The sequence below is a fragment of the Lunatimonas salinarum genome (assembly GCF_017811155.1).
In the GTDB taxonomy this organism is placed as follows: Bacteria; Bacteroidota; Bacteroidia; order Cytophagales; family Cyclobacteriaceae; genus Lunatimonas; species Lunatimonas salinarum.
Genome location: NZ_JACVCV010000002.1, coordinates 57,672 through 115,342 on the forward strand (window position 1 = coordinate 57,672; position 57,671 = coordinate 115,342).

Annotated in this window: 40 protein-coding genes and 1 pseudogene (1 of these 41 only partly in view); 9 read left to right on the forward strand and 32 right to left on the reverse strand. The window is 46.7% G+C overall.

Features of this window, described 5'->3' with window-relative positions; translation table 11 throughout:
• Positions 1–20: 20 nt before the first annotated feature.
• Positions 21–632, reverse strand: a complete 612-nt coding sequence (locus IAQ59_RS02320; RefSeq protein WP_209329169.1) for a Uma2 family endonuclease — start codon at positions 630–632, stop codon at positions 21–23.
• Between the two features lie 204 nt (positions 633–836).
• Here IAQ59_RS02320 and IAQ59_RS02325 point away from each other — a divergent pair, with 204 nt between their 5' ends.
• The 3 genes from IAQ59_RS02325 to creD are packed head-to-tail and all read left to right on the forward strand — an operon-like array spanning position 837 to position 3,121.
• Entirely contained in the window at positions 837–1,454 is a 618-nt protein-coding gene (locus IAQ59_RS02325) for a hypothetical protein (protein WP_209329170.1), read from the forward strand.
• Complete coding sequence (locus tag IAQ59_RS02330; RefSeq protein WP_209329171.1) at positions 1,451–1,741, forward strand: winged helix-turn-helix domain-containing protein; 291 nt, start codon at positions 1,451–1,453, stop codon at positions 1,739–1,741. Before IAQ59_RS02325 ends, IAQ59_RS02330 begins: the two co-directional genes overlap by 4 nt.
• Before the next feature lie 51 nt (positions 1,742–1,792).
• The gene (creD, locus tag IAQ59_RS02335; RefSeq protein WP_209329172.1) at positions 1,793–3,121 is read left to right on the forward strand and encodes a cell envelope integrity protein CreD; all 1,329 of its coding nucleotides are present in this window, start codon (positions 1,793–1,795) and stop codon (positions 3,119–3,121) included.
• A gap of 111 nt (positions 3,122–3,232) precedes the next feature.
• Here creD and IAQ59_RS02340 read toward each other — a convergent pair whose 3' ends face one another.
• Together IAQ59_RS02340 and IAQ59_RS02345 are read right to left on the reverse strand one after the other, a co-directional pair.
• A complete protein-coding gene (locus tag IAQ59_RS02340; protein ID WP_209329173.1) occupies positions 3,233–4,552 on the reverse strand; it encodes a Gfo/Idh/MocA family protein in 1,320 nt (439 codons plus the stop codon).
• Positions 4,553–4,637: 85 nt separating this feature from the next.
• Positions 4,638–5,441 carry a PhzF family phenazine biosynthesis protein gene (locus tag IAQ59_RS02345; RefSeq protein ID WP_209329174.1) on the reverse strand — a complete coding sequence of 268 codons (804 nt, stop codon included), beginning with the start codon at positions 5,439–5,441 and terminating at the stop codon, positions 4,638–4,640.
• A gap of 161 nt (positions 5,442–5,602) precedes the next feature.
• Here IAQ59_RS02345 and IAQ59_RS02350 point away from each other — a divergent pair, with 161 nt between their 5' ends.
• On the forward strand, positions 5,603–6,466 hold the full coding sequence (locus tag IAQ59_RS02350; protein ID WP_209329175.1) for a serine hydrolase: 864 nt from the start codon (positions 5,603–5,605) through the stop codon (positions 6,464–6,466).
• 28 nt (positions 6,467–6,494) lie between these two features.
• Here IAQ59_RS02350 and IAQ59_RS02355 read toward each other — a convergent pair whose 3' ends face one another.
• The 9 genes and pseudogenes from IAQ59_RS02355 to IAQ59_RS02395 all read right to left on the reverse strand — a co-directional run bounded on the left by IAQ59_RS02355 (position 6,495) and on the right by IAQ59_RS02395 (position 19,007).
• A complete protein-coding gene (locus IAQ59_RS02355) occupies positions 6,495–6,947 on the reverse strand; it encodes a PH domain-containing protein (protein ID WP_209329176.1) in 453 nt (150 codons plus the stop codon).
• Positions 6,948–7,242: 295 nt separating this feature from the next.
• Complete coding sequence (locus IAQ59_RS02360; RefSeq protein WP_209329177.1) at positions 7,243–9,927, reverse strand: PQQ-dependent sugar dehydrogenase; 2,685 nt, start codon at positions 9,925–9,927, stop codon at positions 7,243–7,245.
• 513 nt (positions 9,928–10,440) lie between these two features.
• On the reverse strand, positions 10,441–12,960 hold the full coding sequence (hsdR, locus tag IAQ59_RS02365; RefSeq protein ID WP_209329441.1) for an EcoAI/FtnUII family type I restriction enzme subunit R: 2,520 nt from the start codon (positions 12,958–12,960) through the stop codon (positions 10,441–10,443).
• The gene (locus IAQ59_RS02370; RefSeq protein WP_209329178.1) at positions 12,957–13,733 is read right to left on the reverse strand and encodes a Fic family protein; all 777 of its coding nucleotides are present in this window, start codon (positions 13,731–13,733) and stop codon (positions 12,957–12,959) included. The genes hsdR and IAQ59_RS02370 overlap by 4 nt, the downstream gene beginning before the upstream one ends.
• Before the next feature lie 185 nt (positions 13,734–13,918).
• Positions 13,919–14,008, reverse strand: a pseudogene (locus IAQ59_RS22700) (type I restriction endonuclease subunit R); the annotation flags it as partial.
• A 14-nt stretch (positions 14,009–14,022) separates the two neighbouring features.
• Entirely contained in the window at positions 14,023–15,417 is a 1,395-nt protein-coding gene (locus tag IAQ59_RS02380) for a KAP family P-loop NTPase fold protein (RefSeq protein WP_209329180.1), read from the reverse strand.
• Positions 15,414–16,661, reverse strand: a complete 1,248-nt coding sequence (locus tag IAQ59_RS02385; RefSeq protein WP_209329181.1) for a restriction endonuclease subunit S — start codon at positions 16,659–16,661, stop codon at positions 15,414–15,416. The genes IAQ59_RS02380 and IAQ59_RS02385 overlap by 4 nt, the downstream gene beginning before the upstream one ends.
• The gene (gene rhuM, locus IAQ59_RS02390; protein ID WP_209329182.1) at positions 16,658–17,533 is read right to left on the reverse strand and encodes a RhuM family protein; all 876 of its coding nucleotides are present in this window, start codon (positions 17,531–17,533) and stop codon (positions 16,658–16,660) included. Before rhuM ends, IAQ59_RS02385 begins: the two co-directional genes overlap by 4 nt.
• Before the next feature lies 1 nt (position 17,534).
• Positions 17,535–19,007: a class I SAM-dependent DNA methyltransferase gene (locus IAQ59_RS02395; RefSeq protein WP_209329183.1), complete on the reverse strand. Its 1,473-nt coding sequence runs from the start codon at positions 19,005–19,007 to the stop codon at positions 17,535–17,537.
• 448 nt (positions 19,008–19,455) lie between these two features.
• Between IAQ59_RS02395 and IAQ59_RS02400 the strand changes: the two genes are divergently transcribed.
• On the forward strand, positions 19,456–20,925 hold the full coding sequence (locus IAQ59_RS02400; RefSeq protein ID WP_209329184.1) for a cryptochrome/deoxyribodipyrimidine photo-lyase family protein: 1,470 nt from the start codon (positions 19,456–19,458) through the stop codon (positions 20,923–20,925).
• 32 nt (positions 20,926–20,957) lie between these two features.
• Here IAQ59_RS02400 and IAQ59_RS02405 read toward each other — a convergent pair whose 3' ends face one another.
• The 6 genes from IAQ59_RS02405 to IAQ59_RS02430 all read right to left on the reverse strand — a co-directional run bounded on the left by IAQ59_RS02405 (position 20,958) and on the right by IAQ59_RS02430 (position 33,252).
• Positions 20,958–21,158: a hypothetical protein gene (locus IAQ59_RS02405; RefSeq protein ID WP_209329185.1), complete on the reverse strand. Its 201-nt coding sequence runs from the start codon at positions 21,156–21,158 to the stop codon at positions 20,958–20,960.
• Between the two features lie 311 nt (positions 21,159–21,469).
• Entirely contained in the window at positions 21,470–22,999 is a 1,530-nt protein-coding gene (locus IAQ59_RS02410) for an arylsulfatase (protein WP_209329186.1), read from the reverse strand.
• A gap of 82 nt (positions 23,000–23,081) precedes the next feature.
• Complete coding sequence (locus tag IAQ59_RS02415; RefSeq protein ID WP_209329187.1) at positions 23,082–25,562, reverse strand: hypothetical protein; 2,481 nt, start codon at positions 25,560–25,562, stop codon at positions 23,082–23,084.
• A 156-nt stretch (positions 25,563–25,718) separates the two neighbouring features.
• Positions 25,719–28,085 (reverse strand): hypothetical protein, encoded by a 2,367-nt coding sequence (locus IAQ59_RS02420; RefSeq protein WP_245189386.1) that lies wholly within the window; start codon positions 28,083–28,085, stop codon positions 25,719–25,721.
• A 204-nt stretch (positions 28,086–28,289) separates the two neighbouring features.
• Positions 28,290–30,419: a right-handed parallel beta-helix repeat-containing protein gene (locus IAQ59_RS02425; RefSeq protein ID WP_209329188.1), complete on the reverse strand. Its 2,130-nt coding sequence runs from the start codon at positions 30,417–30,419 to the stop codon at positions 28,290–28,292.
• A 10-nt stretch (positions 30,420–30,429) separates the two neighbouring features.
• On the reverse strand, positions 30,430–33,252 hold the full coding sequence (locus IAQ59_RS02430; RefSeq protein WP_209329189.1) for a beta/alpha barrel domain-containing protein: 2,823 nt from the start codon (positions 33,250–33,252) through the stop codon (positions 30,430–30,432).
• A 565-nt stretch (positions 33,253–33,817) separates the two neighbouring features.
• On the opposite strand from IAQ59_RS02430, the gene IAQ59_RS02435 reads away from it, so the two are divergent.
• Both IAQ59_RS02435 and IAQ59_RS22705 read left to right on the forward strand, forming a co-directional pair.
• A complete protein-coding gene (locus IAQ59_RS02435) occupies positions 33,818–34,051 on the forward strand; it encodes a hypothetical protein (protein ID WP_209329190.1) in 234 nt (77 codons plus the stop codon).
• A gap of 8 nt (positions 34,052–34,059) precedes the next feature.
• The gene (locus tag IAQ59_RS22705; protein WP_425342596.1) at positions 34,060–34,350 is read left to right on the forward strand and encodes a type II toxin-antitoxin system RelE/ParE family toxin; all 291 of its coding nucleotides are present in this window, start codon (positions 34,060–34,062) and stop codon (positions 34,348–34,350) included.
• Positions 34,351–34,967: 617 nt separating this feature from the next.
• Here the strand turns inward: IAQ59_RS22705 and IAQ59_RS02445 are convergent.
• Positions 34,968–35,141, reverse strand: a complete 174-nt coding sequence (locus IAQ59_RS02445) for a hypothetical protein (protein ID WP_209329192.1) — start codon at positions 35,139–35,141, stop codon at positions 34,968–34,970.
• A gap of 456 nt (positions 35,142–35,597) precedes the next feature.
• On the opposite strand from IAQ59_RS02445, the gene IAQ59_RS02450 reads away from it, so the two are divergent.
• Positions 35,598–36,179 (forward strand): hypothetical protein, encoded by a 582-nt coding sequence (locus IAQ59_RS02450; protein WP_209329193.1) that lies wholly within the window; start codon positions 35,598–35,600, stop codon positions 36,177–36,179.
• Positions 36,180–36,486: 307 nt separating this feature from the next.
• On the opposite strand, the gene IAQ59_RS02455 is transcribed toward IAQ59_RS02450, so the two are convergent.
• The 4 genes from IAQ59_RS02455 to IAQ59_RS02470 all read right to left on the reverse strand — a co-directional run bounded on the left by IAQ59_RS02455 (position 36,487) and on the right by IAQ59_RS02470 (position 40,767).
• A complete protein-coding gene (locus tag IAQ59_RS02455; RefSeq protein ID WP_209329194.1) occupies positions 36,487–37,563 on the reverse strand; it encodes a hypothetical protein in 1,077 nt (358 codons plus the stop codon).
• Positions 37,564–37,573: 10 nt separating this feature from the next.
• On the reverse strand, positions 37,574–38,959 hold the full coding sequence (locus tag IAQ59_RS02460) for an FAD-dependent oxidoreductase (RefSeq protein WP_209329195.1): 1,386 nt from the start codon (positions 38,957–38,959) through the stop codon (positions 37,574–37,576).
• A gap of 423 nt (positions 38,960–39,382) precedes the next feature.
• On the reverse strand, positions 39,383–40,435 hold the full coding sequence (gene arsS, locus IAQ59_RS02465; RefSeq protein WP_209329196.1) for an arsenosugar biosynthesis radical SAM (seleno)protein ArsS: 1,053 nt from the start codon (positions 40,433–40,435) through the stop codon (positions 39,383–39,385).
• Positions 40,435–40,767, reverse strand: coding sequence for an arsenosugar biosynthesis-associated peroxidase-like protein (locus IAQ59_RS02470; protein ID WP_209329197.1), 333 nt, complete (start codon positions 40,765–40,767; stop codon positions 40,435–40,437). Before IAQ59_RS02470 ends, arsS begins: the two co-directional genes overlap by 1 nt.
• A gap of 426 nt (positions 40,768–41,193) precedes the next feature.
• On the opposite strand from IAQ59_RS02470, the gene IAQ59_RS02475 reads away from it, so the two are divergent.
• Positions 41,194–41,469 carry a DUF4143 domain-containing protein gene (locus IAQ59_RS02475; protein ID WP_209329198.1) on the forward strand — a complete coding sequence of 92 codons (276 nt, stop codon included), beginning with the start codon at positions 41,194–41,196 and terminating at the stop codon, positions 41,467–41,469.
• Positions 41,470–41,644: 175 nt separating this feature from the next.
• Here the strand turns inward: IAQ59_RS02475 and IAQ59_RS02480 are convergent, their stop codons facing one another.
• From IAQ59_RS02480 to IAQ59_RS02520, 9 genes are all read right to left on the reverse strand, one after another.
• A complete protein-coding gene (locus tag IAQ59_RS02480; RefSeq protein WP_209329199.1) occupies positions 41,645–44,266 on the reverse strand; it encodes an alkaline phosphatase D family protein in 2,622 nt (873 codons plus the stop codon).
• 607 nt (positions 44,267–44,873) lie between these two features.
• Complete coding sequence (locus IAQ59_RS02485; RefSeq protein ID WP_209329200.1) at positions 44,874–46,391, reverse strand: RagB/SusD family nutrient uptake outer membrane protein; 1,518 nt, start codon at positions 46,389–46,391, stop codon at positions 44,874–44,876.
• Positions 46,392–46,415: 24 nt separating this feature from the next.
• Complete coding sequence (locus tag IAQ59_RS02490) at positions 46,416–49,796, reverse strand: SusC/RagA family TonB-linked outer membrane protein (RefSeq protein ID WP_209329201.1); 3,381 nt, start codon at positions 49,794–49,796, stop codon at positions 46,416–46,418.
• Between the two features lie 160 nt (positions 49,797–49,956).
• A complete protein-coding gene (locus IAQ59_RS02495) occupies positions 49,957–51,003 on the reverse strand; it encodes a FecR family protein (protein ID WP_245189387.1) in 1,047 nt (348 codons plus the stop codon).
• 79 nt (positions 51,004–51,082) lie between these two features.
• Positions 51,083–51,691, reverse strand: a complete 609-nt coding sequence (locus IAQ59_RS02500; protein ID WP_209329203.1) for an RNA polymerase sigma factor — start codon at positions 51,689–51,691, stop codon at positions 51,083–51,085.
• A gap of 192 nt (positions 51,692–51,883) precedes the next feature.
• On the reverse strand, positions 51,884–52,816 hold the full coding sequence (locus IAQ59_RS02505) for a DUF4249 domain-containing protein (RefSeq protein WP_209329204.1): 933 nt from the start codon (positions 52,814–52,816) through the stop codon (positions 51,884–51,886).
• A gap of 2 nt (positions 52,817–52,818) precedes the next feature.
• On the reverse strand, positions 52,819–55,152 hold the full coding sequence (locus IAQ59_RS02510) for a TonB-dependent receptor (protein WP_245189388.1): 2,334 nt from the start codon (positions 55,150–55,152) through the stop codon (positions 52,819–52,821).
• A 305-nt stretch (positions 55,153–55,457) separates the two neighbouring features.
• Entirely contained in the window at positions 55,458–55,676 is a 219-nt protein-coding gene (locus IAQ59_RS02515; protein ID WP_209329205.1) for an HTH domain-containing protein, read from the reverse strand.
• A gap of 11 nt (positions 55,677–55,687) precedes the next feature.
• Positions 55,688–57,671, reverse strand: the 3' portion of a protein-coding gene (locus tag IAQ59_RS02520; protein ID WP_209329206.1) for a peptidase domain-containing ABC transporter. 209 nt of this gene lie beyond the right edge of the window; only the last 1,984 of its 2,193 coding nucleotides appear in the window; the start codon falls outside the window, past its right edge — the gene reads right to left on this strand; the stop codon is at positions 55,688–55,690.

The window sequence follows — 57,671 nt, forward strand, 5'->3', positions numbered from 1 at the left end:
TTATTTCCAACGGACGTCTGTTAGTTGATATGCGAAAAAAACTCCTCCAAATCCAGCTGAAACCCAGTAAGCACACGTGATTCTACCACATCCCCGGAAGTAAATAGCCTAGAAGGCACGTAGCGGCCATTTTCCAGCGTGTAAATTAGCAGGTCATGGGTTTCTGCGTGAATAATCCAATATTCCCGAACCCCATGCGATTCGTAAAGCTCGTACTTGTGTTTCAGTTCTGTTTTGCTATTGCCTGGAGAAAGAATCTCTACGATCAGGTCCGGTGCCCCTAGGCAGCCCCGGTCATCCAGCTTGGCGGGATCGCATATCACGCAGATATCCGGCTGTACCACGTCGAAAATTTGCTTATCTTCTTTGGATGCCTTTGGAAATCGAACATCAAACGGAGCGGAATATACTTGACACTTCTCTTTTCCTTTCAGAAAAACACCCAACCGTAAAAAAAACTCTCCCGATACCTTTTGGTGAATCCTTCTGGGTGCTGCTGCGGCCTTTTTAAAAATTCTACCCTTGATCAGCTCGACCACCTCGTCCATATTCCAAGAGAGGTAGTCGGCATAGGAATAGGTTCCATATGCCAAATCCGGCTCTTGAACGGCATCTTCTTCATTCCTTTCCATGTATCAAATATACCCATTTTGATTCCCAATTCCCAGCTAAACATCCGCAAAACCAACTTCTTAAGCAGTCGAAGAAAATTACCAACACCCATGAGACTCCCATGACAAAAAGGGGTGATTCCAATTTCTTAAAATCGGTTAATTTTTTCCACTTCATCACAAACTTATGGAAATTCCACTAACTTTGTATTTCAAAGTACTTTTATGAAACAAAACAACTACCTGGAGGACATTCGGCAGATCCGTTCGTTGATGGAGAAATCCTCCAAATTTCTATCCTTGAGTGGTATCTCCGGTGTCATTGCCGGAATCGTCGCCCTTACCGGTACCTGGATAGCTGCCCGATTTTTATTCGATCAGGACTCCTTTTCCTTTGTACCTTCCTCCTCTACCGAACCCACAAATATGCTTGGGCTGATCGGCTTGGGCCTGAGCATGTTCGTGCTGGCACTGGCAGCAGCGGTTTGGTTGGCCAATCGGAAGGGACGGAAAAAAGGACTCCCGATTTGGAATGTACAAATCAGGGAGATGCTTCTATCCCTGTTTATCCCACTTGGTGCCGGCGGCTTATTGATGCTGTTTTTTGTGGTAAAAGGGCACCTCGCAATGGTCCTGCCTCTCTCATTGATCTTTTACGGACTCGGGCTGGTAAATGCCAGCAAGTTTACGTTTACCGATCTGCATACCCTCGGCTTATTGCAAGTGCTACTGGGACTGGGGACATTGATCTTTCCTTCCTATGCACTTTGGATCTGGGCGTTGGGATTTGGCATCCTTCACATCCTTTATGGCATCATCATGCACAAAAAATACGGCTCGTGAAAAGGTTGCTGCAAGGATTTGACAAGGCCTTTGAAAACAAAATCCGCCTTGGAGTCATGGCCATCCTAATGGTCAACGATGAGGTAGATTTCAATACACTTAAAGAACTGTTGCATGCGACAGATGGCAACCTAGCCAGCCACCTGAAACAACTGGAAAAAAACGACTATGTGTCTTTTACCAAGACCTTTCAAGATCGAAAACCACTGACGCAGTACCGGGCAACAGACGCAGGCCGAAAGGCATTTCAACGGCATCTGACCGCCCTGGAGTCTCTTCTGAAGTAAAAACATTTATCTAATAACTTTGTATTTCAAAGTACTTTAAAATCAAACAACATGGAAACCATTCAGGTAAAAACATCCTTCTTCTCCCGTTTTTCGGTGATGATCAAGCTTATGGTAATCGGCGTTCTCGGACTGGCACTACTGATCCCCACTGTCTTTATCCAGGAAATCATTCACGAGCGGCAGCGCTACAGCGAAGAGGTCATGCAGGAAATCTACAGTCAGTGTGCCAATCGGCAGATACTCTCCGGTCCGGTTTGGTCCATACCGGTTTCATCTACTGCGGCGGAACTTGCCGCGGAAAAAGTCGTCGCCAAAAAGTATTTACACCTGGCGCCTAAAAGCCTGAACATCAAAGGTACCGTAGAACCCCAAACCCTCAAGCGGGGCATATACGAAGCCGCCGTATACAGCTCCCAATGGGAGCTGAAGGGTGTGATTCCCGTGCCGGAACTGGCGGGCGGCGGGCGCTCCTTTTTAGAAGGCCTGCACCCATTCCTCTCATTCGGGATCAGTGACCTTAGGGGTATTGAAGACCCTGTAGTGGTTCAGGTGGCCGGCAAAACCTACGAGGTACATCCAGGTTCCATGGTGGCCGAACTACATGAAAGCGGCTTTCATGTGGAGCTAAACCAACGGGATAGTTCACAGAAAAAAGAAATCCCCTTCACCATTACCTTTCGCCTACGGGGCAGTGAAGGCATCGGTATCCTGCCGCTTGGCGCTACTACGGCTGTAACCATCCAATCCACCTGGAAGGACCCCAAATTTACCGGCAACTTTCTGCCAATATCCCGTGAGATTGGAGAGGAAGGATTTGAAGCAAACTGGCAAATAGCTGAACTGAACCGAAATCTGCCCAAATCCTGGATCAATGGAGAACTCCAGGTAGCCCCTGCCGACACCCAGTTTGGCGTGGACTTTCTCAGCCCCATCGACCATTACCGAAAGGCCATCCGCTCGGCCAAGTACGCCATCCTCACCATTGGTCTGACCTTTCTCATGCTCTTTTTAGTGGAAACAGTCGGCAACAAGCCCATCCATCCAATCCAATACGGCATGGTAGGCTTTGCCATTTGCCTGTTTTACCTGCTGTTGGTTTCTATTTCAGAGCATACCGCTTTCAATACCGCCTTCCTGATCGCAGCACTTTCGGTCATACTGACCATCACGATTTACTCCATTACGCTGTTTAAAAGTACGCTACTTTCAACCGTTTTGGGCACCGTATTGGCACTGAGTTATGGATTTGTGTTCCTGACGCTACAGTCACAGGACTATGCTCTGTTAATTGGAAGCTTAGGACTTTTAATTGCGCTGATCATTACCATGCTGCTTACCAAAAATGTAAACTGGTACTCCGTAGCCGATAAAACATAAAAACTGCGGGGAGCAGTTGAAAACAAAGTCTCGCACTGCTCCCCGATCCAATGCCTTAAGGTATGAACGTGTTCGATGGTATCGGGTGCTTACTTTTCAGGCCGTAAAAAACTACACGTCTGGCAGTTTCCATCCGTGGTGGTATTCGGGCACGATCATCCGGTTTGCAGCGGCGTTGGCCACAAATTGTTGCTGGGAGGCATTCCAACGTAGCGAACCGGAATCCGTCCTAGCCAGCACGTTACCGAAATGGGCGTATAGGGCAACGTTTCTACCGAGTTCCACCGAACAATTGGGCTTATTGCGACTGTGGATGCAGTCCAGGAAATTATTCACATGAAGTTCCATGTCACTTCGCCCGCTTCGCAACTTAAACGCATACGCTTGTTCAGTGCTTCCATCTTTTCCCTCCGGATACAGGGTCCAATCTTCCCGGTCCGCCACTACCGTGCCCCTGTCGCACACATACTCCACGCCGTAGGATTTTCCGTAGGGACCACGCTCTACACCTCCATTCTGCTGCCAGTAGATAAGAAAATCATCCAACTCATAGAGGGCAGACTGGGTGTCGTAGGTCTCCCGGTCGCGGTCCAGGCCACTGAGGTTTTTACCAAACCCGCTTACGTTGGTCGGCTCGGCCGTAATGTTCTTCGCCCACAAAGCCATATCCAGCAGATGCACTTCCCAGTCGGTCATCAACCCTCCCCCATAATCCCAAAAATGCCTCCAATTGCCGTGAAAACGGGATGCATTAAAGGAGCGCTCCGGTGCGGGGCCTAGCCACAGCCCAAAATCCACCCCCTCCGGTACGGAAGTGTCCGGTACCCTTGGGGCTCCGGCTCCGTAGGCAAAATTCGCCCAGCAGTTGACCCGACGGAGTTCACCCAGTTCCCCAGACCTCAGGTAATTCATCAGTCCGTTCCAAACGTCGCCACTGCGCTGTTGCTGACCTACCTGAACGACCCGACCATACCGCTCGGCAGCGGCGGCTATCAGATTGCATTCATGGATCGAATTGGCCAGTGGTTTTTCTACGTACACATCCATACCGGCTTCCATCGCATAAACTGCATGCAGGCAATGCCAGTGGTCCGGACTGCCAACCACCACGGCGTCCAACTCCCGGTTCTCCAGCATCTTTCGAAAATCCACATACAACTTGGGAGTTTGTCCCATGTCCTTCTTTAATTCTGCGGCACGACGCTGAAGGACTTCATTGTCCACATCACACATGGCTACACAGACCGCCCGACCGGTACGCAGGATCTCCCGCAGCACGTTGTAGCCTTTGTTACGGCAGCCGATTACGCCGACCCGAATCCGGTCGTTGGTGGGTCTCTCGGAACCGGCCCAAGCGACGGCACTGCTAGTTCCCAAGACCAGATACCCCAGTCCAGACGCCTTTAAAAATGATCTCCTTGAAACTCCCATCGTATTTTATTTTCATATAGCCGGCCTTCCATCCAGTAGCTGGTCTACCTATCCCGTAAACAGAGGCTATTCGGGCTATTCCCTTCTACAATTCCAATGTAAAAAAGCCTTCAAACATCTTTACAGCGTTTCCCTTTAGGAGCACCCGGTCGTCCATTTTGGAAAGCCCAAGGATCCCACCCCGGCTACTGGCCTGGAAGGCCGTAAAATGCTCCCACCCTGTTTTCCGGTGCCAATAATCTACCAGGGCACAGTGGGCAAAGCCGGTTACCGGATCTTCCGGAATCCCAAGGTTGGGTGCAAAGTACCGAGAAACCATGTCATACCCTCCTGTGGAAGCCGCCGTGACGATGACCCCCTCCTCGCTGTGGTGGGTAAGCTCTGACCATACCGGGGTCACATATTCCACGGCCTTGGGGCTTGCCAATTCCAACAGCCAGTTGCGGGCTAGTTTGGCCGACCCAATCACCTGCTGTCCGAAAAACATATCCGAAAAGTAGGGGTGTACCGCCTCCTGTGTAGGAATTAGCGGAAAATCCAAGGCGATCGCAAATCCTCCTACCTGCCAAGAAGCCTTTAAGGAACCACTTTTCGAGGAAAAAACAATTTCCTTCCCCTTGTCGGCGAGCTCTGCGGTATACAGCAAAAAGGCCGATGCCAGCGTGGCATGTCCGCATAAGTCCACCTCCTTCTCCGGCGTGAACCATCGAATGCGATAACTTTGTTCGTCAATGGTCTCCAGAAAAGCCGTTTCGCTAAGATTTACTTCGGCAGCAATACGCTGCATCCATTCCGGCGAAAGGGAACCTGGCAGCAAACAGATGCCGGCGGGGTTGCCACTAAATGGCTTATCGGTAAATGCGTCGACGGTAACGAGCGGAAGTTCCATGAGGTGTAGGTTTTTAACTGGTCAAGATCGCACTACTGCTTAGCGTAAGTTGGTGATTTTTTTACTGAATTCCTATGCTCATACGCGTTAAATTGAGGTGACCGTATTGCTTGAATGGCCTTCCCTTAGTACCTTTCCAACTGATCATTTCCATCAAAGCCATGTACCTATTCCGACATTCACTTTTGCTCCTCTTTGCTCTCTCCCTTGTTCCCGGCTTCTCGCAGGGCCAGACGCTCATGGAAACCCTCGAAAGGGAGTTATCGGGCTTTAATGGCACAGCAGGGCTTTATGCGATGAACCTCAAAACAGGAGAAGAAATCGCTATAAACGCTGACACGCTGTTTCCCACCGCTAGCGTCATAAAAGTCCCTATTTTGGTAGGGGTATTTGATAAAATCGAGCAGGGAGCGCTTTCTTACACCCAACCGTTGATTTACCGGGATTCCCTGAAATACGGAGGGTCGGGGCTTATGCAGTTTTTTAAGGACTCCACCGAAACAGACCTGAGTGTATTGGTTTCCCTTATGATCACCTATTCTGACAACACCACTTCCCTATGGTGCCAGGCACTTGCAGGAGGCGGGGTCGCCATCAATGCCCTCATGGAAAACCTCGGACTTGTCCACACGCGTGTAAATTCTCGGACGCCGGGCCGAGAAGCCAATTGGCAGCAATATGGATGGGGACAGACCACTCCACGGGAAATGACCCAACTGCTGGTAAAAATCCGAAAAGGTGAAGTAGTCAGCCCCCAAGCATCCGAGCGCATGTACCGCTTGATGACCAATATCTATTACGACGGCAACGCACTTTCCGCTATCCCACCTTACATTCAGACCGCCTCCAAACAGGGAATGGTAAATGCGTCCCGTTCTGAATTGGTCATGGTAAATGCTCCAAGTGGCGATTACGTTTTTTACATCGCCACCAAAAACAATACCGACCAACGTTGGGAAGAAGACAACGAATCCTATGTCCTCAAGCGTACGGTATCAAGGTTGTTATGGGAAGCTTGGCAATAGCCGCTTGGATATCGTCCATGTACTTCCTTCACCAAGCGGTGTTAAACCGGCGGGCTACCTGATTTACCTGAATACCGGGATTGAGTGTAAGTAGGTCATGGATAAGTTCTTCGGGATCCATAGGGGCTACGAACACATCATCATACCGGTTGTATTTGATAAGTATGCCACGGGTTGCAAGCGCAGCCCGCTCACCTACCCACCGGGTTGTTCCAACATCGATTGATTTGATAGAGTCAACGTCCACTTCCCCTTTCATAAAACCTGATCGATAAAAAAATGATGGACCCTGTATCCAATACTTGGTATTGAATAGGTGGTAAAGGAGATAGGCAAATGGAAACAAGAAAAAAGATAATGATCCCAGTATATCGGGAAATTCCTGTTCGGAAAAATGCCAACGAGTAATTATAAAGGCTAGCAACAAGGCTACCACGAGGTATATCAGCAAGCCTTTTTTGGGTTTATAATGCTTTATCATAATCCTAGTAATACTGGCTAATATTATCAACTAAATATAAATAGCTTTAATCAAAAATCAAATTTTCTACATCTATTAATTTTTCGATTATTCCATTTTAGTTACAAAAGCTATAGCAAATTAAACTTTACTAACAAAAAGAAGGTGATTTGCGAGTTCTATCGTTGTGCCTGCGGAACATGGCAGGGCCGCCTAATTTACCGTATATAGCCACTGACCTTGCCTTGGGAAGGCAAGGTCAGTGGTACCGGCAAGGGTCTACAACTTTACCCCCACTACCTTACCAAAATGCAGCTTAGTTCCTCCCGTCAAAATAGACGGTTTTCAGCAGGAATGAACCCCATATGTCCACGCCCGTCTCGGTCTGAAAAACAAGGTAAAGGTCTGTCACCTCGCTAGAATTTTCAATTGGGATGGAAACCTCAAACCATTTGCCTGTTTCCGCTTCTGACCTCAGGTCGTTGCTAAGCACTTCGCTTTTACCCAAAAGTATTCCATCGGGTCGGCCTTGCCTGACCTCGAACCAGCCGGTTCTCCTATTTGGATCAATGGATAATCTAATCTCACCAACATACTTAAGATCAACACGTTCGAAACCAATATACGACTTGTCCTCTGTGAATTTGACCAATCTGGAGTTCTCAAAATTTGCTTTGGCGGTACCCTGAAAGTACTCTGCATTCGCCGCAAGCACCAAGGGATGTCTGAGTACCAACTGCTCCCTGCGCAGGATGGGAGGAATTCCATTGGCACCCTTATCCTGATAACTGGCGGTCAGAAGGTAGGTACCCTGAGTACGGTGTTGATCCAGCGTTACTTCACCGGAAATACCCAATCTGTTTTTTTGACTGACTGCTGATTGCGGAGACAGGGAAAGCACATAATCGATCATTTGAATGATATCCCCCTCCTTCAGATGGGCATGGGAAGGCATCAGCCGCTCACCCCATACTCCCGCACCTCCGTTCGTTACTTTTTGAAGGAGCATTTTGGGAGCTTCCGGATTGGCCGAATAGCGTTCAGCCACTGCCTTGTAGCTAGGACCTACGGAGGCATTTTCCAAACCGTGACAGGCATTGCAGCCACTTTTCACCAAAAGGTTCTGTCCCAAAAGCTGTCCGCTGCTTTCGGTTTGCTGATGACCCATTTCAGCGATTATTTTGTCAAATCCTTCCTCCAAAAAATCCCAGGTCACCACCACATCATTTTCTGAAATGAAACCATCTTCCTTGTCCTGCACGTCAACTTGATAAGGAAGCGTAGGCTTGCCCCAATAAAAACTACGGTTTCCTTGCCAATTAACCTGAATTACCGGCGGTTCATTCCCTACCGCGACGGGAATGACTGCCTGACTTTGGAGACCCGAGGGATCCCGAACGGTCAGTATGGTATTGAATTCCCCTGCTCTATCAAAGGCAAATGTAGGATCAGCCTCCCGAGAGGTACTGCTTCCATCCCCGTAAAAATCCCATTCGTAGGTAAGGTTATCCCCATCCAGGTCCATACTTCCCGCACTGCTGAACTGTACCTGTAGGGGTGCGGCCCCCTGCCTGACATCCGCACTGCCGCGGGCAATGGGCTTGCGGTTTCCAGGATTAAACTCGATCCGGTAAATTCCGGAATCATCGTTTTGGGAATTCCAGTACGTGCCATATTCGAGTACATACAATGCACCATCTGCACCAAACTGCATATCGATGGGTTTATCAAACTGGGTAGTCGGCATAAATTCCTCCAAGCCCGCAAAATCACCGTTCTCATCGAACTGAACGGTAAATACCCAATTCCTCATCCAATCATAGATAAACAACTTCCCATGGTAATACTTGGGGAATTTCACATCCGAAGCCAGAAAAAGGTCGTGGTAATACACGGGTCCTGCCATGGCATTTCGGCCACCGGAACCCAGGATGGGAAACTCCTCCGAATCGGCATACGGATACCAGATCATCGCCTTCTGCGCAGGTGGCAGCAAGTTCACTCCGGTATTAATGGGAGAATGGTTCACAGGTGCTGCAGGGTCATACGCAAAGACGCTCTCCTGTTTTTCAAAGTCATAATACCAATAGGGCTTATTGTCGGCGACAAAATAGGGCCAGCCATAAAACCCGGCTTTTTTGGCCTGATTGACCTCGTCGTGGCCACGTGGACCTCTGCGGAGGCTATCAGACTGCGCATCCGGACCCACCTCTCCCCAATACAAAAATCCGTTTTTGGGATCCACGGAGATACGAAAGGGATTTCGGTTTCCCATGACATAGATCTCGGGTCGGGTATTGGGCGTGCCTTCCGGGAAAAGATTCCCCTCAGGAATGCTGTAGGTCCCGTCAGGCTGCGGGGTGATTCTCAGGATTGAACCCCGAAGGTCATTCGAATTGGAAGAACTCCGCTGAGCGTCCACGTTTTCCGGTCTTCCGGGACGTTCATCGATGGGGTTATAATTGTCGGATTCAAAGGGGGTGGTATCATCTCCCAGGGACAGAAAAAGGTTGCCCTTGCTGTCAAATTCGATGGATCCCCCACTGTGGCAGCAACCTCTGAAATGGGGGATTTCCAGTAAAACCGCCTCGGAATCCGGGTCAAGGATATCCGATACCAGTGTAAATCGCGACAACCGATTGATACTCTCCTGGCCTTGCGGGGAATAATACAGATAGATCCAGTGGTTATTGTAAAAATCCGGATCCTTTGCCAATCCAAGAAGGCCGTCTTCTGCCTCAAAATAGACCGGAATGGCCCCAATATCCGTTACCAAACCGGTGGTCGGATCAAACATCCGGATTTTACCTTTTCGTTCGATAAAAATAATCCGGCCATCCTGCAGTACTTCAAATTCCATGGGTTCGTCCAGCCGCTCCACCAAGGTGACTTTCGTAAACCGGCTTTCTTCCGGCCTTTCGACTACAAATTTTTCCGGCTCGTTTTTGCAGGATCCCAATACAATCCCAAGAAGAAGTAGTATCAAATAGTTCGTTCGCATGTGTCAATAACTTGTTGTCCCGCTACAAGTGTTCCAAAGTCCCGCGTAAAATTAGCAATTCTTTAAGTTTTTCCTCGGGCTGAATGAATGTCCTTCATTGCATAAATTGGCTGCTCTAATTGCATGTTGACTTGGTCGGTAGTAGGCCGAAAAACAATACTCCTAAAATCTTCTGCTTGTAAAAACTAAGGCTCCCATAGGCCCACTGCTACGGATGTTTGTATCCTATCTGTGGTATCGGTACCCAAGCGATCAATGTAACCCGCAACGTAAAGAGGCTCGGCAATTAATGGATTTGCCGGCACGGAAGTGTGCAATTGTCTCAGTTTATAGGTGGTCCAACGAATGGGGAGTATAACACCTGGCCCAGTGCAACGTCCACCGACGTCTTTTTGGCCTCAACGACGGCAAGTAGGAGAAAATATTTCGAAATTTTCTCTCGGGTGGCAAAGGTGGAAGCTCTTTGGCAAGCTTTGGTCTGTGCCTTGGCTATAGGTGTATCTTGTCCTGTCATCAAGCTGCTTTCTCTTTGTAAAGGTGTTCCTGGAATTCTATAAAGAGACGGCTGATGCTGGCCACATCGCCCAAAATTTCTTTTGCATCTTCCAGGGACTGATACTTGTTGGTCAGTAAGATGGGTAATTTCTCCTGATCCAACTCGTCGACTCCCGTTTCGATATATTTGCTCAATACGAATGAGATAAACTCTTTCTGCTTGTCATTAAGCAGCGCAAAAATAGTCGCTTCGGCTGCTTTGGCCCGGGCTTCTCTTGTCATTGCGATATAGTCGCCATTGAAAACGTATTCCAACACATCATACAAGTCACTTTTTTCCATATCCACCAACTTTTGCAAAGTCAGTAAATCGTCTTTCGGGAAACCTGCTGCATCTAAGTTTTCAAGTAATATTTTTCTTGTCAATGGATTGCTCCATAGTTTCCGCAGTTCTTCTTCGTCCTTGAAAAGTTTAGGCAATTCGCCAAATAGATTATTCAAAAATTCGTCTGCTGAAATGGGCTTGCCGTCTGCACTCCAAAACGAAGTGGAAACCATATGCTGAATTTCTCGCTCCTTGCCGTTTTTGAGTTTGATTTTCACTTTCTTCTTGCACACACACGGTCTCTGTCCGCATTTCTCGCAAGACTGTGGTGGTTCTTTCTCACAAACACACGGTCTTTGTCCGCAAATGGGGCAAGACTTTGGTGGCACATATTCACACTCACACGGATTTTGTCCGCAATTTTCGCAAGGTTCTCCGGCTATTGGTTCTCCGTCCCATTCGGGGTCTGAAAAATGTTTGTAAGCATCTACAAAATCGTAAATGGTGAAAAATTCTTTTCCGTCAAATAATCGTGTGCCACGTCCAACGATTTGTTTAAACTCAATCATTGAATTGACCGGCCTAAGCAAAACGATATTACGAATGTTCCTTGCATCAACACCTGTGGAGAGTTTTTGCGAAGTAGTCAAAATCGTTGGCAATGTTTTTTCATTGTCCTGAAATTCTCTCAACAGTCTTTCGCCTTCTTCTCCGTCATTGGCAGTTACACGAACACAATAAAAAGCGTCTTTGCATTTGGCGTTTTGATTTACCAAATCCCTTATCAATGCTGCGTGTGCTTGATTCGCACAAAAGATGTTTATTCGTTTGGCTTCTCGTTCTACAATTTCAATCGTTCGGTTAAAGTCTTTTTCTTCATAAAGTTTGCCTTCTTCAATTTCACCTTCCACAATGGTATCGTCCGAAGTGTAGCGGTAATCGTCCAACGTAGTTTTGATGCGTTTTACTTTGAATGGCGTTAAGAAACCGTCATTGATCCCTTCTTTTAGCGAATAGATGTAAACGGGTTCGCCAAAGTAACGGTAAGTGTCCACATTGTCTTTTCGCTTGGGTGTGGCCGTTAAACCCAATTGCACTGCCGGACTGAAATATTCCAAAATTCCCCGCCAATTGCTTTCGTCATTGGCTCCGCCACGGTGGCACTCGTCAATGATAATAAAATCGAAAAAATCGGGTGGGTATTGGCCGAAATTGTAATTTTTTGAATTGTATTTTTCTTCCGGTTCTGCTGCTATTGCGAGAGGCGTTTGTAACTGGTTTACAGGTTCGCTGCTTTCAGGGCCGGAAGTCATAAAGGTTTGAAAAATGGTAAAGAAAATGCTGCCGTTGGTCGGCACTCTTCCGCTTTTCTTTATTTCATTGGGTTTTATTCGTACCAAAGCATCTTCAGGAAATGCCGAAAATGAATTGTAGGCTTGGTCGGCTAATATGTTTCTGTCTGCTAAAAATAAAATGCGCGGTCTGCGGCTCACTTCGGCTTCGCCCAGTGACCGCACCGACAAGTTCCAACGGGTTTGAAACAGTTTCCAAGCGATTTGAAAAGCAATTGCCGTTTTTCCTGTTCCTGTGGCAAGGGTGAGCAAAATTCTGTCTTTGCCTTGTGCAATGGCTTCAACGGTTCTCTGAACGGCTATTTCCTGATAATATCGTAACTGCCAACTTCCGCTTTTATCCTCAAAGGGTACATGGGCAAATTTCTCTCTCCACAGCTCGACATTTCGACTACGCTCAATGTCCGATTCGCTAAGCTCTGCATCTGAGCCTGTCGAAGATGTCGAAGCCACCGGATATGTTTTGTTCCAAAGTTCATCTGGGCTTAAAAAGTTGGTGACCAAACCCTCATCGCCTGACTTCATACATATTTGGTAAATGGCTTTGCCGTTGGTGCTGTAAGTGGTTTCTAATTGCAGTTTCTGAGCATATTTTTTGGCTTGCATTACACCTTCGCCCACTTCCTGTTCATCACTTTTGGCTTCTACAATGGCCAGTTTGATGCCTTTGTAAACCAACACATAATCGGCAATTTCACGTTTACCCCTCCGTTCGACACCGCTCACGGACCAACCGCCTGCTTGTATTTTGCCTGCGGTAATGCTGTATTCACGAAGGACTTTAGAGCCTTCCACAACGCCCCAACCACAAGCCTTTAGCTTTGGGTCTATGAGTTCTGCTCTTGTTTCTGCTTCGTTCATTGCTCGGTTATTTTTGGCAACATCAACAAAAAAGGTAATGCTTGTGAATAATCCAACTCGGGATATTCTAAACCTAATAAGCGAATATTTTTGTAGTAGGTGTTGTGTTGGTTGTAATACATTTTTTCGCTCTGCAAAAACCAAGCTTTGTCTCCCAATTTTTGTGCGATGAACCATTTTTCTATGAGCCTTGCACTGCGACCGTTACCATCATTCCACGGGTGGATTTTTACAAACACCAAATGAATAAACGCTGCATAGTAAAACACTTCTTCAATACTCAAATTTTGCTGGAGCAACGCTGCTATGTCGTTATAAAGTTTGGTCATCTCCTCTTCTACTTCGAATGGCGATGCTGCTACATATTCTATCTTGCCGTCAGGAGTAGCCACATACATATTGTGTGAACGGTATTTGCCTAGTTTGTTTTCTTCTACAAAGTTGGCAGCCAACAATGCGTGAATTTTGCTGATATTTTGCGGGGTAAGTGCATTTTGTTTGGCAAAGGTGTAGGCATTATAGAGGTCGTCTATTTTTTTGGTGTAGTCGGGTTTAAACTCCATACCCATTGCTTTGTGCTTGATATAGCTGTCCAATTCAATGTCTTCACCTTCAATTTTGCTCGAAAACACAGAAGCGACCGAAGTATAGAAACTAAAAGTAGAAGTCGAAATTTCTGCTTCGTGCAAAGCATCAAAATTGGTTTGCAAATCTTTGGGCACTTGTTCCAAATATGCCGAAAGTAATGAGGTGGGTATTATCTCTAATTTCATAATGCTAACGCTTTTTCAGTTTTTGGTTCGGCAGGCTCACTACCACGCAACTCCCCCGCAAATGCCTTTTGCAAGATACTCTTTTTCGGTTCTTCCAAATCCGCCAGTTTTTTTTGATACACCGCTTCCAGCTTTTGCGTTTCGGACCGCAGGGCATCTAATTGGCGGACGATAGTTTGTTGGAAACGAAGGACTTTAGAGCCTTCCACCACGCCCCAACCACAAGCTTTTAGCTTTGGGTCCATGAGTTCCGCTCTTGTTTCTGCTTCGTACATACCAAAAATTGGTTTTATTTTAAAGAATCTAAAATTTCAATTTTAGTCAACAAATCATCAAGGTCCGATATACCATCTAACCCTTCTTCTTCAAATAGCTCTATTACTTTTATAATTTCCTCTTTTGTTCCGAATTTTGGCTCAAATTTCAAATCTTTATTGTCATCATTAATTTCAATCAATTTCCTGCTCATGTTTTTAGTAACTGATTTATGATAAAGATAAATTAACAATCCTTCAATTGAATAAAAATTAATATTACTATTATTCTTAATTTTAAGATCAATAGAGTCATGGAATCCATTTAACAAATCCTGATATTGAAGTTGCTTATTTTTTAAGCTATTATAAAAATTAGTTTTCTCAAACTTTAAGAATAGTAAAAGAAATAGAATTTCGGGAAAAGCTCTATCTTTTACATTGAAGGTTTTTAAAACTATGGCTAGATGTGAAATTATTTTTTCTATTGTTCTTAAGTTTGAACCGCTTTGAGAAAACAAGGTGTTCGCCATGTTGTAAAAATAATCCTTTTCATTTCTACCATAATATTGTTTTAGTCTTTCTGGATTTTCAATAAAAGTTGATACTCCTGAATTTTCGAAAATAAGTTTTAAAAAATCTCTAATAGGAGGTGAAGGAATTGTGAATTCCAAATCAAGAAATCTCCTCAAATATTCATCTGAATCAATATTATCACTTCCATAATATCCTCTTATAGCATTTCCAAGTTGTTCTTTATCAACAGATAAAACAAAAACAATTCCTTTTACAGAAAAAAAGTGTTTTACAATCTCCAAAACTTCTACAGCATATTTAGGATTGCATCGATCTAATTCATCAATAAAAAATATTAATGGCTTTGATAAACAGGAAACATATTCCTCTAAAGCTTCTTTAAACTCTTCTAAACTTTGCTTTTTCTTTGAATATTCATCGACTTCAGTTTTGAAAATTTCAATAGACTTTTTACTAATTTCTTCAACCCCTTTTGTAATTGTCTCTGTATCAATATACTCTTCAGCTAAAGCTTTTAATAGAATGGGTAGAGCATGTACCGATAATTTTCCGGCCTTTTGAATAATTTCATTAAGTTTTGCTCCATTATCAATGTTTAAAGTCTTTATTTCTGACAAGATAGCTGCCATAGGATCGTGACCAAAATCATGTTCCCATGCATTAAAGTAAATTGTTTTAAAACCATTCTGAGATAAGTTTAAATATTTAATCCACATTTCAATAAATGTGGTTTTTCCTTCCCCCCATTTATTATTTATAGATAATACAAATCCATCTGAATAGCTATTAATGATTTGAGTGAGGGTTTCTGCATATTTTTTCCTCCCTAACTTACAATTCAAAAATGGATCACCTGCCGGAGATTTAATTTTTAAGCTCCTTAACGAATTCATATCTCAACCTCCTCCCTGGTTAACTCTCCTGTAAAAGCCTTCTGCAAAATACTTTTCTTCAACTCCTCCAAATCGGCAATCTTCTTCCGATACACCGCTTCCAGCTTTTGTGTTTCGGCGCGCAGGGCATCTAATTGGCGGACGATGGTTTGTTGTTCTTCTACTGATGGAATTCTAATCGGTAATTCAGAAAGAATTGTTTGATTTAAATTACTCATTGTTGCACCAATAGAAGATTTTTCAAGTTGTTGCTTTACAGAGTTTGAACTTAGAATTAAATTTAAAAAATTGCTGTCTGCCTTTTTGGGATTCACTCGAATAACAAAACTACCTGTTCCGCATAACCAATTTATATTTTCTTTCCTTACAACCGCACATCTTCCCATTTCGCCCCTTCGTGCAATTACAATATCACCAAGTATCAAAGCGTATTTTGCAAGTCTCGAAAATGTATCTTGATTAATCATTGTCTTTGACAATGGAACAATCTTACCATCAACTATATTCTGTGGATTTACAACAGGTATCCCTTCTTCAACATAATCTGATTGATGAAGCATACTACCAAATGGTCCTGTCATTATTTTGCCTACAACTTCACCCAAATTCTTCTCTTCCCAACCATCACATTTTTTCTCAAACACCCCCTGCAAATAGCTTTCAAAAAGTTCTTTGGCGTTTTTGAGGTTTTGTTCGGCATTGGCTTTTGCCTTGTCTATGGCGGCAAAGCAACGTTCTAAAATGGAAACAATGCGTTGTTGTTCGGGGAGGAATTTTGGATAACGAAGAAAAACACCTTTTACTTCTGTATCAGTCACCGCTGGATAACTTGCACCTTTTTGGAGTTTCTCCATTTGCTTATTAAATTCATCTGTAAGCAAAAAATAGAATAGATACTTGTTGTTAATGTTTTCTTTACCACGCAAAACGATATATCCAGTGCTGCAAACTTGTCCGTCATATTCTTTTGTAATTAATGCAACTCTGCTGTGTGTTGGTCTAACAGTAGCAAAAATCACATCATTTACTTTAACTAATTTTCTTGCTCGGCTTGGAGCATCTTTTCCAAGTAAAACAGCTGGACCTTCAATTACCTTTGTTTCTTTGTTAACGCTTGAAACATCAAGGTAGGTAAACTCTTTTTCAGGGCATTTAGTAGGGTCAACCATTTCAGTTTTCACCAAAACATCCCCCAACTTCTTTATTTCCCAACCTTCTGGTAACTGAGCTTGTCGAATGTTCATACCAATTCCTTTATTTCGTTCAAAATTCCTTCTACCGATTTGGTTTCCAGCTTAGAAAACGCAAACCATTTTTTACCCAAATCTTTCAGCGAAGCACCCAAGTGATAAACTTCTATGCCGTCAATTATCAAAAAGCGGTCGTGGCTGTGGGTAAATACTTTTGCTGTAAAGTTGCCATATTGTTCATTAGCCTTTTTAATGTCTAATGTGAGTTGTTTATTCACATTTTTAGTGAGCAGGTACACCTTTACGCCTTTGTTCTTTTTAGCTAAGTGGGTAAGGGTGTTTTCGTCTATGTAATTATCAATTAGTACTATGCTTTCCTTTGCTGAGCGGATGATGCGAGAAGCTAATTCATACGCATCAAATATTTGTCCGTCAAAGAATACGCCTTGGGTGGGGATGAGGTGGGTGTTTATTTGCAGGTCAATCTGATTGACTTTTTTCGAGAGTGAATCGAGATTATCTTCCAATCGATTCATTCGGTTGTTGATGGCATAGCCTTTCAGCAAATACTCTTTTAGAATACGGTTTGCCCAAATGCGGAATAGAGTGCCTTGCTTGGAATTGACCCGATATCCCACTGATAAAATCGCATCAAGATTGTAAAACTTCACATTTTTAGTTTGGGTCTTTCCGGCAATTGCCCCATGTGAAGTGGTATGTGCAAAAAATGCACTAACCACTTTTTCCTCTAATTCTCCCTCTTTAAAAATGTTTTTTAGGTGCTTGGTAATAACACTTCTTTCTCTTCCAAAAAGTTGAGCAATTTGCTCTTGGGTGAGCCAAAGCGTTTCTCCTTCCTCGTCCAAGCGCACTTCAATATGCTGTGCCAACTCATCTGGGCGATATAAAACAATTTCGTCTTTCATATTAAATCAGACTTTTAATTGCTTCTAATATCTCCGCACTTTCTTCATCCAATGCTTTCATTTCTTCCAAAATATCGTGTGGTAAGCGGAGTCGAACCACTTCCTTTTTGTTCGGGTTCTTTACGCTTAGGTCAAACGTATTTTGGTCAATGTTAGCCACATTTACTGTCCAAGAATTATCACTATCGGCAAAGGTTTTCTGTAGTGCTACAAAATCCGCTAAGTCGTTTTCGTTCAGTGGATTGGTCTTGCCCAAATTGCGGTCAAGGTTCAATTGATAAAACCAAACTTTCTGCGTGGGTTTACCTTTTTCGAAAAACAGCACTACGGTTTTTACGCCTGCACCGGTAAATGTTCCGCCCGGCAAATCCAACACGGTATGCAGGTTGCAGTTTTCCAACAAGGTTTTGCGTATGGCCACCGTAGCACTGTCGGTATTGCTCAAAAAGGTATTTTTAATTACCACACCTGCCCTGCCACCTGCTTTCAAAATCTTAATGAAATGCTGCAAAAAGAGTGAAGCGGTTTCGCCTGTTTTAATCGGGAAGTTTTGTTGCACTTCGGCACGTTCCTTTCCGCCAAAAGGCGGATTGGCCAGCACTACATCATAGCGGTCTTTTTCCTGTATGTCGGCCAGGTTTTCGGCTAGCGTATTGGTATGAATGATATTGGGAGCTTCCACTCCATGAAAAATCATATTCATAATGCCAATGATGTAGGCCAATGATTTTTTCTCCTTTCCGTAGAAGGTGCGTTTTTGAAGGGTTTCCCAATCTTTGGTAGAAAGTCCCGGTTTATTCAGATAGGAAAAGGCTTCGCAGAGGAAACCCGCAGAACCCACAGCACCGTCATAGATCTTGTCACCAATTTTAGGATCTACCACTTTGACGATGGTGGTAATCAGTGGTCGGGGGGTGTAATATTCGCCACCGTTTCGCCCTGCATTACCCATATTTTTTATTTTGTCTTCATACAGGTGGCTCATTTCGTGCTTCTCTGCGTGGGTGCGGAAACGCAATTCGTCAATGCGGTTAATTACTTCACGCAAATTGTAGCCGCTTTGTATACGGTTTTTCAGTTCGCTGAAAATCTCCCCAATCTTGTATTCAATGGTATCGGCACTTTCGGCACTGAGCTTAAACTTTTTGAGGTAAGGGAACAGTTTGTTGTTTACAAAGTCGGTAAGGTCATCTCCTGTCAGGGCATTGTGGTGGTCGAGAACCTCCTCCCGGCCTCCCCCATTGGGGGAGGTGATTTTAGGCATGGCCCAAACAGACCATTGGTATTCCTTGTCAATGATAGGCGTGTAAGACTTGCCTGTAAGTTCGGCTGCTGTGGCACGGTCTTTCTCTAGGTCGTCCAAATATTTGAGAAACAAAATCCAAGAGGTTTGCTCCACGTAATCGAGTTCACTTCCGCAACCTGCGTCTTTGTGAAGTATGTCATCTATATTTTTAAAAGTCTGCTCGAACATTATTTATCTCTGTTTTAATTTCGACTGGCTCAATTACCATCAATTCGTAAAGTTATCATTCTTGTCGGTGCGTTGGCAAAAAATGGCTCTTTTGGCTTTGCGCACGGATTTGTATGTTTTTCAGCGGTATTCGCGAAGGGTCGGCATTTGCGAAGGGTCGGCTTACTCGCTGTCCGTTTGAAATATGGTCTATATATTGGTCACCTGTCAAGCTGGTTACTGTTTTTGTCTTTCATTTTCTTGTTGTCGTGTCGTTCTCTACGCATGCTGCTAGCAAACACGTCGTATGGAGTTTAGCTGCCATATATCCCTGGAAGAATCTTAAAAAACTTTCCCTAAAAGGTGTGGCCCAAACACTTTTTAAAACGCCAAAGTTTTTCCACCTCCTAAAACTAACTCTTTCCATTTTATAATAAAACTTTTACCCCCATCCCTAGTTCCTACCAAAATGGAACAGGTCAATGTGGTTTGGTTTAAGCGGGATCTGAGGCTGGGCGACCATGCTCCGCTCAAAAACGCCATAGCGGATGGCCTTCCCCTGATATTAGTCTATTGCTTTGAACCTGACCTAATCGCCTCTCCCAAGTCGGACACCCGACATTGGCGATTTGTTTGGCAAAGTTTGAGTGATTTATCGGTCCGATTGCAACCTTTCGATGCGCGTATTCATATTTTTTACCTTGACCCGCTACATTTATTCCAGCGATTAACACAAGTGTACGAGGTAAAAAACGTCTTTTCCCATCAGGAAACCGGGATCCAAATCACCTACGAACGGGATAAGCGGGTCGCAGCGTTTTTCAGAACCAAGGGCATATACTGGCAGGAATTTTCCCAACAAGGTGTACAACGAGGCAGAAAAAACCGGAAAAACTGGTCCCAGGATTGGTACACCCTCATGTCCGCGGCGCAAGAAAATCCCGACCTGCAAAAAGGAAAATACTATACCCTTTCCAATGCCTTCTTGCATAGCTTGTCTTCCCTTGTAATACCGGAGGAATGGAAAACGCCCCAACCCGGCATGCAACAAGGTGGAGAGTCTACTGCCTGGAAATATGCGGATTCCTTTTTCAAGGAGCGAGTCAAAAACTACAACCGGCATATATCGAAACCTCTGTTGAGCCGGACAGGATGCAGTCGGCTGTCGCCCTACCTGGCTTGGGGCAACCTGTCCATCCGACAGGTTTACCAGGCTGCGGAGAAAAAAAAGAAGGAGGGTTTCCAGACCAAAAACCTGACGAATTTTCAATCCCGGCTACGCTGGCATTGCCACTTTATCCAGAAATTTGAAATGGAGTGCAGGATGGAGTATGAACACATCAACCGGGGCTTTGATGACTTTTTGAAGCCAAGCGATGAACACAAAATAACCGCTTGGGAAGCCGGAATGACGGGATATCCCCTGTTAGATGCCTGCATGCGCTGCCTGCGGGAGACTGGATACCTGAATTTCAGAATGCGGGCCATGTTGGTGTCCTTTTTGACCCATCACCTTTTTCAGGATTGGCGGGCAGGTGCAGCCCATTTAGCGCGAATGTTCCTGGATTTTGAACCCGGCATTCACTACCCGCAGTTACAGATGCAGGCCGGGGTGACAGGGATCAACACCGTAAGAATCTATAACCCGGTCAAGCAATCCTTGGAGCACGATGCCGATGGGTCCTTTATCAAAAAATGGGTTCCCGAACTGGCAGCTTTACCGCTTCACCTCCTTCACGAACCCTGGAAAATCACCGGTATCGAATCGACGCTGTATGGATTTCGGTTGGGCAACGACTATCCCCTTCCCATCGTGGACCTGGAGACCTCCGGAAAATTTGCCCGGGAGCATATCTGGAAAGCCCAGAAATGGGAAGGGGTACAGAAAGAAGCGCAGCGGATCCTGAATAAGCATACGGTACCCGATCGATGGCCATAAAAAGACATGCTAATAAACGAACTGTATTTGCCCTATTCGTAACGATTACCTCGGCGGATAGCCAAAGCCGATGCGCCACCTACCAAAATCCCCAAGGCAGTAGCAGCTACCGAAATAACGAGCAAGCGGTCACGCTCCCATTCGAAGCCATTGTTTGCAACATGCGCTATGGAGTTGCCGAACAAGGCACCCAATAACACCAATAGGATGAATACCAGTTGACGATTGTTCATCGTTTTTTCCATTTTATGAAGGAAAGAGCGAGGCCGAAAGCTATAAAATTTGACCCCCACCCGTACTTCGATCCGTATCGGATTTCCAGTACTCTAAACTTACAATAACGAGGGTGAAAAAAAATTTCAGTAGGCTAATTTTTTTTCACCCTCCCAATGGCATTCAACCTGAGGTCAGCCGTTTTTGGCATTTACAATTCGTTAGTTCACCCGCCAAACCGTGGTAGGAGTTCTAATCCTCAGGTTGAATATCTTAACCTATGAAGGTAGCCGTCGTCGTATCCTTTCCCTTGGGAGTAACAAATTTCAAATCACTCACCCAATGCAGCAAAGCGCCACCTAGGATTGGCAGCCGGCACGTGAGCCTGTGCCACGATTTGCTCCACCTTTTGGACAAGGTCCGGATGTTCCTCCGCCAGATTTACCTGTTCCATGGGGTCTTTTTCCAAGTCAAAAAGCTGCCATTCGGAGGTTTCCTCCTGCATGTTCAACCGAAGTGCTTTCCATTTACCCATCCTGATGGCCATTTGGCCCCCATAGGATGGGAATTCCCAGTACAAATAGTCATGCTCGGGCTGTTTTTCTCCTTTGAGCACAGGGAAAAAGCTGACTCCGTCCGAGTCAAAGGTCTCCGTTACGCCTGCTATCTCTGCCAGTGTGGGCATGACATCGTAAAAAGCTGAGATGTGGTCACTCCTTGCCCCCTTTTGAATCACCTCTGGCCAGGAAGCGATCATGGGCACGCGAATTCCTCCTTCGTAGAGATACCCTTTACCAAAGCCCTGCTCTTCCCGAAAGGGCCCTGCACTGTTAAACCACGGTGAGTCTGTACCGCCATTAAAAGTCGGTCCATTGTCGGAGGTGAATATAATCAGCGTATTGTCGTAAATACCCTGATCTTTTAGCTGCTGCACCAACTGCCCAACCTGCTCATCAAGATAACTGACCATAGCCGCATAGGTGGCCCTGGGGTAGCGGGCCGGAAAGTAGGAATTGTTCCCCAGATAGGGTTCTTCTTCACCAAATTTCTCCACATAGTAGTCAATCCACTTCCTTGGTACCTGCAGGGGTACGTGGGGAATGGGCGAGGCCCAGTACAGAAAAAAAGGATCTTTCTGCTGCTTGGAGACAAAATCCGTGATGCGCTCAAACATTATATCCGGTGCGTAATCAGTCAGAAAATAATCGGAATAGTTTTCCAACACATAGGGATCAGTCCCATCGGACAGTCTTTTATTTGGCGCGATGGTATCGTTTCTTAGGTAAACCCGACGGTCGTTTTCCCAGAGATGGAGCGGATATAACGTATGCGCCTGTCGTTGGCAATTGTATCCGAAAAAGTAATCGAAGCCCTGTTTATTAGGGACACCTACGGTATGTGGTGCACCCAGGCCCCACTTTCCGACGATAGCCGTAGTATATCCGGCTCCCTGAAGTAAAGTTCCCAGCGTGACCGTTCCTTCTGCAATCGGCCGCTGACCCTCCAAGGTCGAGTCTGCCAGCATGGCCAGATAATTCCATACGTCTCCCCGATCGGCCCACTCGTCATTGCCCCGCACCTGCGCCCTGCCACTGTGCTGTCCCGTGAGCAGTACGGCCCTTGCAGGGGCACATACCGGAGAGCCGGAATAGTGTTGGGTAAACAACATACCGCCTGCGGCAAGCGCATCAATATGAGGGGTTTCAATCTTTTGCTGTCCATAACACCCCAGATCTCCATATCCCAGGTCATCGGCCAATATATAGATGATATTTGGTGCACTATTGGATGGTTGCTTTTCTGCCGAACAAGCAACCAAAAGCAGGGCAATCATTGAAAGGCTAATATATCTGAGAGTCATAAAATCGTTAGTTTTTTAAAGGCCGCTGGTTTTCCCGTAAAGAATAGATAGGCGGGTATACCATGCGGCTTAGTCAAAAGATTCAGTCATAGGTAAACCAAGCTGTTGCCTCGCAATCGCTGTCTGATACAAGCCTTACCCAACGAGCCTCCAAGCCCTTCGGAAACTCAAGTTGAATGGTTTCTCCCGGTGGTACGGTGATTTGTTTCCATGTAAGCCATGGCCCATGACCAACAGGCTCGAACTGGATGCTGAATATAACCGGCGTGGTAGCCGAGTGCTTTAACTCCACCCTTTTATTATCGTAGAAACCAAACAAATAGGGATCGGAAGGAACTCCCTTTGCCACTCGCGTATTGACCCATGGCCCGCCACTGCCGGTGGGCTTGCCAAGCTTCCACAGGTCATCGATCACCCCTGCCCATACCGCAAGCTGCTTGTCTTTGGACCGGATCACATGAGGGTTCGAATCGGCCATGTCTGGATCCACACCGGAAATCACCAACATACCTCTGTACGATGCATAGTCGGTAACCAGCAAATCATGGGAGGCTACTGGCCGAATCTTCGCATAACCATCGGCATTCTCCGCCGGAAGCTCGTAGAATGTACCGTGGCAGTTAAACAAATCCCGCTCCGTTGCCACTTCCCGGCAGATGCGCATCTGACCATTCATAGACCAACTGTCAAACTTCCTGTCCCCCAAAGGTAATCGCCAGCGACGGTTGCGGTCGTCCACCACCAACACAGACCCCTCCTCCACGGTGACCACCTGCTCCGGAATGGCGAACTTTGTGGTGATAAAGGACTCCATTTCCGGATCCTCCACACGGTTAAGCTCCATCGAAGCGTCCAACTCATAATAGCCTGCCTCCACGAACTTCCCATCCTCCATACGCTTGGCGGCAAGGCCAAGTTTGCGTCGATTGTCTCCCAATCCATACAACAAGGCGCCCGATGCCGGTTGGTTGTCCACTTTGTTGATCCCTGCGAACAGGGCATCTTGTTGGGTTCCACGACTATCTTGGGTCACATAGGCGAGATGGGCGGTGGCTTTGGTGGCTGATTTGGGAATGATCCGCATCCACTCTGCCTGCTCGGCCGCACCAAACGTAATGGTCTCTGACGCGCCGGGTTGGATGTCCAAGCTTCGGTAGTCCTTCCATTCTCCTTTTCCTGAAGGGTCGATTTGTAAGGTAAACTGGGCTGGTTTGGCGCCCTGATTCTGAATCCATAGGGTAATGTGATCCCAACCGGTGAAAAGCACAGGTTCGGAGGACATCCCAGCACCTACGTCTTCGTTTAGCCAAACCGCGGCGTTGGCGGTAGCGGGTCCAAACCGGTCGAGCATACCCGACTCAACAAACCATAGATTGGAATTGGATTGCCCGGGACCTTCCAGGCTGCCCTTTGCGCGGCGTTTGTTCAGGAATTCCTTGTTCGCAGAGTCGTCAGCACCGAATACCACCCGGTCCTGCCAACGGGCAAAATCCCCGATCACTTTCAGATAGGCTGACCGTGGACGGATACCGGAAGTGCTTGCCTGTGAAAAATCCGAAGGAAAACTCCAGAACATCCCGTGCATAGTCATCAAGTAGTCGGGCTTATCCTCCGTACCTACGTCCCGTATGCGGGGCCATTCGGTATTCCATCCATGGGCGCCATCGTAGCTATGGCTGGCTTTGGGTAGCCGGAAAAATTGCCAACCTGCATCCGCAGCCCGTACGCCCAGTAAAACCGACTTATGATCCCATCCCGTAGCCCAAATCGGGTCGGTATCGGGATTTTTATTGCCATGAATGCCTCCCGGTCCGGTCACCTCTACAAACTGGTTTCGGCGTACCATGTGCCATTCATTCCCATCCCACTCATACAGCGAGCCTGCTTCTATGTCAAATTCTTCCAGCGCCCATTGACCGGATTCACCGTTATTGGAATAAACCATGACCCCCTGCCCGGAATAAAGGCCCTTGCCATGGGCTCCGAGTAATAATTTTGTATCCAAAGGCTCCCCGGGTGGCCGGGTCACATTGCCGTCCACATAGAGGGTGTTGACTTCCAGCGTATGTACGTCCACTTCGTAAAATCCTTCCTCCATGGTACCATAATAGATCTTTCCGCTCGGGTCGGAAAGGTGGCGGGCGTTTCCGGTATGCCTGCCGGGCATTTGTTCGTAAGGTATCACCCGCACCTCTCGGGATTGGGAGATGGCATAAGGACCTATAAACAATTGCTGACTTTCGGCGTGAATCATACGGTTGGCAGAGGTACCTCCAATGCTTTCCGGTCGCACAATCTGCTGTAGATCGGGGGTGATCTCATAGAGTTTATCCGAAGACCCATAGGGCAAATGCGGGCCATAGGTAATCACCCAAAGCCGGTCCGCCCAAGGCACCACAGCGCCCGTGCCACACTCGGATTCTTCGTTGTAATAAGCCAAATGGGGGTAAACCCCACTGAAATTCGGGTAGCTGGACGCTAGGTCAGAGGTGGATGAAGGGGCAGAACAGCCTGCCAACAGGATTAGGATAATCGCGGGAAATAGGAAATTGATCTTGTACATAAGGAAAATGCTTCACTAGCCAGTGGCTAGCAAAGCGATTGTTCGATTTTTTTTCTTTCTGTCTAAATCTAGAACTTATCCCATGTATTCACAATTTCCCGCTGCTATTTTTCCGGTTCAGGTTGGAAATTTTACCATCTATGGTCTGTATCCGCCCTACTCCTTTAGCAACCAAACATCCGAAATCTTGGAATGCTGCCTCCAGTTGAGGTGGGACTCCTCGGGCTCGTCAAAGGATACCTCCAGATGGCCCTTACGGGAAAGCTCCAACGGGACAATCCACTCTTTAAAGGTGTTGGGGTCTTTGGAATAGGTGACGGGAGAAAGCCTCCTGCCATCTACCCGCAACAGTGCCTCCCCGGAACCGAAGACCCGGATCTTGTACCTTGCCCCCGGGTCCAGGTTTTCGTAGTGTAGTTTGGGAGTCTTCTGAAACAACTGGGTAGACAAACGTTCCCGGCTGAAACCATTGTCCCACCAAGCCACATCGGTGGCGTCAAAGGAAACGGTCTGTACGCGAGGTCCCTTGGACACATGGGAAATATCGTCGTAAAAGCTACCCGGACCGGGGTTTTCCCAGGTGGCAATTCTCGTGAGGTGGGCCAACCGCTCCTCCTCATTCTTCATATTCAATAGTATGGCAGCTTGATCTGCCAGCCACCATCGGTTATTCAACGGATAGTCGAGAAAATCCAGCATCGCTCCACGTTCATAGCCCCTTGCTTGGTACTTGGGCACACTGGATTGCAACCCTATGCTTTGAAACAACTCCTCAAACAACTCCACGATACGCGCCCGCAGGTCCACGTTGATGGGCTGGGTATCGGCGCGGTTGATGATTTCCAAGGCCGTCTCCAGGCGCTGTCTGCTGTCGAATCCCGATGGATCAAGCAGTACGGCGTTGGCGGCTTTTTCCAAGCCTTGCTCATACATTAACCGGCGGCGGGTGTAGGCGTCGTAGTAAGCCCTGACCAAAAACATCTGCCAGCGCCAGTTGTCGCGGGTCAATTCCGGGTATGCTGCTTCAAGCTTTTTCCAGAAGTGAAGGGTCGCTTCCACCCCACCGTTGCCGGCGAGTGGCCCGTCCCAATTTTTCTCCAGCGCAAAAATCCCGTTGGCTGCATCTTCGGCCAATGCTGACCCAAAAAAGAAGCGGGCATACTCCTCCATGATTTGGGTGACGTCCATTTCCGGATCCCAACCCCGCATGCTCCAGACTACCTTGTTCACATTGTCTGTGCTTCCATCCGAATACGCCACAAAACCGTCGGTGAAGGGGGCATAGGTTTCATGGATTTTGGCATAATAAAAGGGCTCCGGATTGATGGGTTCACGCCCTAAGGTCAACGCAAAGGCCTGGTCCCAATTGGGTGTCGGAAACTCGCAGCGCACGGTATGGGTGATATCGGGGTATTGCCGGTGCCGATAGCGGCTAGGCAGCCGAAACCGTGTCTCCGCTATGGGTGGGCTACTGGGTCCGGACACCACACCCATCAGCCAGTCCGGCTGCTGGGTTTCCAGGTAGTTGTAGAAGTAATCCACCTGCTCCACACTGAAGCCCTGAAGAGATATCCACATTCCTGCGTTGGGATGATAGGTTGTCAGCCGCTCGTGCAGGTCTTTTAGAAAGGGCATAACCTCATGGGGATGATTATGTCCTGGATCACCCCCTGGAAAGAAAATATGGTCAATATGAGGGGTTTCCCGGTAGAACGCCTCGTGTTTCATCAAGGCTTCCGCTCGTTTCTCTGGATCTATCAGGTCAATGGTAACCGGCGTCCATGCCCAAAAATCAATTCCATATTTGTGACAGATTTCGCTGATCCGCTGATTCATCTCGAGGGGAGGCGTCTTCATGTGGACGCTAAGGGTAGCATCCTCCTTGTCGATGATGGGAATGGTTTCCACCGCATTGGTACCAAAAATCGCCAATTCCCGGATGTATTGCTCGTATTGCTCGGGTGACCAGGCGTCGTAGGTATTGGCTGTATTTCGATAGCCCAATTGATGCCCCCGTATCGGATAGGCCGGTGCTGTAGCAACGTCCACTGGCAGTGCCAATGACAGGTGATCCCGCTCCATGTGTAGATTCCGCAATAACCACCCGGCACCAAATAAGGCTCCGCGTGCGCCATTAGTCAATATCCAGATGACTGGCCTGCTCTCTCCCGCATCAGCATAGACCTGGTATCCTTCTGCCCCGAGTTCCGTCAACTTGCTCTTGGAAGGCACCGAATACCCTGCCAGAGAGGTGTCACGCGAATGTGCGATTGCGATAATGGAGGATGGTGTACTGCCTCCGTTGGTATTTACCTCCGGCAAGAAAATGCCCGTCCGCTTTTGGATTTCTTCCTGCACCATGCGCAGGATGGTCTCGCGTTGGGGTGAAGGTAAGTTACTTGAGACCGCAATGCGGGATTCGGCAAGGTCTACAGGGAGTTGTTGGGCTACGAGAAAACCGGTGGGCAAAATAAACAGCCCGAGGCAAAGTAAGAAGGTGGCGTACCGTAAGGTTGAGATCATCTGGGTGTAGTTTGCGTACTAGCACCCCAAGCTACACCAACCATTCGGACAAAAGTTTCTCTTAAAATTTCGAGCAGCTTTCCAAATGGCTGTTTTGGCTTGGGGGTTTGGGATAATACATTCCACAAGCCAAAAAAGACTATCTGTATCGATCAAACCGGCCAAACAGTAGCCGGAGCAACAGCCTTACAGGATCGTTTTACCTTATTTTTCCATCTCCCGCACAATCGCGTCAAAGGCTGCCAATTTTGCATCATCCAACTTGGCGAGCTGTTTCCACTCCTCCGACCCATATACGCCAGCTTGGGTATAATCAAATGGCTTAAAACCAATCTTACGGGCAACGGAGAGGGATTTCAACCGGAAATCACGGTTTTCCGCGTCCACAAATCCTGGATCTGCCAGGATAGAGTTTTTATCCTTGTGCTTTTTCCATTCCCGGAAAGGCATATTTTGAAACAACGGCTCCCTCGTACGGGTATCCCAATAGCAGTTGTTCTCCATCCTGATGTCAGCATCCTTTACGTTGCCCAAAAGCATGTCACCACTAGATGCGTACACGATGTTATGGACAAAGTCAAAGGAACGGTGCTTTTCTACACGTGTAAACTGCAATTGTCCCTTGAGATTAAAGGCAAAAATATTGTTCCGTATCGTGTTTTCCTTTCCGTAGTGCTGATGAAAGCCAGAGTTCTTGCAGTCATATAGCAGGTTGTTCTCCATGGTAACGTGGGTGGCTCCCTCGTCGGTGTACAGGCCCCAGCCTCCATAGGTAGCCGAGTAAACGTGGTGGATAACATTATGGTGCACATGGGTACCAAAGGCCTCGGATAAAATGTAGACTCCACCCATATCCGAAAGCTCCCCCCATCCCAGGTGATGGATATGATTGTAAGCGATAACGTTGCCCGTAGCGGGACTTTTCAGGTGATCTTCTCGCCATCTCGAAAGACCGTGTTTATCCGGCACGTTGGTTGCCACCTTGGTAGCTTCGTAACCCCACATCCATCCCACCGAAATGCCCGAATACCTAAAATCCGCAATCTCGTTGTGGGAGATTTCGTTATCGCGGGCATGGAAAACGATCACTCCCACCGCACTGGGAAACAAATGGCCGCCGTCACGTATGATGCTGTTATGAACCAAATTGTTGGCCGATACCTCTTTGTCCTCCTCATGATAGAGGAAATCACCGATCTTCACCCCGCCCGCTCCCAAGTCGTGCAAATAAGAGCTTTTGATTTTGCTATTGGTAACTTGTCTTCTAAACCAAACACCATACAAGCCTGTATGTGCGATCTCACAGTTTTCAAATACGATGTGATCCGCATAATCCACCATGATACTTGCCTCCAAGGGCGCAGCTGCCTGCAACGGATCATCGCCCTGCTTGGGCAATTGGTATCCCGCTACTTTAAAGCGGATATTCTTGAAGATTTTGTTCTTGACCGGGTTTGACTTATCCCCCCTAATGATCATGAATTTGTCCGTGATGGGCACATAAGCCGACAAAGACGCAAGCTCATCCCCTTCTCTGGGAATGTAATACACGTAGCGGTCTTCCTTTACCAACCATTCCCCCGGTGCATCCAACGCTACCGGTATGTTTTCGATTCTGTACTTGGTTATGCCATCGAGCTGATTCCAGGGCTGCATGCCCTTCCCCCGAATGTATACCGCAGACGAATCGGGATCAAAATGGTCGATGTACTTGCGCGTAACATCCCATTTGTGATAGAACGTGATCACCGCATTTTTGATATTAACAGGACTCTCCTCTTGCAAAAAGCCTGCATCCCCGGGATCTAGGGAGATTTTTTGAATGGCAAATTCCGGCAAACGATCCCGCCCCCTGTCCACTATCGTTTCTTCCACTGCCTTCACTTGGAAAAACCCCGTATTGGGCATTCTGGCACGGATGGCCCGCTCACCATTTACAAAAAGTTGCTCAAAGCCAGCTCTGCCGTGATAGGGCAAAGGGACAGGTGCCCTCCACAACCTGTCGCTAACCCTTTCCCAACCGGAAATGGAAACCCCTCCATAAAAGGTAACCCGATCGTCCATCCCCTCAAACACGATCGGTGTCGCATCGGCGGATGTGAGCTCCAAGGGCTTTGTCAAATGGTAATCCCCAGGTGCTATCTTCACATAGACCGTATCGGAGGTTTGCAGCTTCCGGATCAAATCCCGAGCTCCCGTCAAGGACAATAGAGGCGCTTCCTGTGTACCGGGATTGGTATCCAATCCATTCGGCGCAAGGTATAGGGTGGTTGGTTCAGACAATGCTGAAAACCAGAACCCAAGAATATATAAAAACAGCGTAGCAGGTATCATATTTATAGTTCTATTTCAAGATAAAATACGCATATCCCTTTTTTGGGATAGAAACTTCCAGACTGATATGGTAATTGCGACTTACCTCCATCCTCTCGGTTTGTCCCCATTGGTCCTCTACCAGCACGGTATCGTCTAGACCGGTGTAATAAACCGGCACCTGAACAGTCCGTCGGATATCCTCATCCAGCGGATTGTAAAGCATCAGTAATCCCTTTTCCTGCCCGGAGGGATTTACGTGTAGAATCCCGTCCCAGTCCCGTCCATCGGGTCGGCGGAGGTGGATAATATCGGCATCCAGCACTTCCCGGTGTTTTTTGTAAAAACCAACCCAATGCTCCACCATCTCTTTGGTTTCCGGCGCGTCGTACAGCTGCGGCCCACGGTAGGTGGCCTGCACCCCTGCCCCAAAGAGATTGGCCATGCGCTGCCCGTAATGCGGCAAATGCTCCCTCAATGGTTCTATAGTGGCGGCTTCCCCCCCTCCATGGTATTCCACCAAAGGCACGAACATCCAACCCATACTGGGGGTTTTGGTCCAAGTACCGTCAAAGATATTCTGCCGTTCGATGATTTCCTGCTGCTCCCTTGGCAGGGACCAATTTGTCTCCCGGTATCCCATGGCCGTCTTGTTGCTGCCGGCCAAGAAATAATAATCGGGAATATTGAGATAAATGCCTTCCGAACGACTCCACTGGTAAAAATCAGCAATGCGGCTGTACTGATTCCATTGGGAGTCGGCCAATCCCCGGTGCCCCGGATGGTGCTCCGCCGCGCAGACGTCCCCCGGATAGGAACCATCGTGTTCGAACACATCCATACCGGTTTTTTGGTAAAGATTGTACAGCTTGCCAAAATAAGCGTGCCCCCATTCACTTTCCAGACAGGGGGAGTTCCCAAATCGAGGAGTCATTCCTTCCGGCATCACCACATCATGCCCACCTCCGATGCGGCGGCTCGCCAACAACGAATAACCTCCCAAGGCCACTCCTTTGCTATGGGCATAATCCACCAGGCTTTTGATTCGGTGGATGTTTTCCTCGCTGTCATCTTCGGCATTAAACCCACTTCCAAAGGTCATGATGACCATCTCGAAGCCCACTTCGGCACTTTGGTCGATGGCCTTCTTGACCGCCTCGGTTTCGGCACTCCGCACATGCATCAGTATCGGGTTTTCAGTTACCCACGGAGCCATGGCCCGCATCATTCTCCGGTGTTCCAATCCTTTTCTCTCCCGTTCCCACGAATCGTGAAAAAGCTCCCAGACGCGATATGAAGCAAATGTCCCTCCGGGCAATATTTCCTGCTCGGGGCCGTATTTCGGCGCAACCTCCAAAAGAACTGGTGTGGTGCGCTCATAATTCACCTGTGTCAGGTACAGCGGATCGGTCTTCCAAGCAATACTGGAGCGAAAGATGTTTTCGGCCGTCATGCCTCCAAAGTTATAGTCTGTCTCTACGGTGATATTGGGATAAAGCCATTTTTCCGTCGGGTCCACATGACTTTCCGGCTCGGTTACAGCGAGAATTTCACTTTTGAAGGTGTTTAGCGTAATCGCTTTTCCGGAATGGTTCTTTACTGTGATCCACTTGCCAATCACCGGCAGACCGTCATAAAGTTCATAGTGAATATTTACGGTAATTTCTTTCAAATAGCGGTATGCCTCCAACGGCGAATCGTTGCCCTTGGTCTCCCCGAGCATGTAAAACGCCTCTATCCTGCTTCGCTCCGATTGGCCTTTGGCGGTAGGATGATCACTGTTTTTGCCGGTTGGATCCATCTTTCCTACCCGCACAGATACGGGAGACTGCGCATATGCGACCTCTCCTGCCGGTGTCCACACGTTGTTATCGTAAGACCAGAAAGCCAGCAGCTTGTTGTCGCGCAATTCCATCCGTAGCCATACCGAAACTCCCGGTGACAAACCCTTTACAACCAACTCTTTCTCTCCATCAAAGAATCCAATCGCCTTATCTCCCGGACGAAGATTAAGCTTCACTACCCGATCGGAAAAAACGAGTCCAATACCTGGCCCCCAAGAGCTGCTCTTATCCGTGCCCGGATTGATGCGAGCGATGAAAACCGACGCTTGCGGCAACACCGATTGCTCGGCATATACCGCTGTATTTGCCAAGGCCATGATTTCACCCGCTTTTCCTTCGTTGATAAAAGAATTACGTTCATCTGCATCGGATTCAACGCGTTTCCATTCGTTGCGCAGGGATTCAAAGGCATCATCCACCAGCCGTTCACGCCCCTCATCAGAGTTCAGACGTTTTCCAAGCTCCTCCAAAGCAGCCTCATCCAGTTTATACGAAAACACCAGTTCTTTTCCCGGTGCCGGCCAAGGCATGTCTTTGGGCATCCAATCCTTGCGCTTTTTCCACGAAAAGCGCTCTTTGGTTTCGGCTATGCGATACCCTTGGAGCTTAAAGGATCCGGGACTTGCCTCCATGGATTCCAGCCATTCCGGAAGCAGGTAATTATGAATGGGCTGTCCGACCAAGCCACCTACATCGAACAAGATCCCATCAATCTGCACTTCTGCTTCGGGCCGCACCGACCGCAAAAACGATTCTCCGGTCTGCAGGTGATCCACACCGATGGTGGCCCCGTTCGGAGCAATAGAAAAAGCACGGCTAACCAAGCCGTTGCTTAGAACCAGATGCCCATTCGGTGTCGTGTAAAGTGCCGCCGGTTGGTTGGCCTGATACAACAGCCAATCCCGCGAGGCCTTGACCTTCGTAGGTTGGTAAACCGGAAGGGCTTCCTGGGCGAATGAAGCCGAAAGGATGAAAACACTTAGGTAGATCAGGATGAGTTTTTGTATCATGGTCGTTGAAAAAAAAGCTTATTGTTTAACAAAAAAACAAAACCCAACCAACTATACCGCAAAGGAGCCCAAGTATTTTTGACAAACGGCAAAACCCTGCTTCAGCTATTTCGAACTCGGCTTGCTTGGTCTTGAAAAGGAAGGCTAACCAAACAGCCGTCAACTAACTACAGTCCTTGTGTTTGAATTGTGAATGCTACACGGATACCCTATTTTTAGCCATGGGAGACTAAATGTGTTCAAGCGCAGGAAATCAAGCGTGACGAAACCATCGAATTAATGAATTTATAATAGAGAGATTCGATCTGACCGCTTAAGAACAAATTATAAACAGATGAATTATGCGGGATTAGGTGGTTTGATACGGGTATATTATTGGTAGTTCCGTCCATTTCCAATTGCAAATTGGAAAGGATAGAAAGGTAGACCAAGATGGGGAAAAGAATACGTGCTGACAACACCGAAAAACTGAAAAAAAGAACCAGAAATACCATTTGCAGGAGTGAACGATACTTAACTGAACATAAAAATCGTTACCTTTATTTGAAAATTTAAACACCATTTGATGGACAACGCGATAAAATACAGGATCATATCGGAAATAATCAACAGCAATGATGAACATCTTCTGAATGCAATCAAATCACTTTTAAACATCGAGGAGGAGGTGGATTTTTGGGAAGAGTTAAGTGCGGAAGACCGAGCGGCCATCGATGAAGGGTTGGAGCAACTAGATAAAGGCCAGTACGTCTCCCATAAATCCGTCCGGGAAGAAATCAAAAACCGGTTCAAGTTTTAGGTTTGGCATTGACGGTCCGCTATTCGCTTCGTGCCAGGCATGAGGAAATAGAGTTATTGGAATATATTGTTCAGAGGTTTGGGCTGAAGAAGGCGGAAGAAATCTATATCAGTATTGAAAAGACGCTAGATAGGATATCGAAGACCCCCGAAATGTACCGTATATCCAAAAGAAGGGAAGGTCTGAGAAAATGCCCTTTCAGTAAACAGACGAGTATTTATTACCGCATCAGGCAAGACCATATTGAGGTTGTAAGCTTTAGACCCAACCGGAAAGACCCAAGAAAATTTAAAGCATAAACAACCGACCGCACCTTTAACCGCCCAGACCGGGTGTTGAATCGGCTACACCCGACTATTCCTAACCTCCTTTGCAGGAGTAATCCCATTGATACCATTTGCAATGACCTACTAAAGAACGTCTTAGTAAACATATGTTCGCAATATGGAGATCGGAAATTTCTACACGGATAACCTATTTTTAGCTATGGGAAACTTTTTGTGTTCAAGAGCAAGAAATCGAGCGTGACAAAACCATCGAATAAATGAATTTATAATAGCGAGATTCCATCTGACCTTTGAAAAACAAAAAATAAACAGATGAAACTATGCGGGTTTAGGTTGTTTGATAGCCGTGGATCATTGGAGGATGTAGTTGCAAACTACACTCAGCTGAAGTCCGTTAAATCAGTCCTGTGGACTGATTTAGGCTTGGGCCGGAAAGAAGGGTGGGCAAACTAGACCTAGATAGGGGCATCTGGTTACAAAGATTGATTTACTTAGTTGACTGTTTCGCCCTCACGTTCCAAAAACTGAGCAACCTGCCGTCCTACAAACGCATTTTCGTGCGGTAACAAGCCCTTCAGTGCCTCGTAGAGTTTAGGTTCCCGAACGTCATGTCTATCATATAATTTTAACTATCGGATTACTTGCTGCCCACTCAGCCCACCGATCATGCCAAAGGAGTGATCCAACGCAGAGGGGCTAAGTCTACTTACCTCAGACAACCGTTCGATTACCGCCGTCTCCAAATTGGAACCAACCGTTCCGATCAACTTGAAAAGCTCCAGCTGTAGGTTATCCGACTCCATCTGCTCTGGGGAAAGTGAGTGGATTTTAATTAAAAAAATGGCAACTAAGAATCGTTAACTAATTCCTTGCGAATTCTATGCTAATTTTTAAGCCTAATTTTTCGATAATAATCTGAATTTCAGGCCTGTTTCTTAAATTAAAAACCAATGTGACGCTATCTAAATTCCACCAAGACTGATTTTGCCGGCTATGAAGACAGACAGGTTTCCCAAGCTCCATTAAGTATAGTTTGGACTCAGTATTGGGATAAAAAAAGGCCTTGCCAGCTTCTTCAAAAAAGGCGGGAAAACGCGGGTTGATTTTTGGTTAGGTCAAAGCTTTTTTAGGTAAAAATTATTTAACTAATGCCCATTGGAAATGACTGGAGTTCTGCCTAGCTTTCGTATAAATCATACCCGAAATTAATTTTAAAAATCAAGTAACGTTTTCAAAATCCATCAACCTTAAAACACCGTATGAAAAAAGCATTTCTTGCTTTGTGCTTTGCCTTATTATTCAGTGCAACACAAGTATTCCCACAAAGCGCTGAGAAACCAATTACCGCTAAATTTTTAATTGATGCGGGTTTTGATTGGGGTGGTGATGAAATCCTTCAAGTATTCTTCACCAATGGCAATGATCAAACCATGCGTGCGGGCCAAGGAATCAACTTAGGAGTTGGCGGAGAATTTCAATTTGCCAACGTAAAGCAGTTGATGGTTCGCTCCGCCATCAGTTTAAAGTGGTCACCCACCGCAGCCGATGATGCAAACATTATGTTTTTGAGGTTTCCTGTTCACTTGACGCCCTTTTGGAAAATCAATGAGGACTTCCGGTTTGGGGTTGGCATTACTACCCATTTAAGCCCTAAATTAAGGGGAGATGAATTTTTTCCAGATGTATCTTACACAAGTTCGACCAACGCACGATTCGAGTTTGGATATAAATGGTTTGCCTTGACTTATACACCCATGAACTATACGGATCGGCAAGGTGAAGTTTTCTCCGGGAATTCAGTCGGGGTTTCTTTTTCGGGTACACTACCTAGTAGAAAATAGCCTCCGTCACAGGAAACTTAATTTAGAAGGCTTCCTAGGCGTGTGATTTGGACCAAGGGAGAAAAGGAACCGGAGTATTCGCCCAAAGGAACTTCGCAGGGATGTCGTTATCCGTAGGAGACCGGTTTGGCTAAACGAATAAAGGCCCTCCAAGAGTACTTGGAAGGCCCTTTGGTTAGGTCTGGGAGGGAATGTCTAAATGGATACCCTGAAATAGATAGGATGGTGTCTACTTACTCCTAAATGGACGCTATGCACGCATTGCAGTTTTTGTCAGGTTACCTACTTTTCCAACGGTTGTCTTTTCCTAACGTTCTAGAAAATGAGCAACCTGTCGTCCTACAAACGCATTTTCGTGCGGTAACAAACCCTTCAGTGCCTCATAGAGTTTGGGTTCCCGAACGTCATGTCTATCATATAGTTTTAACAATCGGATTACTTGCTGCCCACTCAGCCCACCGATCATGCCAAAGGAGTGATCCAACGCAGAGGGGCTAAGTCTACTTACCTCAGACAACCGTTCGATTACCGCCGTCTCCAAATTGGAACCAACCGTTCCGATCAACTTGAAAAGCTCCAGCTGTAGGTTATCCGACTCCATCTGCTCCGGGGAAAGTGACCTAAGCAACAGGTATCCCTGAAAGTAGTCGCCCTCGCGAAGCAGGCGGACGACAGCAGCTAACGCTTCATGGTCCATCTTTTGGAGCAATGCCACCCGTTCGGCAGCCCAGGTTTGGTCACTTGGATCGGGGCTTTCCAGGATCTTTGAAAAGAGATGGGAATCCAGGCTTGCTTCGGTCAAGGCGCTGACCTGCTCCCGGGTTTCGCCATGAACAATGTTCCAAAGCTTGTGCGTGGTGTAGGCGGCCCCCTCCACCACGTATTGCAGCACCTCCTTGGAAGTAGCCCCGGAAACCCCGTCCACCTCATCCGATCCGGTGTCAGGTATTTTCACCAGTTCTTCAAAGGAATAGTTTCCCAAAGGCAGAAAAGGATCCGCTAAGAGAGCGTGGAGCTGCTCGTACTCCGCATCGGTGAAGGGTTCGTGGTCGTATTTGCTAAGGTACTCCCCATCCAGCAGCTCGAAGCCAAGGTACCTCCCGGTAATGTTCCAATAGACCACGATTTTCAGGGGCCTGCACTTGTTGTCAAAGCAGATGCCCGTATGGAGGTCCATGGAGTAGTTTAAGGGAGTAACGCCGGACAAGTCTTTTCCTCGGATTTCCTGTCTGCTCAACGAATCGTTGATGGCTACGGATACGGCCACCGTACCCTCCTCCTGGGTAAGGGTGGCGGGCCGAAAATAGCGGATATTCTCCCCGCTGATCCCTGCGAGGAGTATAATTGTCAATAGGGCAAAAAAACCGTTGATCCAGCTGATCATGTATTATACGTTAAGCCAGGGCTTGGGGAACAATCCCACCATGCTCCTTTATCATCGCTTTCAGCTCGGCCAGCGGTACGTTGGCCGGTGTGACCCGGTGTCTGATGGCCAGCACGGCGGCCGCAGCGGCAGCCTGCCCCATGCCCATGCAGGATGCCTGCACCCGCAAGGCCGAATTGGAAAGCCTATCGCTACTTAGGCAACGCCCGGCCACCAGGAAATTTTGGCTGCCCTTTGGGATCAGCGCACGCAACGGGATGGTTGCTACCACGTCCTCTTTCAGAAACTCCTGGTAGATGGACTGTCCGTTGCGATGTAGGTCAATCGGATAAAAGGAATAGGAAATCGAATCTTCAAACACCCTTCCGGTGACATAATCCTCGTGGGTGACCTGGTACAGTCCGTCTATACGATACGTCTCCCGGACGGCGGTTTCGGGTTGCGCCGTCACCAGCTTCAGCTTCTCGCATCCCGGAAAGGTCCGAAGTTTCCTGATCAATTTGAGCAGCTCGGCACGCCCCTCCAAATTTGCCTTGGTATGGAGTTCCGCCGAGGAGGAATCGGCACCATGCACATAGACGTAGTTATAGGGCACGGTAGGCGGAAAGTTGTTTACCGAAGACTCCACCTTCACCTCCTCGTTTATCAGCATGTTTTGCCGAAGCCGGCTATGGTACTCTTGGGGTATCTTGGACAGGTCCAGGGAATCGAAATCGTATCCTCCCAACCGGAAGATAAAAGATCCGGGCTGCACGTCCTCCTCTCTCAGAAGTTTGAATCCTGCAATGGAGGCGGCTGCCGCATTACCCGAACAATCGATGAGCTGATCGCAGGTGATCTCATTTACCACCCCTTTGCCCATGGTTGTTACGGTCCATCGCCCATTGTGAAATTTGACCTCCGTTGGACTTTCGTAGTAGTGGATGGACACGCCCGCTTCCACACATTTTTCCTCTGCCAGCATGGCGTAGAGGGCACCGTTTACCGACACCTGATGCCTCCAGTGGCGGATGCTGGTGTTATTGGGAACGATGGAGAAATTGGGCAGGATATCGTCGTTCAGGCGTACGGCTTCCAGAACGAGTTCCCAACCAATGCCCCCAATGACCTGTTTGCCCCAGGCGTGAAAAATACCAGGAAAACAGACCCCCCCGGTGGTCGTGGTACCTCCCAGTTGGCTGCCGCTTTCGATCAGGGTGGTTTTCATGCCTTCCCTGCCTGCCTGAATGGCCGCAACGACTCCGGCAGTGCCCCCGCCTATCACCACTACCTGGGTATCGATTTTCCGGCGTTGGACTTGGTAGGGTTTATGGTATACTTCCCCTTTTGCCAGGCTTGGCGCGGCCATCCCAACGGAAATCGCACCCATCTTGGCCAATACGTCTCTTCGATTCATGTTTTTATAAATGTATTTTGGTGGTCAAAACCTGTACCCTACCGAAAGTCGGTATCACTGCTAGCTAAATTTTATGGGTCTTGGATATCTAGTGGATTTTCTTTTCTTAAATCTAAGCGAGTTGGGCTATTTTGCAAATCATAAGCAAGTTAAAAAAAAATCACTACTCAGGGTAGAAACCTTTACTTAGGATTTGTGAGCCACCATCAGTTACCATTTTCGACTATTCAGCCATCAAAACATCGAAAAGACAATTTTGTGCTGTCACTTCTTCCGAGGTACCTTCGACAGAAAGATCCAACGCATTTCCGCTTTTTCACGATGAGAAAATCACGCCTATAAAAGGAATTGGCTTCCTCAAAGGCAAATCGCATCCCTTTCCCAAGATCATCCCGTTTTTGAATCCTCAACTGATTACTGACTTTATGCCGTGGCACCTCCACAGCTAGACCCTGCACCGGCCGTGCAGCCAAAACAATGATTATTGATCACAATGGACCTTTCTGCTATGGCTTTAGCATCCCAATGGGAAATATGCTGGGTTTTTGCAGAATCGATTTTCAGATCCAGCATCTGATTGAAATCACAGTCATACAGATACCCGTCCCAGCCTGCCGAAATGGTGTTCCTGCACATGACTCCTGCCGCAGCTACGGGATTGAACGCATCGATCAGCCTTTCCATGTAATTCTCGTAGTTGCCGGAACGAAGCAAAAATTCCAAAAATCGGGAAATTGGGAGATTGGTGATCGTAAATAAGGAGTTGAATTTAATCTGATACCGATCCCAAAGCTTCTTTTTAAACTCAGCTTCCAACTCAATCTGAGAACCGGGCAAAAAGGCGCCGGAAGGATTGTACACCAGATTGAGAGTCAAACCGGAATTTTCTTCCCCATAGCCAACGGCGTTAAGCATTTTCAAAGCCTGAATGGATTTGTCAAAAACCCCCTCTCCTCTTTGCGAATCTGTTTTCATCGCCGTAAAGTAGGGTAAGGAAGACACCACCTCTAGTTGGTTTTCCTTAAAGAATACCGGTAAATCGTGAAATTTCGGATTTGCCAGAATGATAGTCAGATTGCATCGGACGATAATCTTCATATCCGGTCTTCGACTTCTGATTTCGGAGACAAACCACCTGAATTCAGGATTCATTTCCGGTGCACCACCCGTCAGGTCGACCGTAGTCAGGCTGGATTCCCTTTCGATAATGGATAGGCACTGGGTCATGGTCTCCCGAGTCATGATTTCCTTTCGGTCAGGACCTGCATCCACATGGCAGTGCTTACAGACCTGATTGCACATCTTACCCACGTTAATTTGGAAAATTTCCAAAAGTGTAGGCCGGAGGGGAAATAACCCAATCGTCTGTAAATGGTGCTTAAAATCGGAACGTCCTCCCGGAAGGGTTTCCTCAAGGATTTGCATTTCCTCCTCCGGGTTGGCCAAACTATGATTCTGCGCTTTTAGGGACTTCATTACATGGAGATTTCATTGATCTTGTTCATCATTTGGGTGGCATGAACCAAGGATGCACCGCCCCGTATGGCTGCTGCTACGTGCACTGCCTCCATCATTTGCTCCTCATCACATCCTTTCTCCAAGGTATCTGTCGTGTAAGCATCGATACAATAGGGACACTGAATGGCATGTGCGACCGCCAAGGCTATCAGCGATTTTTCACGGGCAGTGAGGGCGCCTTCTTTGAAGACTTCAGCATAGTAAGCGAAAAACTTATCTCCCATCGCCTTTTGGAGATCGGTGATGTTGCCAAATTTTTTGAGGTCCTCGGGATTGTAGTAGGTTTTCATTTTATTCAGTAAGGGTTAAACAAAGTCGGAAAATACAGATGTATCCTATCCTAAAAAAGCTTTTAGGGCCAAGAAGTTTAAATTACACCAAAAAAGACACCCCGGTATACTTGTTTCTCGCCTGTGAGTAAACTCTAAAAGGTGTGTTTTCTTATCAACCGAGGAAAACTGGAATGATAAAACGTCGTCAAAAAGAATCTGGATGGAAACTTTCTTCTCCCTGATATTCCGCTGCGCTTTCTCCATTATTATGACGGCGGCACCCTTGTCAGGGCTGGAGTGCATTTATTTTACCCAAGTGCATTGAACCACCTCGACGGTAGGTAGAAAAACCCGATGTAAGCATTAATTTTTAATTATTACGCGTATTTTTTAAATTTTATTCTAATTTTTAGGCCTAATTTTTAGAATATAATCGAAAAATTATTGAAAGCATTGGCGTTTCAGGTGGGTAGTGAGGTAAGCTATCACGAATTGGCTCAAACCGTTGGCAATATTGATACGGCAACGGTAGAAAGGTACTTGGATTTGCTTGAAAAGGTTTTTGTCATATTCAAGCTGCTGGCATTTAGCCGCAACCTTCGAAACGAAATCAAGAAGGAAAAAAAGGCAAAGTTTTCTACCTCCTTCCTTCAGGCCTATCCGCAGCATCAAACACAACTAATCAGTAAAGCTAATTTCGAAAGTTTCTTGGGCGTTTGATTTGGCTCAGGGGTCAAAACGACACACAAGGTTCACCCCTTGGGCACTTAAGCAAAAAAACTCCCACCCATTAATACGGATTTCCTTGACGGAGAAAAGGCCCTCCAGCTTCATTTTGGAGGGCCTTCAGTTACTTTTCGGAGAGTAGATCTCTTTGAGATCGGGGCATTTTCGGTCAGGCCAATGGATCGGCACCTGCTTCCACCTGAATGGACGCTACGCCAAGGGTATCAATGGCAAGCCCTGCCAAGGTCTTTGGGAAGTCAGATTCACTGGCTTTTACCTGCACCCGGAAGGTTCCCTCCCGAAACACTTTGGGCCGAAATCGGCTTCCCTTTACCCGTAGGGTGTATTCCTTCTCTCCGGTCGCCTCATGGATAACCGTTACCACAGGGTTCTCTACTTCCAGAAAATCCAGTTCAGGCAGGTATCCCAGGGCCTTTTTGGAATAATTGTCCTCTTGGCTAATGGTGATCGGCCAACCGCTGTATTGTCCTTTTGGATAGGTAATCGGATCCACGTACCTGGGCCAGCACTCGATCCGCATGGTGCGTTCCTTTTTGTTGAAAACCACCATGCCATAACCGGTAGATCGGTCATAAATCCTCGCGGGCAAACGACCGGTTTGCCTGGGATTGGCAACTGCATGAACCGTCATCCGATTTCCAAATCCGTCAAAGAAGTTCCCCGTGTACTTGGGTTGGCCCTCCAAGGGCTGGTGATTTTCGGGAACAGGAGGCCACCAACGCCGGGGAAATAAGTTGTTCAGTGCGGGTCCCGCAAAGGCATAGCCTGCGTCCCCAAACTCATCGATCCCATACCGTACCACACTGGCCAAGTGCTGATCTCCGGCAATGTGCAGCGCAAAAGCCTTCCGTAGCATCCGCAAGGCATTATCCCTTCCTTTTTGGGGCCACCCATTGGAATCCATATCAGTGGTCGGCGCATCTCCCTGCACGTATTCGCCAAGCTTGGGAATGGGAAGAGTGGGAACAATGCTGTCTATGATGCTTCCCTCAGGCAACGTGGCCACGGTACAGAAATTGGTCTGAGAGAGCGCCACTTTCATCTCCACCTCATCCCCCCAATCCTCGGACCACTTCTCCAAAAACTCCATCTGAGGATCACCCAACAAGTTTGCATCGATATGGTAATGGGCCTTGATGTCAAATTCCCGGTTTTGAATAAAACCATTGAGTACTTTAGCTTCCTCAGGCAAAACATTCTTCGGTGCAGATTTGAATTTCCGATCCTCCAAAATCGCCATACTGATCCCGCCATACACCCAGTCCGTATAATAGCTGCCTATCCCTTGTATCAGAGGAGAGGGATCAAAGGGTGGCGGCAGGTGGCCGGTTTGGGTTAATTGCACCATGTTGACCCAATCGGGGGGCATTTTATAGCCTCCCTGATCCTGCGAGCCGTAACTCCAGCCCAGCTCCACCGGGGCCTTTTTGCCTCCTTCGCCCCATACATTCCCGTGGTACACATCGTGGTCATCTGGGATAAATATGCAGGGTATGTTCCGGAAAATCTCACGATAAGACCATCCAAACATGTACCACTTACGGAGATAATCCAAACTTGCCCTGTCCGTGGGTGCCGTTTCAATGCCAAACCCACCGGTTCCCTCGTAAAACTGGTCACCCAGAAATACGGCGATGTCCGGCCGATGTTTGCCCACGTTATCCGAGACTTCCTGATCGGGAAAACCGTGGTCTGCGTTGCAGCTAAAAACAGCCATTTTTACCTCTGCCTGTGACAGTGGTTCAGCGGCAATCTTACCTTCGTAATAGTACTTCGTTAGCCCCTTAGCAAAAGGCAAATCCAATCGCACCCGGTAAGGAACCTCTGACGAGCCGTTCCAGTCACGGACCAAAAACTGCGCTACCCTACCCATGCGGTTAATGGTGGCCTCGGCAACTTGCTCCCATATACCATGTTTAAATAATTCCAGGTAGATTTTGTGGTGTACAAAATTTTCTACAGGCGCCATTTGCGCCGTCAGCCTTAGCTCCTTTTGGTGCAGGGTATAATAGGCGAAGCAGATCGGCCCAAACTGACGGTCTGCGTGGTAATCAAGTTTTTGGCCGCTCATCTCCCAGGAAATAAATTCCGCCGATGTCTCCACCTTGTTTTCAGCTTCTCCACCTGAGTGGGAAACCAGTCCCAATTGACCTACCAACTGTTCCGGCGCGATCCCGGAAGCGTTTACTGCGGTCAACACCTGATGGGAAACGGGATGCAGCGCCTCCAATTGTAGGCTAAATGTACCCTGATCCGGCATGGCCCTTAGTTGCAGATGGATCGGATTTGACAGATCGGCAATTGCCCCTTCCGAAACCCTGTCTCCTATAAACAGTCGGCCATCTCCTTTGACCCCGCAATCCAATCCTGTGCCAAACACAACCGCTGACCGGTAGTCATCAAAGGGACCCTTTGCGCCAAGCCTTAGCCCGGCATAACTTTCTGCGTGCTCTCGGTTGATAAGGGAAAACGCCACGGTACACTGGAACCCCTGGCGACGGTCGGAAAGCCGGATCCCCATATGATACAGGGTTCGGTTTTTGCCACTGACCACACAAGTCGCCTTTCCCTGCACAATCTTCCAATCCTGTAGGCGGTTTCCCCAGTATTCCGGGCCTATCCAATCCAGGTTCGGCCATTGATCCCAATCACTTTGAAAGGTGCTTTCTAATGGCTTGGGCGGGGTATTTGACCCGAACGTATTTCCGGCAAGCAAGGAGGTTCCTAATCCACCTAATGCGAGTACTTTGACGGCTTTTCTTCTTTGCATGTGTTTATGGTCTTTTATTCAGTCTAGCCCGTTTGGGTTTGATCGAATAATTTACACTTAATATTTTATCTGTTTAAAATTAGTTTTATTGGTTAGAATTTGTCACTTAGCTCGGGATGGAATGCCCAAAATAATCATAGGTTATTGAATAAGATTAGGGTTGATGTTTGTCTCCGCCTGAGGAATTGGCCACTTTTCATCTACGCCTACTCGGAAGTTCTTGGTAGTTATGTGCCACCTGTGCAGTGTGTCAGATTTTCTGGAAACCTGAGGCAATCTGGTCGGTTTAGAAAGATAATAAATTGCATCTCTGATAGCCTAAAGTAGACAAAAAATCAAGCACACCAAAAAAAGCAATCTTTAAATTTTAGCTGTCTTTCGACAAACTTGACATCTATACCTAACTTCAGCTTGGTAATTTCTAACCGGGGTATCCTGCAAAAAAACGCTATTCAAATCGCAGATCATACCTAGACCAATCTCAAAACAAACACTCAATCTAAATAGCTGCTAAAGCAAATGCCATTGTACTCCCAAGTCTCACCTCATAAAAGAGCCGAAACAACTCTAAAGTTGCTTCGGCTAAGATATTTTGAAAAAAAGTATATCAATAATCTGGATTTTGGATCAGAACACCCTGACTTCGATCAATTTCAGACTGTGGCAGTGGCCAATGATAAAATCGCTCTTCAAAGTTGTAAGGTATGACTCCATCTGTAACATTATCCAATACCTCATGTGCTATTTTCCATCTTTTCAAATCAAAATAACGCATACCCTCAAATGCTAACTCGACACGCCGTTCATGTCGGATACGATCCCTCATTTCTGATTGGTCAAGTCCATTTGGCAATGGAGGCATCCCTACCCGGGCACGAATCAAGTTTAGTGATTCATAAACTTCAGTTGTTGGCCCTTCCAATTCATTCACAGTTTCAGCATACAAAAGTAATACATCTGCATAGCGCATCATTACCCAGTCCTGCTGACTTCTGGTAGCGTAGCCATAGGGAACCAAATCAGGAGACAAAAACTTCACAACGCCATAACCTGTTGGTCTATTATTTGACGGAGAGTGTGTCGTGCCATCATCAAACTTCACAAAGTCCTCAAAGATAGTATACCGTAACCTGGGGTCTCTTCCATGAAAAATTGATTCCTCGTCATAAACATCTGACTGCCCTATCTGATCCGGATCAATGAATTCAAATTCATCAACTAAGTTTTGGAGCGGAGAAACCACCAACCAATCACCAAACCATTGGTCCATTGGCGTGAAATTGTTCGGAGCCAAAAACTTGATCGAAAATATGATTTCTTGATTTCCTTCTTGGCTTCCATCTCTAAATACATTGGTGAACTCCGGATCAAGTGAATATCCAACACCCATCACGCTCTCCAATAAGACCCTAGCCCGAGCTAGCGATTCAGGATCGGATTCAGTTGAACTCAAATATCCATCATATAAATGTAACCTTGCCAGTAATAACTCAGCACTTGATTTTACTACTCTGCCACCGTTTGATGCAAAATGAACATCAGGTAAAATGCTTATTGACGATTCAAGGTCTGCGACAATTTGATTTTTCACCTCAGAAGCACTCGCTTTGGGTTGTAACTGGTTTTCTAGCGAAAGTGGTTCTGTTACAAGCGGAACTTCTCCGTAGGACTTGTAAAGATATAAATAGTAATAAGCTCTAATAAATCTTGCCTCTCCTACCATTCGTGAGCGGTCAGATTCGTCTAAATCATCCCCTGAATAATCTTCCAACTGTCGTAAAAAAATATTTATTCGGGCTATTGCCCTATAGGAGACATTGTAAATATCTGTAATATACCCTCCTGTAGAAGGGAAAATATTTCCCTGGACAATGCCATTACTCCCCCAGTAGTTGTGTTGACCGAATCCGTTGTCGGTCAAAGCGTCCCAATTGGGCATTCCGTATGAAAACATCCCGTTTTGAAGCGTAGCATATACCGCTGTTAACGCAAAATCGAAATCCTCTCTACTTTCCCAAAACACCTCTGAAGACAATTGATCGGGTGGATTCTTATCTAAGAAATCTTCACAAGCTGGCAAGAAGGCAACTAAGATTATGATATATATATAATGTAGCTTTTTCATCTTTTCCTGATTTTCACTTTTCATCTATAACTGAATCTGGAGTCCCAATGCATAAACTTTGTTTTGCGGGTAATTCACAAAATTACCGCTACCTGTACGCTCTGGGTCCAGTCCAGGAAATTGGGTAAAAGTTAAAAGATTGTCTCCTGAGAAATAAACCCTAGCTCTATTGAGACCAATTCTTTCTACCACATACTTAGGAATTGTATAACCTACCGCTATATTCTTCATCCGAAGAAATGTTGCATCCCGAAGAAAATAGGTGGAATTTCGAGAAGTTTTGCCTGCATCATCCCAGCCCCAATACATTCGAGGCATTGTCTCGCTGGGATTTTCTGGAGTCCACCTATCTCTCCAATCAACTGTTGGAGGAGAACCCTGAATAAAGGGAAGCATCCCCCAATTATTTACAAATATATCCCTTCTATGCACCCCTTGAAAAAACACTGACACGTCAAAACCATTCCAATCAGCACTGAGATTAAAGCTGTACTCAAACGCGGGAAATGGGTTACCTGTCACCACCCGATCATCGTCATTTACTAGTCCATCACTATTTTGATCCACAAACCTTAAATCACCAGGCTGTGTGTTATCATTGAACTGGCGGGGGCTGTTGTCAATTTCCTGTTGTGTCTGAAATATACCATCCCATTCTAGCATAAAGAACGAATTCCAGGGAAGCCCCTCTCTTCTGATATTTATGCCGCTAATTTCTTCGGCTCCAAAACGTACCAGCTCGTTCTTAAAATGATCTACATAAACCTGCGCTTGATAATTCAGCCCAGAAAATTTCCCCCCTTTTATAAAGTTTCGATAGTTCAACATTACTTCCAATCCCGTATTGCGTAGAACTCCATCGTTGATGGTCGGGGGATCCAAACCTACCACGCCAGTAACTTGGGATCCTCGAAGAATATCTGATGTTGTTCTTCTGTACCAATCTAAGGTCAGTGTCAAGCCATTAAGGACCATCATGTCCAATCCAATATCCACTACCTTAGTAGTCTCCCAAAGAATACTCCTGTTTGAAAGCCTTGTTTGGGCTACTCCGGGATATAGATCGTTGTTATCGAAAGGATATGCGCCGGCAAATTGTAGTATATCTTGGTACGGATATAGGCCAATATTCTGATTGCCTAGCTCCCCATACGAGGCTCGAATTTTTAAATCATCCAGCCAATTTCCGGTAGCACCTGACATAAAAGACTCCTCTGATAGGCGCCAGCCCCCAGAAACTGAAGGAAATACTCCCCAACGGGTCTCTGGGCTTAAACGGCTTGTACCGTCGTATCTCATATTGAATTCAAACAGGTACTTCTCGTCGAAAGTATAACCAAGTCTTCCGAACATCGACTGTATAGCCCATGAATTACTTGTTCCTGATGCGTTTTGTACCGCTGGGCTACCTGCGTCGAGCTCTCTAAGTAGGTTACTTGGAAATCGCTCCCTATATCCGGTAACAGTCTCAAAATTATTCTCTTCTTGACTGTATCCAACCTGCACATTCAATTGATGCTGCTCATTGAAAAGCTTTGAGTAATTCAGATAGGAAAAGAGGTTTGTGTAAAGATTGTGGTTATTTGTGATATTTAAGCCCCGTCCTCCGACATCTAAATCGGTCATAAACTCTCCCGTCCGGTAATTGTATAATGGAACCTCAGGTCTCCAATCTCTGGTACGGATGAAGTCTCCAACAATCGCTGCTTTGGTATACCAAGTCAACTCTTCTGTAAAACTAATTTCAGTCCAAGCCTGTGCGTTTATAGAATAATCACGCTGAATGTTAAGAACTTCATTTTCTACAATTGCTATTGGATTTTTGTTATTACTTTCAAAGTCAAAAGCTTTAAACGCATATCGACCTGATCCGTCAGGCAATCTTGGCCCGTAGGTTGGCGCCTGAGAAAGCGTTGATAGAAAGGTATCCTGTGCTCCTTGGCGTGGATTCCGCCTGTCTCCCCTCTTCATAAAAAGATTGGTCCCAAAGCGAATTTTGTCATTGATACCAGAGCTAAGGTTAATCCGAAAGTTATACCTCTCAAAATCAAACCCCTTCATCACGCCTTCTTGGTTTACATATCCTAGAGATATATTGTAAGTAGTTAGGTTTTCACCACCATTAAAGGAGAGGTTGTGCGTTTGTGTTGGAGCCGGATTAAACATCAGACCCATCCAATCAGTACTTGGATAAAGACTTTGGTCTGTAGCATTTCTATACATGTTAATTTGATCTTGGGTATACAGGCCTGCCGTAATATTACTGTTTGCCTTTGCCTCGTTCCAGAGTTCCATATATTCTGCAGAGTCCGTGATCAAATCAAAAAGGCGAGTGGGTGTATGGATAGCAAAATTTCCATGGTAATCAATACGCAAGGCACCCTTCTCTCCCTTTTTGGTAGTAACGAGAACAACACCGTTGGCTGCTCGCGATCCATATACCGACGCAGAAGCAGCATCTTTCAAAACAGAAACACTCTCTATATCATTAGGATCTATGGAATTTAGATCTCCTTCCACACCATCGATCAAAACAAGAGGGTTGGAACCAGCCCCACTGAAAGTACCCTGCCCCCTCACCTGTATAGCTATGCCTTCAGCACCTGGCTGTCCTGAGTTCTGCACTACGCGCACACCGGGCATTCTTCCTTGCAGCATTGATGCAGCATTGGTTACTGGCCGCTGAATAAGTTCATCACCACCTACTGTTGCAACAGAACCAGTTAGATTGATTTTCTTTTGTGTGCCAAATCCAACTACAACAACCTCCTCAAGCGCATTTGAGTCTTGATTCATCTGTACGTTAATGGTATCCGAAGCCCCAACTTGCTTTCGTTGATTTTCGTAGCCTACAAATGAAAAAATCAATATTACACCAGACTCGGTATCAAGCGAATAACCCCCGTCTATATCTGTTACAGTACCGACATTGGTACCCTCCACCAAAATTGTTACGCCCGGCATGGGATCACCGTTCTCATCGGTCACTACACCTCTAACGGTTACCGGTTCTGCAGTTTGGACCATTGAGACTTCCGCGCCTTTCCGCTTAACCACATCAATACTGTGGTTTACCTGTCTGAAGGTCAAATCACTCTGAACCGCCACATCACGTAACAGATCAATGACTAACCCTTGCCTGTTTTCCAAGGTCACGGCTAACTGCCTGTCCACATCCTGGTTTTCATAAGAAAACTTAAAGGGCGTCTGCCGCTGCACCTCACGGAAGAACTGCTGCAACGTCAATGTCTCATTGGAAAGGGTGACCCTTACCTCATCGATGGTTTTGTATTGGCCGTTTGCAGCGGTGGCCGAAACCAGATTCAAAAGAAGGGTCTGCATGACCAATCCATACACAAAGCACTTGGACAACATAATAATTGTCTTTAGTAAGTTATTTTTCATACTTTTACTTAGGTTTATTGAATAAGACAGTTTGGTAAACCCAACCTAGCATGGTGCCATTCCCCAATGTTTGCCGTGCTTCGGTTGCGCATGTCGCCGGAAAGGAGCTCTCTCTTTTCCGGCCTTTTTCTAGGATGTGTTGAACGGTTCCATCGTTGTATTAGAATTTTATCGTTACGGTTCCATTTTCATTCAGTTGATACTCGAATCCCTGTATAAAGGACATACTCTCCAACACGTCAACCAATACCTGCTGACGGTATTCGCCGGAAAACTGCCACGTCACTCCTCCTGCATTTTCAGCACTAATCTCTACTCCATACCACTCCTCCAAGGCCTGTATTACCTCCTGCAGGGACGCCTTCTGAAACAGCAATACTCCCTCCTTCCATGCCAATACCTCAGAGGGCTTAAATCCTCTAATCCGAGTGGAATCCAAGGTCCCCTGAAAATCCAGCATTTGACCGGCATTCATAATAACTTCTTTTTGGGTGTCAGAAACTGCGACTTTCCCAGTGATCAAGGCGATTTGGGTATTTGCTGGATTCTTTGCATTTACATTGAAGCTAGTTCCCAATACCGTGGTAGTAAGCCCATCTGTGAAAACTGTAAATGGCCGCAGGCTGTCGTGGGCCACCTCCAAATACACTTCTCCCTTAACGGTGATGTTTCTGCGGTCAGATTCAAATTTCTCCGGAAAGACTACCTCGCTGGAAGAGTTCATCCAGATCTTCGTGCCATCAGCAAGCGTTAACTGCAGCTTTTCGCCCGCCGCTGTTTTCTTCACGAGAATCGCGGCTTCCGCTGCTACCATGGATGGGGCTTTGGACTCTGGGGTGGGCCCCAGCATCCAGGCCAAGATCAAGCAGGTAACCAAAATAGCAGCAACCCGGGTCATCTGCCCCAGTTTATTCCAGAAGCTGTCTTTGATTCCTTTTGATCGCTTCGAATGATTCGTATTTGCGTAACCCACGGATTTAGCTTTTATGCGGAGAACCTCTGCCATTACTTCCTCCTTCAAGCCCTGAGGAGGCTTAACACGGTCAACGTTTGACCTCAATAAGATCTCCTTCGCCATCTTCATGGGCGCCAACTGCTCGGGATTGGCCTTTCGCCACTGTTCCCAGTAGGCTTCCAGTTCTTTGTCCGGATTTTTCACCCAGCGGATAAACTCCGGGTCTGTCAAAAAATCCTCGATGTGCTTCATATTTTCCACCGCTATGATAGTATCTGATGATAATGGTTTAGTTCAATTTTCTTACACAAAATGTACCCTTTAGTCCTGCCTAAAGCAACCTTCTGAGTTCTTTGATCGCTTTGTACATCAAATTCCGAACGCTTTGTTCGCTTTCCATACCCATGATTTCCCGGACCTGTCGGTAGGTAAACCCTTCAAAGAAGGTATAGTAGATAATCTCCCGCTGCCGCTTGCTTAAATTGGCTATGGCATCATTCAACTGGTTTAGCTTATCAGCAGACAACTGCTTATCAATCAACTGAGATTCGTGGGAAAGGGTAAATAGGAAGTCTCCGGGTAGGGTATCAATAGATTCCCTGTTGCCCTGCCATTTGGTCAAATCCTTAAACAATTTTCTCTTCAGGGAAGCAAAAAGGTAGAATTTGATTGAATCGGTGGCTCCTAACCTTGACCTTCTTTCCCTAAGTTCCACAAACAAATCCTGGAGAGCATCTTTGACGATATGGGTATCGGCGATGATACTGTATCCATACCCAAATAACACCTCAAAATAATTCTCGTAAATGAAAATAAAAGCCGATTCATTCCCGTCTCTGAATGCATTCCAGGCTTCTGAATCCGAAGAAAAGGCCGAAATGGAATCGGAATGGGGAGTAACCTCCGATGGGATATTGGTTAAAATCTTCTTTTCAGGCATTTTGGGTCAGGAAGAAATCCAAGTATATAAAATCACTGCTTTGATTTAAAATGCCCAAAAATCCAGGCATTCCAAAATCCAAACCGGGTTTTGAAAGGTAAAGCGGAATAATGAAAAAACGTAACCTATCTTTTGGAAAAAAAAATCAACCAAAAAATTAACACCTTGAAAATCAGCTATATTAAAACAAAATTACTCGTCAAATCTCAACCGAAGGACATGCTCGGAAGCATTCCTCGCCATAAAAACGCCCAACCCATTCTCCACATTGGTATGCACCAATACCGGCTGGGACAGAAAATCTCCCCGATTGTCGTATTGTAGGTCTGCCGTATCATAATACCTAAAATAGGACTCGGTCACGTGAGCAAGGTTTAGGGTTACTTCCAGTAGTTCATAGTCAGTAGGGACCGAAATCCGAAAGACAAGTTCCGATTCTTCCCCTCCCAACAGGCCATCATCAAACAGCAGCACACTGCGTAATAAATGTTCCTTTTCAAAAGCGGGGTTAGTAGGCCGTGGGTATAAATCCGAACTGTATTGACGAATAAACGGCTGCCCTTGGGATTCGGTCGTCTCGCTTCCAAAAATCCGCCCGGACAACTCGTAAAAATTGCGGCCTGAAGGATCTGTAAAACGAACACGAATCTCAACCAACTCGGAAGTATCCCAAGAACCATCCGGACCCAAACGTACCGTTTCCACGGATTGGATAGGCACAGTGGTAGGGACTACTTGAAAGGTACGAATGCGTTCAAAGCCGGGGGCCTCCGCCACGAGGTGATAGGATTGATTGGGTTGAAAGACGAATTCAGGTAGCTGATAAAAGGCATTGGGATCGTAGGGCCTGCTTCTATCCACATATTCCAACCGGTGCCTATCTCCCGACTCGGTTTCCAAATAAACCGCTGCATCCGAAATCAAGTCGAAAAACTCCTCATATTCACGATCCTCCAAGATACCCCTCGAACTAGTCAGGAATACCTTCAAGGTATCTGAGGGATCTAACAGGGCATTCAATACCATTCTAGGCTCCTGCCCGGGCAAGTCCACCTCCAAAAACTGCTCACAAGAAACAAAAATCAAAAATCCGACCGGTATAATATACTTAGATAGGTAACGCATGACTAAAAGGTAAAACGGTAAGAAACAGATGGCACAATGGGAAACAAGCTAAACTGCCGCAATTGGTTTCGCTGTTGGTCATAGTTGAAGCTGATGTCCATAAAGAAAGGGTTCAGTCGGCTATAGACGTTGTACACCGATACATTCCAGGTGCGTTTTCCCCATCGCTTCGCTTTGTGAAAATTGACTCCCACATCCAGGCGGTGGTAGCTTCGCATCTGAAAGTTGTTTCGGGATTCAAAATAATCCAAATAAAGCCCACCAAAACGCATAAATTGATTATTGACCACGGAGGTAGCATGTTGATATCGCCGGGTCGGCACCGTGATGAAGTTGCCTGTGCCAAATACCCAGGTACCGGATAGGTCAATCCGATCACTCAGTTGATGGACGGCAACCACACTGATGTCGTGTCTCCGATCGTAGCGAAATGGAAACCAGGCGCCGTCGTTGAGATCATCAAAGCGTCTATCGGTCTTGGATAGGGTGTACCCTACCCAACCGGTTGTTTTTCCAGTCTTCTTCTGCAAAAGTAGTTCCACCCCAGAGCTTCTGCCTTCTCCGGCTGTCACTTTATTTTGCCAATCTTCGGTGGTGTCCAAAAACGATGCTCCATCCTGGTATTCGATTAACCCATCCATTGTCTTGTGGTAGGCTTCCACACTGAATTCCAGGCCGTACCCCAGATTCTTGAAATACCCCACCGAGACTTGGCGGCTTTGCTGAGGGGCAATGCGGTCTGTAGAGGGCACCCACAGGTCAGTGGGCAGGCCCAAGCCCGCATTGGTCAGCAGGTGGATGAACTGGGCCATTTCTACATAGGAAAACTTCAGGGAAGACCCCGGATCCAACAAATACCTCATGGCAAAACGGGGCTGCAGGGAAGTGTAGGTTTTTGTGTCTGCGAGAAAACCGGAAGCATGGGCCCCCAAGTTGAATTTCAGACGATCCCCTACCGAAAAATCATCTTCCAAGTAGAAGGAAAACTCCTGGCTATCGGTAGGTTTACCTCCTTCCCGTATTTCAGGCCGTTGGCTTTCCTGAGATACAAAAACCCCGGGAGTAAACCGGTGATTGATCCACATACCCCCCCAGCGAAGGTAATGCTGCGGATTGGGAATATAGTCAAAATCTGCCTTCAACGCCAGGTCTCGGATACCTGAAAAATAGTCTGCTGCGTAGAAATCGCGAATGGGCGCCTGCCCTTGATTGCCGGTAAAATTATCCTCATACTCGGTAAACACCCTGAACCGATAGCGTGTGTAGGTTCCCGTGAAATTGGCAAACAGACGCTGATTAAAGACATGGTTCCAGCGGGCCGCAGCTATTCGGTTGCCCCAGCCCAGCCCGGCACGTTCCCTACTGGAAAATACTCCCTGCGAATTCTCCCTGTTCGATTGAAACCGGGAATACCCCCGATCCTCTCCTCCGTAATAACTCAGGTAAAGGCGGTCCTTTTTGTTGAAGATATGGTTTACCTTTGCATTCATGTCGTAGAAATAGTATCCTACGCTTTCCCGGCCCCCGCTAGTCCTACGAATAATTGGACTCGCAATCATATCGAGGTAGGTACGTCTGCCGGAGAACAGGAAGGAGGTTTTGTCCTTGGCTATAGGCCCCTCCACCGTTACTTTGGAGGCTATCAGCCCAAGGCTTCCTTCTCCCTGAAATTTCTTCATATTCCCCTCCTTCATGGTAATATCGACCACCGAAGAGAGTCGCCCTCCATAGCGGGAGGGGAAGCCCCCTTTGATCAGTTCCACGTTGTTAATAGCCCCGTCGTTGAAAATGGAGAAAAATCCAAACAGGTGGCTGGCATTGTAGACCGGTACCCCATCCAATAAAACGAGGTTTTGGTCCGGACTGCCGCCTCTTACGTAAAGCCCGGAAGCACCCTCGGCCCCCGACTGCACACCGGGCAATAATTGAATCACTTTAAAAATATCCACTTCGCCCATCAGGGCCGGAAGGTTTTTGATCTCGCGAAGCGGCACATTCACCGCACCCATCTGCGTACTCTCTTGGATGGGATCGGCACGGTCACTTTGTACCACCACCTCTCCCAACAGCCCGGAAGGCACCATTTCTACGGTCAAAATCGAATCATTGCTTACCGACAAAGAAAGTGGCTCGTAACCTACATAGGTAAACACCAACTCCACCTCCTCGGTAGGCGACGTGTAACTAAAAAATCCATAATTGTTGGTGACCGTACCTTTCTGCTGTCGTTTGTCGAAAACATGCACACCAATCAGCGACTCACCAGTCTCTGAGTCCTTAACGGTTCCACTGACAGTGACACGCTGCGCAAAACCACGCGAAGAAAAAGTCACCATAAAAACTAAAAATAGTATTACAATTACCCGCATATTGACCGCTTCTGAAAATCTCCACAAAAGTAATCATAATTTGATGTTTACCAAAAATGGCAATTTCTAATGGGATACCGCATTGATAAATGCATGATAACGGTAGATAGATACGCCAAAAATGGGGAAAAAGGATAAACTAGGTGTGATCAAAAGGACGTATACCAATCACCCGCCCCTTTGATCATCAGCCAAGCTGCTTACCGGGCACTTCGGCTGACTGCACTTCTTCGCATTCGTAGGCACACTTTATCAAATTAGCGGTTTGTGTCTCAATTTACCGTTGCCCTATCTTCAAAGACATAGCTCCGGTCCCGCTCGGAATAGACGATCTTTCTTTCAAAGCCCAGCTTTACAGAATCCAAAATATTGTACACGGTCCGTTCGGTCACGCCAAACTTCCTCGCCAGGTCCTTGGGGGAACCGGTTTTGCCTTTCTCGATCAGTTCCAACAATCTCATTGTTCGCTCGTAGTATTTTAATCCTGCCATTGTTTTAATGATTAAGCGGTTGCGTGTAAGTAAGTCCATTCCTGATATGCCTTGGCATACAAATTATCCCCGTCGATCAATGCCGCATGGGAACCCTGGGCAGCCACCCTGCCCTCCTCCAATACCACAATGCGGTCGCACTGCCTAGCTAACCCCAACCGATGGGTGACCAGCATCAGTCCAACCTGCTTGCGTTTACAGTAGGTATTCAATAAAGAAATCACTTGCTTCTCCATGCCAAAATCCATGGCAGAAGTCGACTCGTCCAAAATCAAATAGGGGCTATCTTTATAAAGGGCCCTAGCCAGACAAACAAGTTGTCTCTGACCACCGGAAAGGTGCTTACCCTCCTCTCCACAAAGCGTAAAGAGGCCCTGACCAATGTCGTTAAGCAGGGTACCAAATCCCGTCTCGGACAAAAATAAGGCAACCTTTTCCAGTTCATTGGGGTCATTGGTCAGCGCAATATTGTCCAAAATGGTGGTGTTGAATACTTTTTCGTGCTGTCCGACCACGGCTATCTCTTTTCGCCACTCCTGTACCGAGCTCTCCGATAGCCTCGTTTCTCCCATAACCAAACTCCCTTGCTCCGGCTGATAGAAGCCTTGAAGAATATCCACTAGGGTGCTTTTTCCACTGCCTATTTTTCCAAACACGCCAATCGAATCTCCAGGATGCAGCGCTAGATCAATTTGGTCCAACAACTTGGATTTACCGGGAAACCTAAACGATACTTTTTCCAAACGCAAGGCCCCCAAAGGTCTTGTAGGATGCTGCTGATAATGCCCTATCGACAAGTCCTCCACCTCCAACTTGGAAATCTCAAACAACCGGTCAAATGCCACTTTGGCTTCCTGAAGCTGAAAATTCACCAGAACCAGCCCGGAAATTGCCGGAAGCAGTGAACCTCCCACGGTGACCAAAGCCATCATCTCGCCGAGTTGAAGCTGATCCTGCAATACCAGCCACACGCCGAAGCCAAAAATCAACGTGATGTACACACCGGCAACTAATTGGGTCGCAAATGAAAAGGAATTGCCCAACAAGGCCAGGGTATAGCCCTTGGTTTGAAATAAATCAAACACCCGATTGATCCGGTCACCAAAAACCCCCTCCTTGCCATAAGATTTGATGGTAGACATACCTGATAGGGATTCGATGTATTGGGATTCATTCATTGAGTGTGCCGCCATCATTTCCCGTTGGGAGCTGACAATGGGTTCGTGGTATTTTTTAGCAACCAAAAAATAAACCGCCAAGCCACTCAGCCCGAGTAAGCCCAACTCCCAAGCGTAATAAAACAGGTAGGCAAGTGACACCAGGATTACGAGAAAGTTGATCACCAAGCTGCCTATCACTAAGGATACCGCATTTCGTATCCTTCCAGAGTCATTTAAGCGGGCAATCAAATCTCCCGTGCTGCTCCCTCTAAAAAACGAGATGGGAAGCTTTATGACGGTTGATAGGAATGATTCCACCAATCTAACATTTAGATCCTTACCCTGTCTGGCCATAAAGATCCCTTGCAGATAGCCAAGAAATGACCGTATCACCAGCAGGCCTCCCAAAACGGCCAAACCGATTAAAATCATTGGCACATCCTTTTCCGGCAAAAAATCATCGATCAGCTTCTGAGAGAAAATAGCGGTTGAAAGACCGGTCACAGCCACCAATAAACCTAAAATCGCAGAAATTACCAATATGGGAATATCTGCCTTGATAAGTGATTGGAACCATTTCCACTGCGACTTAGCTGCTTCCCGCTTAGCTTCAAACCTGTCGGTAGGCAATAGCTCGAGTAGTGCCTTTGACTGCCAGATACTGTCCAGCTCCTCCGGCAGTAGGTAAATGACCCCCCAACCAGGATCGCCTATAACAAACTTGTCCTCCTCAAACCCAAAGCAAACCACAAAATGAAGCCGATTGTCCTTCACCACGTGCAGGATCACGGGGTGATCTAAGGTTTTCAAATGCTCCAAAGAGCATTCAAAGCCC

Excerpts from the sequence above, each read along its gene's own strand:
- IAQ59_RS02490 (WP_209329201.1), bottom strand. The coding sequence starts at position 49,796 with ATGAAAAATAACTTACTAAAGACAATTATTATGTTGTCCAAGTGCTTT.
- IAQ59_RS02360 (WP_209329177.1), bottom strand. The coding sequence starts at position 9,927 with ATGCGAACGAACTATTTGATACTACTTCTTCTTGGGATTGTATTGGGA.
- IAQ59_RS02405 (WP_209329185.1), bottom strand. The coding sequence starts at position 21,158 with ATGAACAATCGTCAACTGGTATTCATCCTATTGGTGTTATTGGGTGCC.
- IAQ59_RS02505 (WP_209329204.1), bottom strand. The coding sequence starts at position 52,816 with ATGCGTTACCTATCTAAGTATATTATACCGGTCGGATTTTTGATTTTT.
- IAQ59_RS02435 (WP_209329190.1), top strand. The coding sequence starts at position 33,818 with ATGGACAACGCGATAAAATACAGGATCATATCGGAAATAATCAACAGC.
- IAQ59_RS02420 (WP_245189386.1), bottom strand. The coding sequence starts at position 28,085 with ATGATCTCAACCTTACGGTACGCCACCTTCTTACTTTGCCTCGGGCTG.
- IAQ59_RS02445 (WP_209329192.1), bottom strand. The coding sequence starts at position 35,141 with ATGGAGTCGGATAACCTACAGCTGGAGCTTTTCAAGTTGATCGGAACG.
- IAQ59_RS02380 (WP_209329180.1), bottom strand. The coding sequence starts at position 15,417 with ATGAATTCGTTAAGGAGCTTAAAAATTAAATCTCCGGCAGGTGATCCA.
- arsS (WP_209329196.1), bottom strand. The coding sequence starts at position 40,435 with ATGAAGTCCCTAAAAGCGCAGAATCATAGTTTGGCCAACCCGGAGGAG.
- IAQ59_RS02345 (WP_209329174.1), bottom strand. The coding sequence starts at position 5,441 with ATGGAACTTCCGCTCGTTACCGTCGACGCATTTACCGATAAGCCATTT.
- IAQ59_RS02340 (WP_209329173.1), bottom strand. The coding sequence starts at position 4,552 with ATGGGAGTTTCAAGGAGATCATTTTTAAAGGCGTCTGGACTGGGGTAT.
- IAQ59_RS02495 (WP_245189387.1), bottom strand. The coding sequence starts at position 51,003 with ATGAAGCACATCGAGGATTTTTTGACAGACCCGGAGTTTATCCGCTGG.
- IAQ59_RS02500 (WP_209329203.1), bottom strand. The coding sequence starts at position 51,691 with ATGCCTGAAAAGAAGATTTTAACCAATATCCCATCGGAGGTTACTCCC.
- IAQ59_RS02320 (WP_209329169.1), bottom strand. The coding sequence starts at position 632 with ATGGAAAGGAATGAAGAAGATGCCGTTCAAGAGCCGGATTTGGCATAT.
- IAQ59_RS02410 (WP_209329186.1), bottom strand. The coding sequence starts at position 22,999 with ATGACTCTCAGATATATTAGCCTTTCAATGATTGCCCTGCTTTTGGTT.
- IAQ59_RS02355 (WP_209329176.1), bottom strand. The coding sequence starts at position 6,947 with ATGATAAAGCATTATAAACCCAAAAAAGGCTTGCTGATATACCTCGTG.
- rhuM (WP_209329182.1), bottom strand. The coding sequence starts at position 17,533 with ATGAAAGACGAAATTGTTTTATATCGCCCAGATGAGTTGGCACAGCAT.
- IAQ59_RS02430 (WP_209329189.1), bottom strand. The coding sequence starts at position 33,252 with ATGATACAAAAACTCATCCTGATCTACCTAAGTGTTTTCATCCTTTCG.
- IAQ59_RS02350 (WP_209329175.1), top strand. The coding sequence starts at position 5,603 with ATGTACCTATTCCGACATTCACTTTTGCTCCTCTTTGCTCTCTCCCTT.
- IAQ59_RS02450 (WP_209329193.1), top strand. The coding sequence starts at position 35,598 with ATGAAAAAAGCATTTCTTGCTTTGTGCTTTGCCTTATTATTCAGTGCA.
- IAQ59_RS02485 (WP_209329200.1), bottom strand. The coding sequence starts at position 46,391 with ATGAAAAAGCTACATTATATATATATCATAATCTTAGTTGCCTTCTTG.
- IAQ59_RS02480 (WP_209329199.1), bottom strand. The coding sequence starts at position 44,266 with ATGCAAAGAAGAAAAGCCGTCAAAGTACTCGCATTAGGTGGATTAGGA.
- creD (WP_209329172.1), top strand. The coding sequence starts at position 1,793 with ATGGAAACCATTCAGGTAAAAACATCCTTCTTCTCCCGTTTTTCGGTG.
- IAQ59_RS02455 (WP_209329194.1), bottom strand. The coding sequence starts at position 37,563 with ATGATCAGCTGGATCAACGGTTTTTTTGCCCTATTGACAATTATACTC.
- IAQ59_RS02425 (WP_209329188.1), bottom strand. The coding sequence starts at position 30,419 with ATGATACCTGCTACGCTGTTTTTATATATTCTTGGGTTCTGGTTTTCA.
- IAQ59_RS02515 (WP_209329205.1), bottom strand. The coding sequence starts at position 55,676 with ATGGCAGGATTAAAATACTACGAGCGAACAATGAGATTGTTGGAACTG.
- IAQ59_RS02325 (WP_209329170.1), top strand. The coding sequence starts at position 837 with ATGAAACAAAACAACTACCTGGAGGACATTCGGCAGATCCGTTCGTTG.
- IAQ59_RS02395 (WP_209329183.1), bottom strand. The coding sequence starts at position 19,007 with ATGTTCGAGCAGACTTTTAAAAATATAGATGACATACTTCACAAAGAC.
- IAQ59_RS02415 (WP_209329187.1), bottom strand. The coding sequence starts at position 25,562 with ATGTACAAGATCAATTTCCTATTTCCCGCGATTATCCTAATCCTGTTG.
- IAQ59_RS02400 (WP_209329184.1), top strand. The coding sequence starts at position 19,456 with ATGGAACAGGTCAATGTGGTTTGGTTTAAGCGGGATCTGAGGCTGGGC.
- IAQ59_RS02385 (WP_209329181.1), bottom strand. The coding sequence starts at position 16,661 with ATGAACATTCGACAAGCTCAGTTACCAGAAGGTTGGGAAATAAAGAAG.
- hsdR (WP_209329441.1), bottom strand. The coding sequence starts at position 12,960 with ATGAACGAAGCAGAAACAAGAGCAGAACTCATAGACCCAAAGCTAAAG.
- IAQ59_RS02510 (WP_245189388.1), bottom strand. The coding sequence starts at position 55,152 with ATGGTGACTTTTTCTTCGCGTGGTTTTGCGCAGCGTGTCACTGTCAGT.
- IAQ59_RS02470 (WP_209329197.1), bottom strand. The coding sequence starts at position 40,767 with ATGAAAACCTACTACAATCCCGAGGACCTCAAAAAATTTGGCAACATC.
- IAQ59_RS02460 (WP_209329195.1), bottom strand. The coding sequence starts at position 38,959 with ATGAATCGAAGAGACGTATTGGCCAAGATGGGTGCGATTTCCGTTGGG.
- IAQ59_RS02370 (WP_209329178.1), bottom strand. The coding sequence starts at position 13,733 with ATGAAATTAGAGATAATACCCACCTCATTACTTTCGGCATATTTGGAA.